44 protein-coding genes are annotated in these 40,553 nt (G+C 70.2%); 20 read left to right on the top strand and 24 right to left on the bottom strand.

Annotation, left to right across the window (positions count from 1 at the left end; all coding sequences use genetic code 11):
• Positions 1-43: 43 nt before the first annotated feature.
• From ABTZ94_RS15090 to ABTZ94_RS15075, 4 genes are all read right to left on the bottom strand, one after another.
• Entirely contained in the window at positions 44-1,168 is a 1,125-nt protein-coding gene (locus ABTZ94_RS15090; protein WP_326767276.1) for a GuaB3 family IMP dehydrogenase-related protein, read from the bottom strand.
• 306 nt (positions 1,169-1,474) lie between these two features.
• Positions 1,475-2,977 carry an IMP dehydrogenase gene (gene guaB / locus ABTZ94_RS15085; RefSeq protein ID WP_351201154.1) on the bottom strand — a complete coding sequence of 501 codons (1,503 nt, stop codon included), beginning with the start codon at positions 2,975-2,977 and terminating at the stop codon, positions 1,475-1,477.
• Between the two features lie 128 nt (positions 2,978-3,105).
• Positions 3,106-3,681: a sigma-70 family RNA polymerase sigma factor gene (locus tag ABTZ94_RS15080; protein ID WP_093893485.1), complete on the bottom strand. Its 576-nt coding sequence runs from the start codon at positions 3,679-3,681 to the stop codon at positions 3,106-3,108.
• Between the two features lie 297 nt (positions 3,682-3,978).
• Positions 3,979-4,590, bottom strand: coding sequence for a response regulator transcription factor (locus ABTZ94_RS15075; RefSeq protein ID WP_003948568.1), 612 nt, complete (start codon positions 4,588-4,590; stop codon positions 3,979-3,981).
• Positions 4,591-5,013: 423 nt separating this feature from the next.
• On the opposite strand from ABTZ94_RS15075, the gene ABTZ94_RS15070 reads away from it, so the two are divergent.
• Positions 5,014-5,349 carry a WhiB family transcriptional regulator gene (locus ABTZ94_RS15070; RefSeq protein WP_093893461.1) on the top strand — a complete coding sequence of 112 codons (336 nt, stop codon included), beginning with the start codon at positions 5,014-5,016 and terminating at the stop codon, positions 5,347-5,349.
• Positions 5,350-5,437: 88 nt separating this feature from the next.
• Here the strand turns inward: ABTZ94_RS15070 and ABTZ94_RS15065 are convergent, their stop codons facing one another.
• Positions 5,438-6,328 carry a LysR family transcriptional regulator gene (locus ABTZ94_RS15065; RefSeq protein WP_351201151.1) on the bottom strand — a complete coding sequence of 297 codons (891 nt, stop codon included), beginning with the start codon at positions 6,326-6,328 and terminating at the stop codon, positions 5,438-5,440.
• Positions 6,329-6,445: 117 nt separating this feature from the next.
• Between ABTZ94_RS15065 and ABTZ94_RS15060 the strand changes: the two genes are divergently transcribed.
• From ABTZ94_RS15060 to ABTZ94_RS15030, 7 genes are all read left to right on the top strand, one after another.
• Entirely contained in the window at positions 6,446-7,120 is a 675-nt protein-coding gene (locus ABTZ94_RS15060; protein WP_351201158.1) for an MOSC domain-containing protein, read from the top strand.
• A gap of 35 nt (positions 7,121-7,155) precedes the next feature.
• On the top strand, positions 7,156-7,929 hold the full coding sequence (locus ABTZ94_RS15055; protein ID WP_351201149.1) for an SDR family NAD(P)-dependent oxidoreductase: 774 nt from the start codon (positions 7,156-7,158) through the stop codon (positions 7,927-7,929).
• A 631-nt stretch (positions 7,930-8,560) separates the two neighbouring features.
• Positions 8,561-9,646 (top strand): LacI family DNA-binding transcriptional regulator, encoded by a 1,086-nt coding sequence (locus ABTZ94_RS15050; protein WP_351201147.1) that lies wholly within the window; start codon positions 8,561-8,563, stop codon positions 9,644-9,646.
• A 191-nt stretch (positions 9,647-9,837) separates the two neighbouring features.
• Entirely contained in the window at positions 9,838-11,163 is a 1,326-nt protein-coding gene (locus ABTZ94_RS15045; RefSeq protein ID WP_351201145.1) for an ABC transporter substrate-binding protein, read from the top strand.
• On the top strand, positions 11,163-12,056 hold the full coding sequence (locus tag ABTZ94_RS15040) for a carbohydrate ABC transporter permease (protein WP_351201143.1): 894 nt from the start codon (positions 11,163-11,165) through the stop codon (positions 12,054-12,056). The genes ABTZ94_RS15045 and ABTZ94_RS15040 overlap by 1 nt, the downstream gene beginning before the upstream one ends.
• Positions 12,053-12,907, top strand: a complete 855-nt coding sequence (locus ABTZ94_RS15035) for a carbohydrate ABC transporter permease (RefSeq protein WP_351201141.1) — start codon at positions 12,053-12,055, stop codon at positions 12,905-12,907. The genes ABTZ94_RS15040 and ABTZ94_RS15035 overlap by 4 nt, the downstream gene beginning before the upstream one ends.
• 35 nt (positions 12,908-12,942) lie before the next feature.
• Positions 12,943-13,971, top strand: coding sequence for a hydroxyacid dehydrogenase (locus tag ABTZ94_RS15030; protein ID WP_351201139.1), 1,029 nt, complete (start codon positions 12,943-12,945; stop codon positions 13,969-13,971).
• Positions 13,972-14,163: 192 nt separating this feature from the next.
• Here the strand turns inward: ABTZ94_RS15030 and groL are convergent, their stop codons facing one another.
• The gene (gene groL, locus ABTZ94_RS15025) at positions 14,164-15,789 is read right to left on the bottom strand and encodes a chaperonin GroEL (protein ID WP_351201137.1); all 1,626 of its coding nucleotides are present in this window, start codon (positions 15,787-15,789) and stop codon (positions 14,164-14,166) included.
• A gap of 99 nt (positions 15,790-15,888) precedes the next feature.
• Positions 15,889-16,197, bottom strand: coding sequence for a co-chaperone GroES (gene groES / locus ABTZ94_RS15020; RefSeq protein WP_093540722.1), 309 nt, complete (start codon positions 16,195-16,197; stop codon positions 15,889-15,891).
• 328 nt (positions 16,198-16,525) lie between these two features.
• On the opposite strand from groES, the gene ABTZ94_RS37850 reads away from it, so the two are divergent.
• Positions 16,526-17,227, top strand: a complete 702-nt coding sequence (locus ABTZ94_RS37850; RefSeq protein WP_502967246.1) for a DUF6234 family protein — start codon at positions 16,526-16,528, stop codon at positions 17,225-17,227.
• Positions 17,228-17,238: 11 nt separating this feature from the next.
• Here ABTZ94_RS37850 and ABTZ94_RS15005 read toward each other — a convergent pair whose 3' ends face one another.
• Entirely contained in the window at positions 17,239-18,204 is a 966-nt protein-coding gene (locus ABTZ94_RS15005) for a polysaccharide deacetylase family protein (RefSeq protein ID WP_351201133.1), read from the bottom strand.
• A 115-nt stretch (positions 18,205-18,319) separates the two neighbouring features.
• Here ABTZ94_RS15005 and ABTZ94_RS15000 point away from each other — a divergent pair, with 115 nt between their 5' ends.
• Positions 18,320-19,558 (top strand): THUMP-like domain-containing protein, encoded by a 1,239-nt coding sequence (locus ABTZ94_RS15000; RefSeq protein ID WP_351201131.1) that lies wholly within the window; start codon positions 18,320-18,322, stop codon positions 19,556-19,558.
• Between the two features lie 15 nt (positions 19,559-19,573).
• Here ABTZ94_RS15000 and ABTZ94_RS14995 read toward each other — a convergent pair whose 3' ends face one another.
• Both ABTZ94_RS14995 and ABTZ94_RS14990 read right to left on the bottom strand, forming a co-directional pair.
• Complete coding sequence (locus ABTZ94_RS14995) at positions 19,574-19,939, bottom strand: hypothetical protein (protein WP_351201129.1); 366 nt, start codon at positions 19,937-19,939, stop codon at positions 19,574-19,576.
• Positions 19,940-19,992: 53 nt separating this feature from the next.
• Positions 19,993-20,658, bottom strand: a complete 666-nt coding sequence (locus tag ABTZ94_RS14990; protein ID WP_351201127.1) for a hypothetical protein — start codon at positions 20,656-20,658, stop codon at positions 19,993-19,995.
• Positions 20,659-20,758: 100 nt separating this feature from the next.
• Between ABTZ94_RS14990 and ABTZ94_RS14985 the strand changes: the two genes are divergently transcribed.
• On the top strand, positions 20,759-21,379 hold the full coding sequence (locus tag ABTZ94_RS14985; protein ID WP_351201125.1) for a class I SAM-dependent methyltransferase: 621 nt from the start codon (positions 20,759-20,761) through the stop codon (positions 21,377-21,379).
• Positions 21,380-21,414: 35 nt separating this feature from the next.
• On the opposite strand, the gene ABTZ94_RS14980 is transcribed toward ABTZ94_RS14985, so the two are convergent.
• Positions 21,415-22,827, bottom strand: coding sequence for an MFS transporter (locus tag ABTZ94_RS14980; RefSeq protein WP_502967247.1), 1,413 nt, complete (start codon positions 22,825-22,827; stop codon positions 21,415-21,417).
• Between the two features lie 151 nt (positions 22,828-22,978).
• On the opposite strand from ABTZ94_RS14980, the gene ABTZ94_RS14975 reads away from it, so the two are divergent.
• The gene (locus ABTZ94_RS14975) at positions 22,979-23,758 is read left to right on the top strand and encodes a TetR/AcrR family transcriptional regulator (protein ID WP_351201121.1); all 780 of its coding nucleotides are present in this window, start codon (positions 22,979-22,981) and stop codon (positions 23,756-23,758) included.
• Here ABTZ94_RS14975 and ABTZ94_RS14970 read toward each other — a convergent pair.
• The 4 genes from ABTZ94_RS14970 to tsaB are packed head-to-tail and all read right to left on the bottom strand — an operon-like array spanning position 23,697 to position 26,252.
• Positions 23,697-23,981 carry a hypothetical protein gene (locus tag ABTZ94_RS14970; protein WP_351201119.1) on the bottom strand — a complete coding sequence of 95 codons (285 nt, stop codon included), beginning with the start codon at positions 23,979-23,981 and terminating at the stop codon, positions 23,697-23,699. The genes ABTZ94_RS14975 and ABTZ94_RS14970 overlap by 62 nt on opposite strands.
• Positions 23,978-25,072 (bottom strand): tRNA (adenosine(37)-N6)-threonylcarbamoyltransferase complex transferase subunit TsaD, encoded by a 1,095-nt coding sequence (tsaD, locus tag ABTZ94_RS14965; protein ID WP_351201117.1) that lies wholly within the window; start codon positions 25,070-25,072, stop codon positions 23,978-23,980. Before tsaD ends, ABTZ94_RS14970 begins: the two co-directional genes overlap by 4 nt.
• The gene (gene rimI / locus ABTZ94_RS14960) at positions 25,072-25,593 is read right to left on the bottom strand and encodes a ribosomal protein S18-alanine N-acetyltransferase (RefSeq protein WP_351201115.1); all 522 of its coding nucleotides are present in this window, start codon (positions 25,591-25,593) and stop codon (positions 25,072-25,074) included. Before rimI ends, tsaD begins: the two co-directional genes overlap by 1 nt.
• Entirely contained in the window at positions 25,590-26,252 is a 663-nt protein-coding gene (gene tsaB, locus ABTZ94_RS14955) for a tRNA (adenosine(37)-N6)-threonylcarbamoyltransferase complex dimerization subunit type 1 TsaB (RefSeq protein ID WP_351201113.1), read from the bottom strand. The genes rimI and tsaB overlap by 4 nt, the downstream gene beginning before the upstream one ends.
• A 145-nt stretch (positions 26,253-26,397) precedes the next feature.
• On the opposite strand from tsaB, the gene ABTZ94_RS14950 reads away from it, so the two are divergent.
• Entirely contained in the window at positions 26,398-26,964 is a 567-nt protein-coding gene (locus tag ABTZ94_RS14950) for a hypothetical protein (protein WP_502967245.1), read from the top strand.
• 18 nt (positions 26,965-26,982) lie between these two features.
• Here the strand turns inward: ABTZ94_RS14950 and ABTZ94_RS14945 are convergent, their stop codons facing one another.
• The 8 genes from ABTZ94_RS14945 to glmS all read right to left on the bottom strand — a co-directional run bounded on the left by ABTZ94_RS14945 (position 26,983) and on the right by glmS (position 34,982).
• On the bottom strand, positions 26,983-27,159 hold the full coding sequence (locus tag ABTZ94_RS14945; protein WP_351201111.1) for a hypothetical protein: 177 nt from the start codon (positions 27,157-27,159) through the stop codon (positions 26,983-26,985).
• 164 nt (positions 27,160-27,323) lie between these two features.
• Positions 27,324-27,887 carry a tRNA (adenosine(37)-N6)-threonylcarbamoyltransferase complex ATPase subunit type 1 TsaE gene (tsaE, locus tag ABTZ94_RS14940; protein WP_351201109.1) on the bottom strand — a complete coding sequence of 188 codons (564 nt, stop codon included), beginning with the start codon at positions 27,885-27,887 and terminating at the stop codon, positions 27,324-27,326.
• Entirely contained in the window at positions 27,856-29,130 is a 1,275-nt protein-coding gene (locus tag ABTZ94_RS14935; RefSeq protein ID WP_351201107.1) for an alpha/beta fold hydrolase, read from the bottom strand. Before ABTZ94_RS14935 ends, tsaE begins: the two co-directional genes overlap by 32 nt.
• Positions 29,131-29,223: 93 nt before the next feature.
• Positions 29,224-30,378, bottom strand: a complete 1,155-nt coding sequence (gene alr / locus ABTZ94_RS14930; RefSeq protein WP_351201105.1) for an alanine racemase — start codon at positions 30,376-30,378, stop codon at positions 29,224-29,226.
• 97 nt (positions 30,379-30,475) lie between these two features.
• Complete coding sequence (locus tag ABTZ94_RS14925) at positions 30,476-30,862, bottom strand: DUF488 domain-containing protein (protein ID WP_351201103.1); 387 nt, start codon at positions 30,860-30,862, stop codon at positions 30,476-30,478.
• Positions 30,863-30,923: 61 nt separating this feature from the next.
• Positions 30,924-32,384, bottom strand: coding sequence for an NAD(P)H-hydrate dehydratase (locus ABTZ94_RS14920; RefSeq protein ID WP_351201101.1), 1,461 nt, complete (start codon positions 32,382-32,384; stop codon positions 30,924-30,926).
• A gap of 334 nt (positions 32,385-32,718) precedes the next feature.
• The gene (locus tag ABTZ94_RS14915; RefSeq protein ID WP_351201099.1) at positions 32,719-33,114 is read right to left on the bottom strand and encodes a holo-ACP synthase; all 396 of its coding nucleotides are present in this window, start codon (positions 33,112-33,114) and stop codon (positions 32,719-32,721) included.
• Positions 33,115-33,134: 20 nt separating this feature from the next.
• Positions 33,135-34,982 (bottom strand): glutamine--fructose-6-phosphate transaminase (isomerizing), encoded by a 1,848-nt coding sequence (gene glmS, locus ABTZ94_RS14910; RefSeq protein ID WP_351201097.1) that lies wholly within the window; start codon positions 34,980-34,982, stop codon positions 33,135-33,137.
• Between the two features lie 336 nt (positions 34,983-35,318).
• Here glmS and ABTZ94_RS14905 point away from each other — a divergent pair, with 336 nt between their 5' ends.
• A complete protein-coding gene (locus ABTZ94_RS14905; RefSeq protein WP_351201095.1) occupies positions 35,319-35,573 on the top strand; it encodes a hypothetical protein in 255 nt (84 codons plus the stop codon).
• 78 nt (positions 35,574-35,651) lie between these two features.
• Here ABTZ94_RS14905 and ABTZ94_RS14900 read toward each other — a convergent pair whose 3' ends face one another.
• Positions 35,652-35,828, bottom strand: coding sequence for a hypothetical protein (locus ABTZ94_RS14900; RefSeq protein WP_351201093.1), 177 nt, complete (start codon positions 35,826-35,828; stop codon positions 35,652-35,654).
• Between ABTZ94_RS14900 and ABTZ94_RS14895 the strand changes: the two genes are divergently transcribed.
• The 6 genes from ABTZ94_RS14895 (at position 35,829) to ABTZ94_RS14870 (ending at position 40,397) form a co-directional block, all read left to right on the top strand.
• Complete coding sequence (locus ABTZ94_RS14895; RefSeq protein ID WP_351201091.1) at positions 35,829-36,113, top strand: hypothetical protein; 285 nt, start codon at positions 35,829-35,831, stop codon at positions 36,111-36,113.
• A gap of 116 nt (positions 36,114-36,229) precedes the next feature.
• Positions 36,230-36,829 (top strand): RNA polymerase sigma factor, encoded by a 600-nt coding sequence (locus ABTZ94_RS14890; RefSeq protein WP_351201089.1) that lies wholly within the window; start codon positions 36,230-36,232, stop codon positions 36,827-36,829.
• Positions 36,817-37,791 carry a CU044_5270 family protein gene (locus ABTZ94_RS14885; protein WP_351201087.1) on the top strand — a complete coding sequence of 325 codons (975 nt, stop codon included), beginning with the start codon at positions 36,817-36,819 and terminating at the stop codon, positions 37,789-37,791. Before ABTZ94_RS14890 ends, ABTZ94_RS14885 begins: the two co-directional genes overlap by 13 nt.
• A 144-nt stretch (positions 37,792-37,935) precedes the next feature.
• Positions 37,936-38,934, top strand: a complete 999-nt coding sequence (gene coaA, locus ABTZ94_RS14880; protein ID WP_351201085.1) for a type I pantothenate kinase — start codon at positions 37,936-37,938, stop codon at positions 38,932-38,934.
• Positions 38,935-38,961: 27 nt separating this feature from the next.
• Positions 38,962-39,918, top strand: coding sequence for a DUF389 domain-containing protein (locus ABTZ94_RS14875; protein ID WP_351201083.1), 957 nt, complete (start codon positions 38,962-38,964; stop codon positions 39,916-39,918).
• A gap of 221 nt (positions 39,919-40,139) precedes the next feature.
• Entirely contained in the window at positions 40,140-40,397 is a 258-nt protein-coding gene (locus tag ABTZ94_RS14870) for a hypothetical protein (protein WP_351201081.1), read from the top strand.
• Positions 40,398-40,553: the final 156 nt, after the last annotated feature.

Genomic DNA, 40,553 nt, shown 5'->3' with positions numbered 1-40,553 from the left:
ACCGCATGGGCGGTCCGGGCCTCGCCCGTGCTGTTGAGAGCGGTCAGCGGCGGTGCTGCGAGTCAGCCACCGTCACCTCGACGCGCTGGAACTCCTTGAGGTCGCTGTACCCCGTCGTCGCCATCGCCCGGCGCAGCGCACCGAAGATGTTCATCGAGCCGTCGGGGGTGTGCGAAGGACCGGTGAGGACCTCCTCGGTCGTGCCGACGGAGCCCAGGTCCACCAGCTTGCCGCGCGGCACGTCCTCGTGGACGGCCTCCATGCCCCAGTGGCGGCCGCGGCCCGGCGCGTCCGTCGCACGGGCCAGCGGGGAGCCCATCATCACGGCGTCCGCACCACAGGCGATGGCCTTCGGCAGGTCGCCGGACCAGCCGACGCCGCCGTCCGCGATCACGTGCACGTACCGGCCGCCGGACTCGTCCATGTAGTCGCGGCGGGCCCCGGCCACATCGGCGACCGCGGTCGCCATCGGGACCTGGATGCCGAAGACGTTGCGCGTGGTGTGCGCGGCGCCGCCGCCGAAGCCGACGAGGACACCGGCCGCGCCGGTCCGCATCAGGTGCAGGGCCGCGGTGTACGTGGCGCAGCCGCCGACGATCACCGGGACGTCCAGCTCGTAGATGAACTGCTTGAGGTTGAGCGGCTCGGCCGCACCCGAGACGTGCTCGGCGGAGACCGTCGTACCGCGGATGACGAAGATGTCCACACCCGCGTCGACGACGGCCTTGGAGAACTGCGCGGTGCGCTGCGGGGAGAGCGCGGCGGCGGTGACGACACCGGAGTCGCGCACCTCCTTGATGCGCTGCCCGATCAGCTCCTCCTGGATCGGAGCGGAGTAGATCTCCTGGAGGCGGCGGGTCGCCGACTCCACGGGCATCTCGGCGATCTCGTCGAGCAGCGGCTGCGGGTCGGCGTGCCGGGTCCACAGGCCCTCGAGGTTGAGGACACCGAGGCCGCCCAGCTCACCGATATGGATCGCGGTCTGCGGGGAGACCACGGAGTCCATGGGAGCCGCCAGGAACGGCAGCTCGAAACGGTAGGCGTCGATCTGCCAGGCGATCGAGACCTCCTTCGGGTCGCGGGTACGACGGCTCGGAACGACGGCGATGTCGTCGAATGCGTACGCCCGGCGGCCGCGCTTGCCGCGCCCGATCTCGATCTCAGTCACGATGGTGTGGCCTTTCCCTCTACGTCTGCGTTGTCCAGTATCCCCGATACACGGCTGACGACCTCCCCCACGACAGGGAGCGGATCAGCGAGCGGCGTCATGCGGCTTCGATTGCAAGGCGGAGGAAGGAAGCGGATGGGTCTCCCCTGGTCGAGCGAAGCCGAGAGCTCGGGGAAGGAGCGTCGCTGACTGACGACAACGCCGCAAGCGGAGTCGCAGGGCGTCGGGAGCCCGCTCCCTGTCGTGGGGGAGGTCGTGAGGGGCGGTCCCGGGAACCCCGGGCCGCCCCTCAGCTGCGCTGTTGCGTTACTTCCTGCTGTAGTTCGGCGCCTCGACCGTCATCTGGATGTCGTGCGGGTGGCTCTCCTTGAGACCCGCCGAGGTGATCCGGACGAACCGGCCGTTGGCCTGGAGCTCCGGGACGGTGCGGCCGCCGACGTAGAACATCGACTGGCGCAGACCGCCGGTGAGCTGGTGGACGACCGCGGAGAGCGGGCCGCGGTAGGGGACCTGGCCCTCGATGCCCTCGGGGACCAGCTTCTCGTCGGAGGCGACGCCCTCCTGGAAGTAGCGGTCCTTGGAGAACGACTTGCGGTCGCCACGGGTCTGCATCGCGGCGAGCGAACCCATGCCGCGGTACGACTTGAACTGCTTGCCGTTGATGAAGAGCAGCTCGCCCGGGGACTCCTCGCAGCCCGCAAGCAGCGAGCCGAGCATCACGGTGTCCGCACCGGCCACCAGGGCCTTGGCTATGTCGCCGGAGTACTGCAGGCCGCCGTCGCCGATGACCGGGACACCGGCCGCCTTGGCGGCGAGCGAGGCCTCGTAGATCGCGGTGACCTGCGGGACACCGATGCCGGCGACGACGCGGGTGGTGCAGATGGAGCCGGGGCCGACGCCGACCTTGATGCCGTCGACGCCCGCGTCGATCAGCGCCTGGGCGCCGTCACGGGTGGCGATGTTGCCGCCGATGACGTCGACCGAGGAGTTCGACTTGATCTTGGCGACCATGTCGCCGACCAGCCGGGAGTGACCGTGGGCGGTGTCGACGACGATGAAGTCGACGCCCGCCTCGATGAGCGCCTGGGCCCGCTCGTACGCGTCGCCCGCGACACCGACGGCGGCGCCGACCAGCAGCCGGCCTTCCTTGTCCTTGGCGGCGTTCGGGTACTGCTCGGCCTTGACGAAGTCCTTGACGGTGATGAGGCCCTTGAGGACCCCCGCGTCGTCGACCAGCGGAAGCTTCTCGATCTTGTGGCGGCGCAGCAGCTCCATGGCGTCCATGCCGGAGATGCCGACCTTGCCGGTGACCAGCGGCATCGGCGTCATGACCTCGCGCACCTGGCGCGTACGGTCCGACTCGAATGCCATGTCACGGTTGGTGACGATGCCGAGCAGCTTGCCCGCGGCGTCGGTGACCGGGACACCGCTGATGCGGAATTTGGCACACAGCTCGTCGGCGTCGCGCAGTGTCGCGTCCGGGTGCACCGTGATCGGGTCGGTGACCATGCCGGACTCGGAGCGCTTCACCAGGTCGACCTGGTTGGCCTGGTCGGCGATGGAGAGGTTGCGGTGCAGCACACCGGCGCCGCCCTGCCGGGCCATGGCGATCGCCATGCGGGCCTCGGTGACCTTGTCCATCGCGGCGGAGAGCAGCGGGATGTTCACCCGCACGTTCTTGGAGATGTACGAAGAGGTATCGATCTGATCGGGCGCCATGTCGGACGCGCCGGGCAGCAGCAGCACGTCGTCGTATGTCAGCCCGAGTGTCGCGAATTTCTCGGGCACTCCGTCGACGTTTGCAGTCATGACACCTTCCCCAAATGGCCTTGATCGGTGCGGATGTCCATGCTAACGGCCTCCGGGGGTGTCTCATTCCACGAGCAAGATCACCTAGAGGTTCTGTAGCTTCGTACGGAACCTGGACAGGGCCCGGCTCACTGCTCCGCGAGGGCCCGCAGCCTGCTCAGCGCCCGGTGCTGGGCAACCCGGACGGCACCCGGCGACATGCCCAGCATCTGTCCGGTCTCCTCGGCGGTCAGACCGACCGCCACCCGCAGAACGAGCAGCTCACGCTGGTTGTCCGGGAGGTTGGCAAGAAGCTTCTTGGCCCAGGCCGCATCGCTGCTGAGCAGCGCGCGCTCCTCGGGCCCGAGCGAATCGTCCGGCCGCTCGGGCATCTCGTCGGAGGGGACGGCCGTCGATCCCGGGTGCCGCATGGCGGCCCGTTGGAGATCGGCGACCTTGTGGCCCGCGATGGCGAAGACAAAGGCTTCGAAGGGTCTGCCGGTGTCCTTGTAGCGCGGCAGCGCCATCAGCACCGCGACACAGACCTCCTGCGCCAGATCCTCCACGAAGTGGCGGGCATCACCGGGCAGCCGGTTCAGCCGGGACCTGCAGTAGCGCAGCGCGAGAGGGTGGACATGGGCCAGCAGATCATGGGTGGCCTGCGCGTCCCCCTCGACGGCGCGGTGCACCAGTGCACCGATCACCGTCGTCTCGTCGTCGCGCATCGGACCATGGTGCCCCGGAGCCGCGTCTTTCGCTCCGCCGCGTCCGTAGTTGTGCACCGAAGCGTTATGAGCGGGTGCGCCGGAAGTCATGCCCTGCGCCCTCCCCTTCCGCTCGACCGAATCGTTCCCGAGGAACTCCACATGTCAAGGATGCGGCATCGGCCGGGAAGCTTCACAAACCGTCGGTGCGGAGGGCACCACCGGCGGGGCGGAGCCCGCCCCGCGCGCGTCGGCCACATCACCCCGTCCGCCGGTGTGCGGACGGGGAATCGATCGGCTGCCGGCCATGGCCGGTCCTCAGCGGACCAGGCCCCAGCGGAAGCCGAGCGCCACGGCGTGCGCCCGGTCCGAGGCGCCGAGCTTCTTGAACAGACGCCTGGCGTGCGTCTTCACGGTGTCCTCGGAGAGGAACAGCTCACGGCCGATCTCGGCGTTCGAGCGGCCGTGACTCATTCCTTCGAGCACCTGGATCTCACGTGCGGTGAGCGTCGGCGCCGCTCCCATCTCGGCCGACCGCAGCCGGCGCGGGGCGAGCCGCCACGTCGGATCGGCCAGCGCCTGGGTGACGGTGGCCCGCAGCTCCGCGCGTGAGGCGTCCTTGTGCAGATAACCGCGGGCACCGGCGGCGACCGCGAGCGCGACACCGTCCAGGTCCTCGGCGACGGTCAGCATGATGATCCTGGCGCCGGGGTCGGCGGAGAGCAGCCGCCGGACCGTCTCCACACCCCCCAGACCGGGCATGCGTACGTCCATCAGAATCAGATCCGAACGGTCGGCGCCCCAGCGGCGGAGGACTTCCTCGCCGTTGGCCGCCGTCGTCACACGCTCGACGCCGGGCACGGTCGCGACCGCGCGACGGAGCGCTTCTCGGGCAAGCGGGGAGTCGTCGCAGACGAGGACGGATGTCATGACCGTCCTCCGCAGCTGATGCGCGTCACCTTGAGCCTCCAGGCTGTTACAAGTCGTCACCTGAGCGGTTGACGCTCTCGGACATCTGCCCGATCGCTTTTTCTGTCAACCGCCTACGCCCTCTCAACGACGGTCACTCGAAAGAGTTACGGGTCGGGCGGCCGGGTTCGGCACTCTACGTGAGGACCCGCACACGGAGGAGAGCGGCACGAGTCATCCAACCGTCAACCGAAACTTCACGTGAAGATATGCCTCATTTGGCGGGTTTTCTTCCCTTTTGCTGGTGTCTATGGCTAGATTCGCAATCAGTCATATTTACATCTACTTACACCGTAGATGTAAGTAGATGTAAATGTCATGAACACGGTCAGCAATGGACGACACCGACGATTCCGACTCAGCATGGTTTCGAGGAGACAAGCAATGGCAGATTTCTCCCGGCTTCCCGGACCCAACGCCGATCTGTGGGACTGGCAGCTGTTGGCGGCCTGCCGCGGGGTCGACAGCTCGCTGTTCTTCCACCCGGAGGGTGAACGCGGGGCGGCACGGAGCGCCCGCGAGAACTCGGCGAAAGAGGTCTGTATGCGATGCCCGGTACGTGCCGAGTGCGCAGCACACGCACTGGCGGTACGAGAGCCCTACGGAGTGTGGGGCGGACTGACCGAGGACGAACGCGAGGAGCTCATGGGGCGGGCCCGCAACCGGCTGATCGCGGCAGCGGCGCCGTCGGGCCTTCCGTCCCCGTCGGGGCACGGCTGATCACGCCGTCCCCCGCGCAACAAATACAAAAACGTTTCTGTACCTCACCCGGCCACCGAGGGGGCCGGGCCACAGGCAGGCCCCGCACTCAGCGGGAGGCCGCCAGGGACAGCCGGTCCAGGGTGGCCGCCACCGCCGGCACTTGGGCCAGGTCGGGCAGGGTCAGGGCGACGATCTCGCGCTCGATGGCCGGCTCGACCGTCACGGTGCGGGCCCCCTTGGGGCGTACCGACTCGATCGCCAGCTCCGGCAGTACGGCCACCCCGAGTCCGGCGCCGACCAGGCCGATCACTGCCGGGTAGTCGTCGGTGGCGAAGTCGATCCGGGGCGTGAAGCCGGACTTCTCACAGACCTCCACCAGCTGGCGGCGGCAGCGCGGACAGCCCGCGATCCACGACTCGTCGGCCAGCTCGGCGATACCGACCGCGGCCGAACCGGCAAGCCGGTGCCCCTCGGGGACCAGGCCGATCAGCCGGTCGGTGAGCAGCGGGCGTACGACCAGGTCCTCCCACTCCGCGCCGGAGGCGCCGTAACGGAACGCCAGCGCGATGTCGCAGTCGCCCTCGCGCAGCATCTCGACCGAACGCGGCGGCTCGGCCTCCACCAGGGAGACACGGGTGCCGGGGTGGGCCGCGCGCAGCGCCGCGAGGGCGCCGGGGACCAGCGTGGAGCTGCCACTGGGGAACGAGACGAGCCGGACCCGGCCGGCCCGCAGTCCGGCGATGGCGGCGACCTCCTCCTCGGCGGCGGTGAGCCCGGCCAGGATTCCGGAGGCGTGCCGGACGAGGGCCTCCCCCGCCTGGGTGAGCCTCATCTCGCGTCCCGTACGGATCAGCAGGGTGGTCCCCGCAGAGACTTCCAGGGCCTTCATCTGCTGGCTGACCGCCGGCTGGGTGCAGCCCAGTTCGCGGGCGGCGGCGGAGAACGAGCCAGTGGCGGCCACGGCGCGCAGGACACGGAGATGACGAGCTTCGATCACCCTTCAACCATAAGCGGCTCTTGGGACGGGTGCGAATTATTGATGCGCATCTTTGAGGGTGAAGTGGCTAGCGTCCTCCGCATGAAGCCGATGAAGCCGATGAAGCCGATGAAGCCGATGAAGCTGCTGACCGTGAATGTGGGACGGCCCGAGGCCGTCGACTACACCGATGCCCCCGGCGGCGCGACCGGGATCGACAAGCAGCCTGCCGACGGTCCCATACGCGTTACCGACCCCGGCCCCAAGGGCACTGGCGGCAGTGGCCTGGCCGGGGACGCGGTGTGCGATCTGCGCCATCACGGCGGCTCCGACCAGGCGGTGTACGCATTCGCCCGCGAGGAACTCGACGTCTGGGAGCGGGAGCTGGGCCGCCCGCTGGCCAATGGCGCGTTCGGCGAGAACCTGACGACCAGCGGTCTGGACGTGAGCGGCGCGAAGATCGGCGAGCGCTGGCGGATCGGCCCCGATCTGGTGCTGGAGGTCACGTCGAGCCGGATTCCCTGCCGTACGTTCGCCGGTCATGTCGACGAGAAGCGCTGGGTCAAGCGGTTCACGCAGGCGGCTGCCCCGGGTGCCTATCTGCGGGTGATCGAGCCGGGCGAGATCCGCGCCGGGGACCCGGTCGAGATAGCGCACCGGCCCGACCACGACGTCACCGTGCAGCTGGACTTCCTGGCCTCGACGACGCGACGGGAGCTGCTCCCGAAGCTGCTCGCGGCCGGGGAAGCGCTGCATCCCGAGACGCTGCGTGCCGCTCTGAAGTACGTGGAGACGGAGGCGGCGGACGACTGATCGCGGCGTGCCGGACAGGCACTAACGTGCCGCATATGACAACTGCACTGATTACGGGCGCGACCGCAGGGATCGGAGCCGCCTTCGCGCGGCGGCTCGCGGCCGATGGGCACAACCTGGTGCTGGTGGCGCGCAGCACCGAGCGGCTGCGCGAGCAGGCGACCGAGCTGCACGACCGGCACGGTATCGAGGCCGAGGTGCTGACGGCCGACCTGTCCGAGGACAAGGGGATCGCCGCGGTCGAGGCCCGGTTGACGGACCGTCACCAGCCGGTCGATCTACTGGTCAACAACGCCGGGTTCGGCAACAAGGGCCGCTATCTGGATGTGCCCATGACCGATGAGCTGAACATGCTGAAGGTGCACTGCGAGGCGGTGCTGCGGCTGACTTCGGCGGCGGCGGCCGGGATGCGGGAGCGCGGGCGGGGCGGGGTCGTCAATGTGGCCTCGGTGGCGGCGTTCGTGCCGCGCGGGACGTACGGCGCGTCCAAGGCATGGATCGTGCAGTTCACCCAGGGCGCGGCGAAGGACCTGGCCGGTTCGGGGGTGCGGCTGATGGCTCTGTGCCCCGGCTTCGTACGGACCGAGTTCCACGAGCGGGCCGGGATGGGGACCGGCAACATCCCGGGCTGGATGTGGCTCGACGCGGACAAGCTGGTGGCGGCGGCCCTGGCGGACCTGGCGCGCGGTAGGTCGGTCTCGGTCCCGGACCCGCGGTACAAGGCGTTGATGGGGCTTGTGAAGGTGACGCCGCGCGGCCTGCTCGGAGGGGTCGCCGCCAAGACAGGCCGCAAGTACGGACCTCAGTGAGAGTGGGCGGCGGTACGTGATGCTTGAGCGCCGCGGCCCGCGCAGGAACCGGTGTGGGCCTCCACGCCGCCGCCCCAGCAGTTCTTCCACGCCTGCACGTACGTTTTTGAGCACTGCCTGCGCGGCCCGGGCGGGGAGAACGGCGAGGAAGTCGATGTCCTTGCGGGCCTGGCGCATCGCGGCATCCGCGTTCGCCAGGGCCCGCTGGCCCCTTGGCATCATCTGCCGGCAGCGTGCGCCTGCTCGTCGAGTTTGCTTGAGGGCAGGAGCCGGGGCGAGCCCGGGCACGATGCCCGATGTGCCGCTTCGCTACTGTCTGCTCGCTCATGAACGTCCCGACACCAGCCAGTCCTTGCGCTCACACAGACTCTTTACCGCCGAAGGCGATCACCGGCCCCACTCCAACCGGATTGGCGGTGACGCGATGTCTCACAATTCCTCCGTACGAACAGTCAGGGACGGGACGAGTCGGCATCGCCGGAATCCTGGGCTCGGATTGATCGAACGTCAATGGATTGCGTTTGAATGATCGAAACTCCCATCGTTCGATCACGTTGGTCTAGGGTCGGACGAAGGCCCCGGCGCCGGCCGGACCGGAGGCCGGGCCACACACTGCGAGGGGACTGCTGCCGTGCGCGAAAGTGCTGTTGAACGTCATGACCGCCTGCTGGGGCTGGTACGGGAACGGGGCTCGGCCCGGGTCTCGGATCTGGCCTCGCAGCTGGGGGTCTCTCCCGTCACAGTGCGCCGGGACGTGGAGGAGCTGGCCGGCCGGGGCCTGCTCGACCGGGTCCACGGTTCGGTGTCCTGGCCGCAGGACGCCGCCCCCTCCGCCACAGCGGGGCCCGGTGGCACCGGCCTGGTCCTCGGCATGCTCGCACCCTCGTCGACCTACTACTTCGCCGAGGTCATCCGTGGAGCGCACGAGGCCGCAGCCAGGGCGGGCGCCCGGCTGATCCTGCGGATCTCCGACTACCGGCCGCAGGAGGACCACGCCCGCACCGAGGGCCTGCTCTCCGCGGGCGCCGAGGGGCTCCTGGTCGCGCCGGGCTGGCAGCACCCCGGCGACCCCGCCACGTTCGGCGACTGGATCGCCTCGCTGCCCGTGCCGACCGTCCTGCTGGAGCGCAGGCCCACCGCGGGCTCCCCGCTGGACGGCCTGGACCGGGTCTGCTCGGACCACGCGCACGGGGTGCTGCTCGCCGTACGCCACCTGGTGGATCTCGGGCACGGGGCGCCGCTGCTGATGGCCCGTGCAGACTCCCCGACCGCCGTCGCAGTGCGGTCCGGGTACGAGGAGGCCCTGGCCGTGCTCGGGCTGCGCGCACCGCAGGACGTGATCGATTCCGTACCGGCCGAACTCGCTCCGCACGCGTTCGAACAGGCCGTGCAGGCGCTGCGCGAGGCGGTCCACTCGGGGGTGGCGACGGCAGCGCTGATCCACAACGACGTGGACGCGATCCAGGTGGTGCAGCGCCTGGCCGAGCTGAGCGTACGGGTGCCGGACGATCTGGCGCTGATCGCGTACGACGACGAGGTGGCGGCCCTCGCCGACACCCCGCTCACGGCGGTAGCACCGCCCAAGCGCGAAGTGGGCCGCCATGCGACGGAACTGCTGGTGGAGCGGCTCGGCCAGGGCGCGGACATGCCCCGGCGGCATCTGACGCTGCTCCCGCAGCTGCGGGTCAGGGACTCGTGCGGAGCGCCGCTCTCGTAGGCGGTGAAGCAGGCGTTGAAGCAGGCGTTCCCGCAGACCTCGCGCCCCCTCCCGCAGGCATTCCACCCACTTCCGTACGTAACTTATCTGATCTTTTTTCGATCAATCGCTCTTTCGCTCTTGACTTCGGTCACGGCTGGTCCAAGGATCACGGCCAACGCCAATGTCGTCGCCTGTTCAGGAGCCTCGCTGTGAGCCGCAGTTCGAGCAGAACGTCCCTCGCCGTAGTCGGCGCCGCCACCGCCCTCGCCGTTCTCACGGCTTGTGGCGGCAGCGGCGACAGTGCCGCCGCCGGAAGCGGCGGCAAGCCCGTCAGCATCACCTTCTGGGGCTGGACCAAGGGGTCCAAGGAGGTCGTTGACGCGTTCAACGCCTCGCACAAGAACATCAAGGTGGTGTACGAGGAGATCCCGTCCGGCAACGCGGGCGGCTACGCCAAGATCTCCAACGCGGTGAAGGCGGGCAACGCCCCCGACCTGGTCTCCATCGAGTACCCGCAGCTTCCGGAGTACGTCAGTCAGGGCGCGCTCCAGGACATCGGCCAGTACTTCACCGACGACATCAAGAAGAAGCTGCTGCCGCAGGCGGTCGAGCTGACGACGCTCGGCGGCAAGAACTGGGCCGTTCCGTTCGACGCCTCGCCGCAGTCCTTCTACTACCGCAAGGACCTGTTCGAGAAGTACGGCGTCGAGGTCCCCAAGACCTGGGACGAGTTCCGCAAGGCCGCCGAGAAGATCAAGAAGGCCGACAAGAAGGCCCGTATCGGCACCTTCTTCCCCGACGACCCGACCACGTTCCAGGCGATGGCCTGGCAGGCCGGCGCCCAGTGGTTCAAGCCCGAGGGCGACACCTGGAAGCTCAGCACGGCCGACGCTGCCACCAACAAGGTCGCCGACTACTGGCAGGGCCTGCTCGACGACGACCTGATCCGCGCGAACGCCTCGTTCAGCCCCGAGTGGACCAACTCCCTGAAGAGCGGCGGCACCGTCGGCTACCTCGGCGCCGCCTGGGGCGCGGGCGTCCTCAAGGGCACGCTGCCCGAGCAGAGCGGCAAGTGGGCCGTCGCCCCGATGCCCAGCTGGGACGGCAAGCCGGCCAGCGGCATGCTCGGCGGCTCCACCTTCGCGGTGACGAAGACCAGCAAGAAGGCCGAGGCCGCGGTCGAGTTCGCCACCTGGATGTCGACCACCGAGGAAGGCATCAAGGCCCGCATCGAGTCCGGCACTTCGAGCGCCTTCCCGGCCGCGGCGGCGCTGCGCCCGGTGGCGAAGAAGGCCTTCGACGCGGACTTCTACGGCGGCGAGGACATCTACCAGGTGTTCGAGGACGCCGCGACGTCCATCGGCCCCGACTGGAACTGGGGCCCGACGACCGGCACGACGAACACCACCATCAAGGACCAGTTCGGCAAGGTCGCCAGCAGCGGCACCACCATCAAGGACGCGGTGAAGGCCGGACACGACGCCACGGTCGCCGAGCTGAAGAAGCGCGGTCTGAAGGTCGAGGACGCAGGCTGATGAAGCGCGCCCGGACGACCAGAGCCGCCGCCATCCTGCTGGGGCCCTTCTTCGTACTGTTCACCGTGGCCATGGTGCTGCCGATCGGATACGCGGTCTGGCTCAGCCTGTTCACCGAGAAACAGTCCGGCCTGGGCTTCGGCGGCACCGAGACCGTCTTCAGCGGACTCGACAACTACACGGCGGCCCTGGGCGACCGGGCGTTCCGCGAGGGCTTCGGCGTACTCCTCGGATACTGCCTGTTCTACATTCCGCTGCTGCTCATCGGGGCCCTCGCCCTCGCCCTGCTGCTGGACTCCGCACTGGCCCGCGCCCGCCGGTTCTTCCAGCTCGCGCTCTTCCTGCCGCACGCCGTGCCCGGCATCATCGCCGCGCTGATCTGGGTCTACCTCTACACACCCCAGCTCAGCCCGGTGGTCAGCGCCATGGAGTCCGGCGGAATCGGCTTCGACTTCTTCTCACCCGAGGGCGCCCTCCCCTCCATCGTCAACATCGCCCTGTGGGAGTGGCTCGGCTACAACATGGTGATCTTCTACGCCGCGTTGCAGGCCATCGACCGCTCCGTACTCGAAGCGGCCACGGTCGACGGGGCCGGTGCCTGGCGCGTCGCACTCAGCATCAAGGTTCCGCTGATCCGCGCCTCGGTCGTGATGGTCGCGCTGTTCACGGTCATCGGCTCGCTCCAGCTGTTCACCGAGCCACTGATCCTCAACAAGGGGACCGGGTCCGCCGTCACGTCCACCTGGACGCCGAACATGTACGCGTACACCGCGGCCTTCGAACGCAACGACTACGGTCTCGCCGCGGCCTCCTCCATCCTGCTGGCGCTCACGGCCGCGCTGCTGTCCTTCGTCGTCACCCGCTTCACCGGCCGGAAGGGCAAGAAAGCATGAACTCCCCCGCCTCACGCGGCCGCTGGATGTCGAAGACCGCGGTCAACGGCTTCCTTCTGCTCGCCGTCGTCTACATGCTCTTCCCGCTCGTCTGGTTGGTCACCGCCGCCACGAAGGACACCGGCGATCTGCTCGCGGGCAACGCCTTCTCCTTCGAGGGCTTCAACCTCGGCGAGAATCTGTCGGACCTGGCCTCCTACGGCGACGGCATCTACTTCCGCTGGTACCTCAACAGCCTCTTCTACGCGGGCGGCGGGGCGATCGTCTGCTCGCTGATCTGTGTCGCCGCGGGGTACGCCTTCGACAAGTACGAATTCCGGGGCAAGGAGAAGCTGTTCGGCCTCGTGCTGATGGGCGTGCTCGTCCCCACCACGGCGCTCGCCCTGCCGATGTATCTCCTGGCCTCCAAGACCGGCCTGGTCAACACCTACTGGTCCGTACTGATCCCGGTGCTCGTCAACCCGTTCGGCGTGTATCTCGCCCGGGTGTTCAGCACCGGCTACATACCGAACGAGGCCCTGGAGGCCGCCCGTATCGACGGGGCCGGCGAGCTGCGCGTCTTCTGGTCCATCGGGCTGCGCATGGTCATGCCGGGCTTCGTGACCGTCTTCCTCTTTCAGTTCACCGCGATCTGGAACAACTTCTTCCTCCCCCTCGTGATGCTCTCGGACCGTAAGCTCTTCCCGCTGAGTCTCGGTCTGTACTCCTGGAACACCAACACCCACGGCGAGCCGAGCTTCTATCCGCTCGTCGTCACCGGCTCTCTCCTCGCCGTCATCCCCCTGATCGTCGCCTTCGTCTCGCTGCAGCGGCACTGGAAGGCCGGTCTGACCGCCGGCAGCGTCAAGTGACTCTCGCGCGAGACCTGAGGAGTACGAATTCCACCATGCCCCACGCCACTGACAACCGGCCGACGGCCCTGCTCGCGATGGGCCCCGGCATCGCCGGACGCCTCCTCGCCGACCGCCACCGCACCCGGCTGGCGGCCCTCACCCGTACCGATCCACACCTCGTCGCCCACGACTTGGCCGACCCGACGCCCGAAGTGGCCGCCGCGCTCGCCGATGCCGAGGTGCTGTTCACCTGCTGGGGTGCGACGCCGCTCACCGCCGAGGTGCTGGCGGCCGCGCCCCGGCTGCGGGCCGTGGTGCACGCTGCCGGTTCCGTGAAGCATCACATCACGGACGCCTGCTGGGGGCGCGGGATCGCCGTCACCTCGGCGGCCGGGGCCAACGCGCTGCCGGTCGCCGAATTCACGCTCGCCGCGATCCTCTTCGCGGGCAAGCGCATCCTGCACTCCGCGGACCGCTATCGCGCCCTGCGCACCGACCACGACTGGCTCGCGGAGCTCGATGGCTCCGGCAACTACCGCCGCACGGTCGGCATCGTCGGTGCCTCCCGCATCGGCCGGCGCGTGATCGAGCTGCTGCGCCCCTTCGACCTGGACGTCCTGCTGTACGACCCGTACGTGGACGGTCCGGAGGCGGCGCGGCTCGGTGTACGGCTCACCTCGCTCGACGAGCTGTGTGCGAGCAGCTCGGTCGTATCGGTGCACGCGCCGCAGCTGCCACAGACGCACCACATGATCGGCGCGGCACAGCTGTCGGCCATGGCCACCGGGGCGACCCTGATCAACACGGCGCGGGGATCGCTGATCGACGAGGAGGCGCTGCTGCCCGAGCTGACGACCGGTCGGCTGCACGCGGTGCTGGATGTGACGGAGCCCGAACTTCCGCCTGCGCACTCACCGTTGTACGACCTGCCGAATGTGCTGCTCACTCCGCATGTCGCGGGTTCGCTGGGCGGCGAGCTGCACCGGATGGCCGACCAGGCGCTGGATGAGTTGGAGCGGTTCGCGGCCGGCCTGCCCTTCGCGGATGCGGTCCGAGCGGGAGCGCTGCCGCACTCGGCGTGACGGGGGGCTTTGTCCCCTGCCCGCCTCTTCCCGGCAGTGTCGTCGGCAGTGTCGATGGGCGGCTTTGCCGCATGGGGGATCGCCCCGGCCCCGGCCCCGGCCCTCGAACGCCGGACGGGCTTGATCTGACAGCCCGAGGCCCGGTACCCCACGACGGGGTACCGGGCCTCAGTGGCTGAGCAGAGCTACACGCTAGTGCGAGTGGCCGTGGCCGCCGTGGCCGGCCTCGGCCTCTTCCTCGGCCGGCTTCTCGACGACCAGCGTCTCGGTCGTGAGCAGCAGCGACGCGATGGACGCGGCGTTCTCCAGCGCGGAGCGGGTGACCTTGACCGGGTCGATGACGCCGGCCTTCACCAGGTCGCCGTACTCGCCGGTCGCGGCGTTGAAGCCCTGGCCCTTGTCGAGATCGGCGACCTTCGAGGTGATGACGTAACCCTCGAGGCCCGCGTTCTCGGCGATCCAGCGCAGCGGCTCGACGGCGGCGCGGCGCACGACCGCGACACCGGTGGCCTCGTCGCCGGTCTTGTCGAGGTTGCCCTCGAGAACCTTGACGGCGTGGACCAGAGCGGAGCCACCACCGGAGACGATGCCCTCCTCGACCGCGGCGCGGGTCGCGGAGATGGCGTCCTCCAGACGGTGCTTCTTCTCCTTGAGCTCCACCTCGGTGGCGGCACCGACACGGATCACGCACACGCCGCCGGCCAGCTTCGCGAGGCGCTCCTGGAGCTTCTCGCGGTCCCAGTCGGAGTCCGTGGCCTCGATCTCGGCCTTGATCTGGTTGACCCGGCCCTTGACGTCGCCGGGCTCGCCGCCGCCGTCCACGATCGTCGTGTCGTCCTTGGAGACGGTGACGCGGCGGGCGGTGCCCAGCACGTCCAGACCGGCCTGGTCGAGCTTGAGGCCGACCTCCTCGGCGATGACGGTCGCACCGGTGAGGGTGGCGATGTCGCCGAGCATGGCCTTGCGGCGGTCACCGAAGCCCGGGGCCTTCACCGCGACGGCGTTGAAGGTGCCACGGATCTTGTTGACGACGAGGGTCGACAGCGCCTCGCCCTCGACGTCCTCGGCGATGATCAGCAGCGGCTTGGAGCCACCGGCCTGGATGACCTTCTCCAGCAGCGGGAGCAGCTCCTGGATCGAGCCGATCTTGCCCTGGTGGATCAGGATGTACGGGTCGTCGAGGACGGCCTCCATACGCTCCTGGTCGGTCACCATGTACGGGGACAGGTAGCCCTTGTCGAAGGCCATGCCCTCGGTGAAGTCGAGGTCCAGACCGAAGGTGTTGGACTCCTCGACGGTGATGACACCGTCCTTGCCGACCTTGTCCATCGCGTCCGCGATGAGCTCGCCGACCTGCGGGTCCTGCGCGGAGAGCGCGGCCACGGCGGCGATGTCGGTCTTGTCGTCGATCGGGCGGGCGGTCGCGAGGAGCTCCTCGGACACGGCCTTGACCGCGGCGTCGATGCCCTTCTTCAGGGCGGCCGGGGAAGCACCCGCGGCGACGTTGCGCAGACCCTCGCGGACGAGCGCCTGGGCCAGCACGGTGGCGGTGGTCGTACCGTCACCCGCCACGTCGTTGGTCTTGGTCGCCACCTCCTTCACCAGCTGGGCACCGAGGTTCTCGTACGGGTCGTCGAGCTCGACCTCGCGCGCGATGGTGACACCGTCGTTGGTGATGGTGGGAGCGCCGAACTTCTTGTCGATGACGACGTTGCGGCCCTTGGGGCCGATCGTCACCTTGACCGTGTCGGCAAGCTTGTTGACGCCGCGCTCAAGGGCGCGACGGGCGTCCTCGTCGAACTTCAGGATCTTCGCCATGGCAGCTGAGCTTTCCTCTCAAACGAACTGCGCCCCCGACCACCCGGCTGGTTATTCGCAGGGGGCCAGGGGCGCAGAACAGAAGCAAACGTGGGTGAATTACTTCTCGATGATCGCGAGCACGTCGCGAGCCGAGAGGACGAGGTACTCCTCGCCGTTGTACTTCACCTCGGTGCCGCCGTACTTGCTGTAGAGCACGACGTCGCCGGTCTTGACGTCGAGCGGAAGGCGCTCGCCGTTCTCGAAGCGGCCCGGGCCCACGGCCAGGACGACGCCCTCCTGGGGCTTCTCCTTGGCAGTGTCCGGAATGACCAGGCCGGAGGCCGTGGTCTGCTCGGCGTCGAGCGGCTGGACCACAATGCGGTCCTCGAGCGGCTTGATCGCAACCTTGGTGCTGGCGGTCGACACGATCCGGTCTCCCCCTTCGGAGATCTCACGGGGTTAAGAGTCTTTGGGTGGCGACCAGGTGGATCCGTCGTCGCGGGTGCCGGACCTGCCAGTCGCACAGTACTGCTGGCACTCTCCAGTGGTGAGTGCCAGCACCGAGACTATGACCGGGATTAGCACTCGGTCAAGCGGAGTGCCAATTCAGCCAGTCGTGGCGTCATGTCGGCCCCCGCTCGCGCGCGGCGCGACGGGGCGCCGAGGGCATGCAACGGCCCGGACGACGCAACGGTCCGGACAACATAAGGACAACGCAGGGGCGGACCGCACCGTTCCGTACGACGGTGGGTTGATGCTCGAACCTCCGTACCAGCCGTCGAACCCGCTCCCGCATCGCCCCTCGGTGACGCAGGATTCCCCGCGCCCCGTGAACGGCTGCCTCGATGTGCTGCTGGGTCTGCTGCTGGTGGTCCTGGAGGGGCTGATCTGTGCGGGCGCCGCCTATTACCTGGCGTTCTCGCGGTGGGACCCCGGTGGCCAGGAGCTGACGGACCCGCCGCCCATGGACTGGACGCCGGTCCTCGTCCTCGGCGGGATCGCCGCGGTGGTCTCCCTGTTCGCCGTGGTCCTGATCCGCTCGAACTGGCCCTGGGCGGGCGCGAATCCTGGCCGCGCTCCTGCTGTGCGTGGCGACAGTGCTGACCGGGCACGAGGACTACCGCCGCTCGCACCCGGCGCCGGCCTCCACTCCTTCGTACGATCCCGGCCGGTCCGGCCACCAGTGCCTCAGCGGTGGCGACAGCCGCGAGTGCCGGGACTCCGGCGGCTGACGGCAGGCGATGACGACCCGCGACCCCGACGCCCCGTGATCGCCGTGCGGATGCGCCTGCGGGCCGGCCGCGGGTGTCGGGTGCGTGTGGGTCACCCTCTGCGCGGCCTTGCGGCCCAGCCGTTCGATCGGATCGACCGACTGTGCGCACCCGGTGGTGGCGGTCAGCAGCGCACCGGCTGTCAGCAGTCCGGCGAGCAGCCGGTACGCGCTTCTCATACGTAGTCCTCCGGCTCTCATACGTAGTCCTCCAGCCGGGCCACGGCGTACCCCTTGTCCGTGATGGTCTTCATGACCGCCCGGACCAGGCCGGACATGCTGGTACCCCATTCCTTCCGGCCCCGGAAGTGCGTGAGGATGATGTCGCCGGGGTGCAGGTCCTGATCCTCCTCGCGCCACTCCATGTGGTCCGGGAACGCCTCCGCGTTCCAGAGCGGCACGGCCTTGATGCCGCAGGACTTCGCGATGCGGAGCGTGTCCCCGTTGTAGTTGCCGTACGGCGGGCGGAAGAGGGTGGGCCGCTGCCCGTACTGCTTCTCGATGACGGCCTGCTGGTCGCAGATCTCGCTCCTCTGCTCGCTGTACGAGAGCCCGGGCAGGTAGGGGTGGTTGAGCGTGTGGTTGTTGAGGCCGACGCCCAGCCGCTGCATCTCCAGGAAGTACCCGTAGCTGTCGCGCACCAGGTAGTCGCTGAGGAACGCGCTGTACGGGATGTCCAGCTCGTCCATCATCTGCAGCAGTTCGGGGTCCTTCTCGGCACCGTCGTCCATCGTCAGGAAGACGACCCGGTCCTTGGTCGGGACGGTGGTGAAGACCGGCGGCAGCGAGTCGTCACCGCCGTTGACCTCGAACCCCTCGCGGGTGGTGATGTGCGGCTTCACGGCAGGCGGCAGGGGCGCGATCAGGGGTGGCCTGGCCAGCCCCCACTTCTTGGCGAGGGCCGCCCGTACAGCCGGGCTGAACCTCGCGTTCTCACGGAGCCCGGCGGGTGCGCCGCCCTGGCCGGCCCGCTGTCCGGGACCGCCCGGGGGTCCGGCGGCGGGTCGGGCCCGGTGCTCGTCGCCGAACCGGCCGCCGGCCCCGGAGGCGCAGCCGGAGCAGACCGCGGCGACCAGGAGTGCGGCCAGGACCGCGCAGGCCGGCCGATGCCTGCCGGGCCCCCGCGCGCCCCGCCCCAGCACAACCGATCTACTCCTTTTCATGGTTAATTTTTCCTTTTGTCGTACTAGCTGCATGGCGTCGCATCCTGCCAGCACGTGTTGGGCGCCCCGGCCCGACACCGCCACCGGGCCCGCCGGTCAACCCGGTTGGCTCACAATGGGACGGGTGAACGCTCTCCCCCCGAACGACCCGTCCGGCGCCGGCGACCCGCTCGCCGCTTTCATGGCCCTGCGCACCCCCGAGGGTGCGGCGCTCCTGGACGGGCTGCGGTCGTACGACCCCGCCCAGGAACTCGCCACCGCCACCCGGCTGCGCCGCACCCACCCGGCCTCGCTGGTATCGGCGGCACTGGGGCAGGCGCGGCTGCGGCAGCGGGCGGTGGCGAAATTCGGTGCCGAGGACGCGTACCGGATGTTCTTCACGCCGAACGGCGTCGAGCAGGCGACCCGTACGTCGGTGGCCACCCATCGCGCTCGGCGATTCGTGGAGGCGGGCGGGGTGCGCAGCGTCGCCGACCTCTGCTGCGGGATCGGCGGCGACGCGATCGCGCTCGCACGGGCGGGCATCTTTGTCCTCGCGGTGGACCGCGACCCGCTGACCGCCGAGGTGGCCCGCGCCAACGCCGCCGCGCTCGGCCTGGACGGTCTGATCGAGGTGCGGTGCGCCGATGTCACCGAGATCGACACCTCGCCGTACGACGCGGTCTTCGTCGACCCGGCCCGGCGCGGCGGCAGGGGCAGGATCTTCGACCCCGAGGCGTACTCACCGCCGCTCTCCTGGGCGACCGGCGCCGCGCTCAAGGCCCCCCGTGCCGCGCTGAAGATCGCTCCCGGCATCCCGCACGAGGCGATCCCGGCGCAGGCGGAGGCCGAGTGGATCTCGGACGGCGGCGATGTGAAGGAGGCGGTGCTCTGGTTCGGTGAGGGCTTCGCGGCCGGTTCCCACCGCGCCACCGTGCTTCCGGCCCGCGCCACCCTGTGGTCCGGCGCCCCGCTGCCCGCCCCGCCCGTCGGCCCGGTCGGCCGCTATCTGTACGAGCCGGACGGCGCCGTCATCCGCGCCCATCTGGTCGCCGACATCGTGGCGCGGTGCGACGGCCGGCTGGTCGACGAGACCATCGCGTATGTCACGAGCGACCAGCCGTACGACTCCCCGTACACAGCCGGGTACGAGATCACCGACCGGCTGCCGTTCAACATGAAGAAGCTCAAGGCGCTGCTGCGGGAGCGGAAGGTCGGCGTCCTGACGGTGAAGAAGCGCGGATCGGCCGTCGAACCGGAGGAGCTGCGCCGCCGGATGAAGCTCCAGGGGCCGAACTCCGCGACGGTCTTCCTGACCCGGGTGGCCGGAGCCCCGACGATGCTGATCGGCCACCCGGTGACCGGCCCCGCCTGACCGGTGGGGCGGCCGTCAGACCAGGTCGGTCAGGTCCTCGGCGTACACCTGCGAGAGCGGCTGAGGACCCACGTACTGCTGGCAGTTGCACTGTCCCGACTCGAAGCGGACCGGCTTCTTGGACTCGTCCCAGGCCGTCGGCACCTCGACCCGCTCATGGCACTTGCCCTGCTTGTCGTGCTTGGCGAGATGGTGCGTGCAGCCGCAGACCGGCTCCGGCGGCTTGTGGGCCGCTTCGACGGCCAGCCGCTCCTGCCTGGACGCCTCCAGCAGCTCCAGCTTGCGGGTGTGCCGGTTGCGCAGTGCGGTACGGACATTGTCGACGGCCCATCCGAAGCCGCCTGTCCAGAAGATGATGAGTACCCACCAGTACCACTGCATGTGACACTCCTCCCCCTGCGTGACTCATGTATCCGGCCAGGATAGGTCCGGGGTCAGCGGTGCGCGCCGCCCCCGACGGAGAACAGCGGCCCGGGAGCTGGCGCCCCGATCAGGGTCCGCAGCACCCAACGGCGGTGGGCGAACGCCTTGGTGATGCCGATCAGTCCGACGAGCCACCCGGTCATCCCGAGTCCCATGACCAGGGCGACCAGCCCGAAACTGTCCCGGGCCGCCTCGGAGGTTGCCGGGAAGGCGATGCACGCGTACAGCCCGAGTGCGCACAGAGCGAAGGACATCAGCAGCCAGACGAGACTGACGCCCGGCATCCGCAACCGCGCGTCGCGCACCGGATCGCGGTCCAACTCACCCCAGGCGGCGAGCAGTCGGCGGATGTCGCGGTCGCGGATCAGACCGATGATCACGAGGATGATCGCGGGCACCGTGCAGCAGGCGCCCATGCCGCCGAGGATCACACCGAGCAAGGCGCTGAAGACGTCGTACGTCTCCTCCAGCGTGATGAGCGCCGCGCCGACCAGCGACCAGCCCACCGCGCAGAGCGCTCCCCACAGCCACAGCATCGCCAGCCGGCCCGGTGAAATATGCATCTTCACCAACTCCCCGAGCACCTCGGCCCGGTCGGTGAGCAGCGCCTCACGGTCGGGCCAGGAACGTATCTCCACGGGTGGCGGGGGCGGCGGCAGTTGTGCGCGGCGAGACATGGGCCCGACCCTACCGACCGCGCGCCCGCCCTCCGCGGGCGGCACGGTGCGCCGGGGCCGCCGCGGTGCCATGCTGGAGAGGGACACACGGAGGTTCGCGATGGGGTTCTATGTCGAACGGATCGTGCCCCGGATCGCCGATGCCGTCGGCGGAATGAAGTCGACCGAACCGCTGCGGCGCCGGGTCTGCGAAGGCTTGTACGGGGAGATCATCGAGATCGGGTTCGGTTCCGGGCACAACGTTCCGTTCTACCCGGATGCCGTCACCGACGTGGCCGCGGTCGAGCCGTCCGATCTCGGCTGGAAGCTGGCCCGCGACCGCATCGACGCGGGGCACACGCCGGTGCGGCGCGCCTGCCTGGACAGTCAGTACCTGCCGTTCGAGGACGACACCTTCGACGGCGCCCTGTCCACATGGACGCTGTGCACCATCCCCGACGCCGATGCGGCGCTGCGCGAGGTGCGGCGGGTCCTCAAGCCCGGTGCGACCCTGCACTTCCTGGAGCACGGGCTGGCGCCGGAGGAGGACGAGAACGTGCGCCGCTGGCAGCGCCGCCTCGATCCGGTGGAGCGGCGGCTCTTCGCCGGGTGCCGTCTGACCCGGCCGATCGCCGAGGTACTGACGGCCGCGGGGTTCACGATCGTCGACCTCGACGTGTTCTACGAGAAGGGCGCACCGAGGCCGCTGGCCGCCGAGTCGATGGGCGTCGCCGCGCCCTGACAGGGCTGGGGCCGGGGCGGGCCCCTCCCCGCCTCTCACCCTTGCGTCGAAGGGGAGGCGGCCGGATCGACAGCTCCACCGGAATTCTTCTGAGAATCTTCCGGAGCGGCCACCGGAGCAGTCCGTTCCACTGCTGGGAGCAGCACCAGGGCCACCAGCGCCGCCGCCGCGAGCAGCCCCGCGCAGACCCAGAACGCCGTCGCGTACCCCGCCGCCAGATCGGCCGGACGGCCCCCGTCGCCGGTGGCCTGGGCGGCGACCGTTACCAGGACCGCGAGTCCCAGCGAGCCGCCGACCTGGCGGGCGCTGTTCAGCAGCCCGGAGGCCATCCCCGTCTCATCGGATGCGACATCGGTCGTGGCCGCGGTGCCGAGCGGTACGAAGCACATCCCTATGCCGGCGCTGCAGACCAGGGACGGGCCGAGGATCGAGTACAGGAAGCTGCCGTCCGCCCGCACCGTCGCCGCGAACCCGGCGAGGCCGAGCGCGGCAAGACCACCGCCCACCGCCAGCAGCCGACGGGTGCCGAGCGCCGCGACCGTACGGGTGGCGACGACCGAGCCCGCGACGACGCCCACCGAGAACGGCAGGAAAGCGGCACCGGCGGCGGTCGGCCCGTAACCGAGCACCTGCTGCATGTAGAGCGAGACGAAGTAGAACGCGGCGAACTGCCCCGAGCTCAGCAGCAGGCAGAAGAGATTCGCGGTCAGGACCGGCCTCCCCTTCAGCAGACCGAGACGCAGCAGCGGAGTCCCGGCCCGCAGCTCGACGCCTGCGAAGGCGATCAGCAGGAGCACGGCCGCGCCGAGTGTGCTCAGCGTCTGGGCCGAACCCCACGGATGGGTCGATGTGCGTACGAGCCCGAGGACCAGCAGCGTCGTACCGACGGTGGCCAGCAGCGCTCCTGCCACATCGAGCCGGGCGCCGGTCCGGGCGGGGTGGCCCTCCAGCCCGGAGCGTACGGCCCCCACCAGCGCGAACACCACGATCGGCAGATTCACCAGCATCACCGCACGCCAGCTCGCCACATCGGTGAGCACCCCGCCGGCGAGCACGCCGACCGCGCCGCCCGCCGCACCCGCCATGCCCCACAGCCCCAGGGCGCGGGAGCGAGCGGGCCCGGCCGGGAAGGCGATGGCGATCAGGGCGAAGGCGACCGGGGCGAGCGCGGCCGCGCCGATCCCCTGCACCGCCCGTGCGGCGATCAGCCCGCCGGGCGACCACGCGAGTCCCCCGGCCAGGCTCGCCACGCCGAACAGCACCAGGCCCGCCGTCAGGACCCGGCTGCTGCCGATCAGGTCGGCGAGACGCCCGCCGAGCATCAACAGCCCGCCGAACGCCAGCGCATAGGCGTTCACCACCCAGAGGAGCCCCTCCGGGGTGAAGCCGAGATCGCGGCGCATGTCCGGCAGCGCGACGTTCACCACGGACATGTCCAACGCCACCATGAACTGCACGATGAGCGCCACCAGCAACAGCCAACGCGCCTTCCCTAAACGGTCGTTCACGACTTCCCCTTCTCTCGCGGTCGCTCGGTCGAGCCATTACTATACGCGTATAGAAATTAGTCGTCGCAATGGAACGGGGGACAATGTCCGGGTGTCAGGGACAGAAAAGGCATCAGGAACAACGAAGAAGCAGACGGCGGCGAAACGGTCCGTCGGGCGGCCGCGCAGGCTCGACCCGGACGCGATGGTCGCCACCGCGCGCCGCATCATCGAGGAAGAGGGCCTGGACGCCCTGAGCATGCGGCGGGTGGCGAAGGAGCTCGGCTCCACGCCGATGGCGCTGTACCACTACGTGCAGGACAAGGACGAGCTGCTGATGCTCACCCTGTCGGGCACCGCGGCCGGCTTCCCGCGCCCTGAACTGCCCGAGGACCCGCGCGAGCGACTGCTCGCGGTGGCGGTGCACATGCACGGCATGCTGGCGCGGATCCCCTGGGTTCTGGACATCCTGGCGCTGGGCGAGCTCACCGACAAGAACGCGCTGTGGATGGTCGAGGAGATCATCGACTCCGCGCTCGCCTGCGGCCTCTCCCCCGCCCGGGCAGTACGCGCGTACCGGGCGGTCTGGAGTTACGTCTACGGCGACCTGGTCTTCCGCAGGGCGGCCGAGCGCCGCGCGGAGAACCCGCCGAGCAGGCGGTACTTCCCCGAGATGATCACCGAGGAGGACGCGGCCGCGCTGCCTCGGCTGACGGAGGTCGCCGAACGGTGGCGCGAGTACGCCGCCGACTACGAGGTGGCCGACGAACTCGACGCGATCATCGAGGGACTGATCAGCCGAGGGACTTCCCGGGGCTCGACGGCTCGCGTCAGCCGAGGGATTCGACGGCCCCCAGGGACTCGAAGCGCCAGCGGTGCACCGGACGCGTGATCAACTCGGCGTCCGGTTCGGGGAGTTCGGGCAGCTCGTCGCCGTACGCCGCCTCCCACCAGGTGATGACCAGGACCCGGTCCTGCGGGGCACGCAGCAGCTCGCGGCGCAGCGGCTCGCGGGCCAGCTCGGCCGACCGGGCGCGCGCCCACTCCAGGAGTTCGGGGCCTCTGCCGTCGGCGGCGCGGGCCTCCCACATCAGCGCAACGGTCGTGCCGCTCATGAGTACAGGTTGTCCTTGCTGATCTCGTGCACATGGTCGTGCGCGTGGGCACCGGGAACGTGGGTGTCGGTCACCGGCAGCGACGAGTCCGCGGACAGTTCCAGGTCCGAGGCCGGCCTGCCCCGGGCCACCATCTCCGCGCCCAGCGCCGCGACCATCGCCCCGTTGTCCGTGCACAGCCCGGGCCGCGGCACCCGCAGCCGGATACCGGCCCGCTCGCACCGCTCCTCGGCCAGCGCCCGCAGCCGCGAGTTGGCCGCGACACCGCCGCCGATCATCAGGTGGTCGACGCCCTCGTCCTTGCAGGCCCGGACGGCCTTTCGGGTGAGCACATCCACCACGGCCTCCTGGAAGGACGCGGCCACATCCCGTACCGGCACCTCCTCGCCCGCGGCCCGCTTCGCCTCGATCCAGCGGGCGACGGACGTCTTCAGACCGGAGAAGGAGAAGTCGTACGCGGGATCGCGCGAGCCGCTCAGACCGCGCGGGAACGCGATCGCCTTCGGGTCGCCCTCCTTCGCCAGCCGGTCGATGACCGGGCCGCCGGGGAAGCCGAGGTTCAGCACCCGGGCGATCTTGTCGAAGGCCTCGCCCGCCGCGTCGTCGATGGTCGCACCCAGCGGCCGTACGTCATTGGTGATGTCCGGCGCGAGCAGCAGCGAGGAGTGGCCGCCGCTGACCAGCAGCGCCATCGTCGGCTCGGGCAGCGGGCCGTGCTCCAGCTGGTCCACGCAGATGTGCGAGGCGAGGTGGTTCACCCCGTAGAGCGGCTTGTTCAGCGCGTACGCGTACGCCTTCGCCGCCGAGACGCCGACGAGCAGCGCGCCCGCCAGCCCGGGGCCTGCGGTGACGGAGATGCCGTCGAGGTCGCGGGCGCTGATCCCGGCCTCCTTCAGAGCGCGCTCGATGGTGGGGACCATCGCCTCCAGGTGCGCGCGGGAGGCGATCTCCGGGACGACGCCGCCGAAGCGGGCGTGCGTGTCGACGCTGGAGGCGACAGCGTCGGCGAGCAGCGTCGTACCGCGGACGATGCCGACGCCGGTCTCGTCGCAGGAGGTCTCGATGCCGAGTACGAGCGGTTCGTCAGCCATCAGTCAGTCTCTGTTCCCTGTACGAGCTCTTGTACGTGATCGTGTTCGTGGACGTGGAGGCGCATGACGAGTGCGTCGATGTTGCCCGGCTGGTAGTAGCCGCGGCGGAAGCCGATCGGTTCGAAGCCGAAGCGTTCGTACAGCTTCTGCGCCCGGGTGTTGTCGACGCGGACTTCGAGCAGCACCTCGGCGCACTCGAAGGCCGTGGCGTGCTTCAGCAGATCGGTGAGGAGTTCGGAGCCGAGGCCGCCGCCCCAGTTGCCTCGGGTGACACCGATCGTCTGCACGTCGGCGAGATCACCGGCCGCGGCGAGCCCGGCATAGCCCACGATCCGGCCGGTGGTGGGGTCCTCGGCGACGACATAGCGGCGGGTGGCCTGCGGGCCGCGGGAGTGCGCCAGCTCGGACCAGAACATACCGGCCGACCAGGCGTCCTCCGGGAACAGCTCGTGTTCGAGCTCCAGCACCGGATCGATGTCCCACCAGCGCATCTCGCGCAGCACGGCAGTCGTGGTCCTCACTTCGGGGTGACCACCTTGTAGTTCTTCGGAACCTGGGCGTCGGGCCTGCGGAGGTAGAGCGGCTGCGGCGGCAGCAGTTCCGCGCCCGCGGCAAGACGCTCGGCGGCGAGGGCTGCCAGCGCACCTGCGCAGACGTGCTCGGGGCCCCGGGCGTCCGGGAACGCCTCGGGGTAGAGCACCGCACCCGCCCCGACGACGGGGAGTCCGGCGAGCCGCTCGGCGATGTCGGCGGGCCGGTCGACGGCGGGCTCCGTGGCACGCGTACGGGAGTCCTCGTACCTCGCCCAGTAGACCTCCTTGCGGCGGGCGTCCGTCGCGACGGCGAACGGCCCTTCCAGGCCGTCCTGCCCGGCGGCGTACGCGAGACCGTCCAGGGTGCACAGCCCGTGCACGGGTACGGAGAGCGCGGAGCCGAAGGTCGCGGCCGTGACCAGGCCGACCCGCAGCCCGGTGTACGGTCCGGGGCCGACACCCACGACCACGTCCGTCACGGCGTCGAGTCTCACTCCGGCCTCGGCGAGGACCCGGTCGACGGCGGGCAGCAGCAGCTCCCCGTGCCTTCGGGCGTCGACCTGACCGGACTCGGCGACGACGGAAGTCCCGTCGTGAAGGGCGACGGTGACGGCGGGGGTGGCGGTATCCACGGCGAGCAAGAGCACGCAAACAGCCTACGGCTCCTCCGACCGGGCACGGTGTCCTGTACGGCGTCCCGGTGCGACCGCCCCCGGCTGCTAACGTCACCGTGTACACGCGGGTACGACGTAAATGCTTGTACTACAAACGGAAGCGAAAGGGGCGCGCACGGTGGCTAGGGGCAGCTCGGGAATCGTGGCCGGGCTCACTGCGGCGGCTCTCGCCGCGGTCGGTTTCCTGGCCTACCAGGCATCGGCGAACGCCCCCGACTCCGTCGCCGCCCCCAAGCCGAAGACTTCCAGCAGCGCCCCCGCCACCGGCCACGACAAGCCGAAGGACAAGAAGCCGCCGGCCGCGCTCCCGGCCGACTCCGGCACCGGTAAGCGTGTGGTGTACGCCCTGGTGGACCGTCAGGTGTGGCTCGTCGACTCGGCCGGGCATGTGACCAGGACCTTCGGGGTCATGCCGAGCGCGCTGAGTCCGCGACCTGGGACGTATCAGGTGGGCACGCCGCGCCAGGGGCCACCCACCAAGGGCTCGGACGGCACGATGATCGAGCACGTGGTGCGCTTCGCGATGGTGGAGGGCGTGTCCGTCGGATTCAGTGCGGCGGTGGACGGCTCGATGGAGAGCCCAGATCCGTCACTGAAGACGGGGGGCGTGCGGATGTCCCGGGCCGACGGGAACGCGGTGTGGGACTTCGCGACGGTACGCACGAAGGTCGTCGTCGTCCCGTAACGGGACACCACGCACGGGCTATGCCGCGTCACGCCGGGACGGCAGCCCGTCCGTCTCTTCCTCGGCCGGCTCGCGCGGCTCGACCGGTGGCGTGGACACCGCCGTGGCGGCGGCGCACGAGGCCAGCAGATCCTTCATCGACAGGGCGGACGGCGGCTGCGGCTGCGGCTGCGGGTCACGCTCGGGCGTCGGCATGGATGCCTCCTGGAGCTCCGGTGGAGGTCGTGGTTAGGTAGGCCTAACCAGGTCTCCCGTCCATGTGACCACGACCGTCGCTCCCCGCGCAACAATTTACCGACGGCTTGTCGGAAAGAGTGCCGGACGGCCGAATCCGCACTCGAACGACAGCAGCGCAGCCCCTACCGGGCCGTCTGTCCCGGCAGTCCGGTGGCCATGTCCTCACGCAGTCCCGCCCAGCGCGCCCCGATCCCCACCAGCGTCACCGAGCGCCGTTCGTCGTCGGTGTCGCCGACCGCGCGGTGGATCAGCACCTGCAGCCGGTCCTCCGCCAGCTCCTCGACCTTGCCAACGCCCCACTCCACGACCACCACCGACTCCGGCAGCGAGACATCGAGGTCCAGGTCCTCCATCTCGTCCAGCCCGCCGCCGAGGCGGTACGCGTCGACGTGGACCAGCGCGGGACCGCCGGTCAGCGACGGGTGGACGCGGGCGATCACGAAGGTGGGAGAGGTGACGGCGCCGCGCACCCCGAGGCCCTCGCCGAGCCCCCGGGTCAGCGTCGTCTTTCCGGCGCCGAGCTCACCGGTGAGCATCACGAGGTCGCCGGGGCGCAGTACACCGGCGAGCCGGCGGCCGAGGGCCTGCATTTGTTCGGGGGACTCGACGGCGAGGCTCACGGTGACGGTGCCCGGTGCGGCGCCCTCGTTCACCTCAGCCGCCAGGCTGTTGTGCGGTGCTTCCATGCTCGCCAACGTTAGCCGCTGCCGGCACCGCCCCGACGCGTACCAGCAGGTCCGCCAGCCGGTCCGTCACCGTTTCCGGGTGTTCCAGCATCACCAGATGACCGCCGTCCGGGACGATGACCAACTCCGCGTCCGGGAGCTGGTCCGCGATGGCCTCGCTGTGCGAGCTGGGCGTCACCAGGTCCTTGTCGCCCGCCAGGATCAGCACCGGGACGTCACGGAACGCGGGCAGGACGTGGCTCTTGTCGTGTTCGGTGAAGGCCGGGTAGAACTCGGCGACCACATCGATCGGGGTGGATTCGATGAGCCTCTCGGCGAACCGCTCGACCGCCGGGTCGACATCCCGCGAACCGAACGAGTACCGCTTGATCAGCCCGGCGAAGAGGTCCGCGGTCGCCCGCCTGCCCCGTTCCACCAGCTCGGCCTGGGAGCCGAGCGCCTTGAGCACCCCGGGCAGCACCCGCCGCACGGCGTTCACGCCCGCGATCGGCAGCCCGAAATTGACCTCGCCGAGCCTTCCGCTCGATGTGCCGACGAAGGCGACGGCGGCGACCCGGTCCCGGATGAGCTGGGGGTACTGCTCAGCGAGCGCCATCATCGTCATGCCGCCCATCGAGTGCCCGACCAGCACCAGCCGGCCCTCCGGGGCCGCCGCGTCGATGACCGCCTTCAGATCACGGCCGAGCTGATCGATGCCGACCGTCACCCCGTCCGCCTGGGCCCGGCCCCGCTCGGAGCGGCCGTGGCTGCGCTGATCCCAGTGGACGGTGCGGACCAGACCGCGCAGCGCGGCCCGCTGGAAGTGCCAGGAGTCCTGGCTGAGGCAGTAGCCGTGGCTGAAGACGACGGTGACGGGCGCGGGCGCCTTGCGGCCGAAGAGCCGGCGGCGGCGCGTACCGGCCCCTGTCGCGGTACCGGAGGCGCTGGTACCGCTCTCGCCGCCCCCGGCGGCCTCCGTACCGCCGTCCGGTTCGACCTCGTCGACCTCGTAGTACAGCTCGGTGCCGTCGTCGGCCGCGGCCCGGCCGGGCAGTCCGCGCAGCGAGCCGTACGGTCCCGAGGCGTCCAGCGCCAGCCTGGCTTTCCTGCGCATGCCCCGGCCCACGGTCAGCCGCTCGACGGCGACACCGGCGGCGGCTCCGGCCGCGATCACGCCTATGGCGGCTCCGGCGATCCCCGCCCGGCGCCAGCCGACCGCCGTAGCGGCGTCCGTCACCGCGTCCCCCGCGCTGATCTCGCTCACCGTGCCGCGCTCCTCGTCGGTCGTATCCGTCAGGTCAGGGCTGGTCTGTTCCGGCCGTGCTCAGATCGTGCCTGGACAGGGGCGCTTGATCGGTCAGGACTCGGCCGGGGTTCCATTCAGATGGACGCGCGGTACACGGGTGCTGATCCGGGTGACGATCTCGTACGCGATCGTGTCGCAGGCCTGCGCCCAGTCCTCGGCGCTCGGCTCGCCCCGGTCCCCCGGGCCGAAGAGCACCGCCTCGCTGCCCACTTCGACCTCGTCCCCGTGAAGGTCGACGACGAACTGGTCCATGGCCACCCGGCCCGCGATCCGCCGCCGCACACCGCCGACCAGGACGGGTGCACGGCCCGAGGCATGGCGCGGGATGCCGTCCGCGTAGCCGACCGGCACCAAGCCCAGAGTGGTCTCGCCGGAGGTCGTGTAGTGGTGTCCGTAACTGACCCCGTGACCGGCCGGCACCCGCTTGACCAGGGCGACCGACGCCACGAGCGTCATGACGGGGCGCAGCCCGAAGTCGGCGGGGGTGCCCAGCTCGGGGCTGGGCGAGATGCCGTACATCGCGATCCCGGTCCGTACGAGATCGAAGTGCGCCTCGGGGATCGTCAGCGTCGCCGGGGAGTTGGCCGTATGGCGCACCTCGGGGTCGACGCCCTCCTTCTCCGCGTGCGCGACCATGTCCCGGAACACGTTGAGCTGGGCGGCGATGGAGGGGTGGCCGGGCTCGTCGGCGCAGGCGAAGTGGGACCAGAGGCCGGTGATCCTGACGGTGCCCGCGTCCTCGGCGGTGCGGGCGGCGGCGACCAGCTCCGGCCAGTCGGCGGGCTGACAGCCGTTGCGCCCGAGGCCGGTGTCGGCCTTGAGTTGGATACGCGCCGGAATACCGGCCTCCGTGGCCGCGGCGAGGACCTCGCGCAGGGCCCACATCCCGCTCACCGACACATCGATGTCGGCCTCGATGGCCTCGCGCCAGGGGCCGCCCGGCGTCCACAGCCAGCACATCACCCGGCCGCCGAGCCCGGCAGCCCGCAGGGCGAGCGCCTCCTGCGGCGTCGCGGTGCCCAGCCAGGTCGCCCCGGCCTCCAGCGCGGCCCGGGCGCAGGGCACCGCCCCGTGTCCGTACGCATCGGATTTGACGACGGCCATGAGTTGCGCGCCGGCCACCCGCGTGCGCAATGCACGCACATTGGCGCGCAGTGCTGCGAGGTCGATCTCGGCACGGGCTCTCAAGGACGCTGTCTCATTCATCGCGCCCAGTCTCTCAGAGACGTATGACAAGGCCCTCGGGCGGCGGGTCCAGAAAGGCCCGCAGCCGGGGTCGTCCGCTGTGCTGGGTGTGTACACCTCAGTGATGGCGCAGCTCGTGTTCCAGATGGTCGACGAGGACCGGGACGTGGCTGTGCGGTACGTCCTTGACCGCTGTGACCAGCGTGACCGGGCCGCCCTCGCGGACCAGTTCCACCAGTTCGTCGACGGCCGCGGCGTGGGCGGGGTCGGCCAGCTCGGCGCGGTAGCGGTCGACGAAGTCGTCGTAGCGGGTGCCCGTGCGGTCGTCGTGGTACCAGGCGCGCAGCTCGTTCGACGGAGTGATGTCCTTGAGCCACTTGTCGATGCGGGCCCGGTCCTTGGCCACGCCGCGCGGCCAGAGCCGGTCGACGAGGACGCGGGTGCCGTCGTCGTCCTCCTGTGGGTCGTACACCCGGCGTACGCGTACATCGCTGCTGCTGCCCACGGTCGGCCCTCCTGTCGACGTCCTTCGGACCCGGTCGGCGTCCGTCTGCGCCCAGAATCGCTCAGGCCCGTACGTCCCGCCACGCCGCCGGGATCGCCTCGGCGACGTCCTGCGCGGCGACGGGAGCGCTGTTCGAAGCGTGGCGGGCGGCCAGGCCGTGCAGATACGCACCGACGGACGCGGCGTCGCGCGGGGCGAGGCCCGCGGCCAGCAGGGAGCCGGTCAGACCGGACAGGACATCGCCGCTGCCGGCCGTGGCCAGCCAGGAGGTGCCGGTCGGGTTGACCCGTACGGGAGTGTGCCCGGTCTCGGTGGCGACCAGGGTCGTCGACCCCTTGAGCAGGACCGTGGCGCGGTAGCGGGCAGCCAGTTCCCGCACGGCGGCCAGCCGCCCCGCCTCGACCTCCTCGCGCGGGACGCCGAGCAGGGCCGCGGCCTCACCGGCGTGCGGGGTGAGGACGGTCGGTGCGGTGCGCGAGCGCACGGCGGTGGCGTCGAGCAGCCGCAGTCCGTCCGCGTCGACGAGGACCGGAACGTCCGCGGCCAGCACGCCACGGACCGCTTCGACGGCCTCCGTGCCGTCACCGAGCCCGGGCCCGACGACCCATGCCTGCACCCGCCCCGCCTTCGACGGCGGCCCCGCGTGGACCAGCGTCTCCGGATGGCGGGCGATCACCGCGTGGGCGCCGGGACCGACGTACCGCACGGCTCCTGCACCGCCCCGCAGCGCCCCGGAGACGGCCAGCACCGCCGCCCCCGGGTACCGCGCCGACCCGGCAACGATGCCGACGACACCACGCCGGTACTTGTCGCTCTCACTGCCGGGAACCGGCAGGAGTGCGGCGACGTCCGCGTACTGCAAAGCCTCCAGGTCGGGTACGTCGGGCAGCTCGGGCCCGAGCCCGATGTCGACGAGACGCAGGGCGCCCGCCAGGTCGGCGGCCGGGTCGATGAGCAGCCCGGGCTTGTACGTACCGAAGGTGACGGTCGCGTCGGCGCGCACGGCGTCGCCGAGCACCTCGCCGGTGTCGGCCTCGACCCCGCTGGGCAGATCGACGGCGACGAAGGCCGCACCACTCGCCTCCAAGGCCCGCACCAGCTGGGCGGCCTCCGCGCGCAGCCCGCCGTGCCCGCCGATGCCGGTGATCCCGTCGACCACGAGATCGATGTGCCCGCCCTGGGCGCTCGTCGAAGCGTCCCCCTCCTCCACGCGCCCGCCCGCCGCGAGCAGCGCCGCGAGCCCGCCCTCATGGGCGCGCCCCGGCGAGGTGAGCACGGCGCGCACACCCGCGCCGCGGCGGGCCAGCCGGGCGCCCGCATACAGCGCGTCGCCCCCGTTGTCGCCGCTGCCGACGAGCAGGACGACCCGGGCCCCGTACACCCGACCGCGTCGCCGCAGCACATCGGCGCAGGCCGCCGCGAGTCCCGCCGCGGCACGCTGCATCAGGGCGCCCTCGGGCAGCTTGGCCATCAGGGCCCGTTCCGCGGACCGTACGGTCTGAACGCTGTACGCAGTACGCATGTGTGCTCAACCGTTCCTTTGGACTGAGCGGGAGTGAGTCCGCTGAGCCGCACGCCCCGAACGGTCTTGGGCGCACTGGTCCCCGGCATACTCACCCCCGGGGCGGCGACACGCATCCTGTGCGTGGTCCGATCCCGGGAGGCCAGTTCCCTGCGCGATCTGGCCATGTGGCCAGAGGCGACGGGGAGGCCCTGAACCATCTCTCCGGTGGAGCAGGGGCCCCGCACGCTGGCACCACACCCAGCGTCCCAGATCGCACGATGACGATACTCCCGCCCAGCCAGGTCGCCGCAAGCCTGTGGGCCGACCATCACACGATCGAGCTAAACCGACTTCATACATGCTCCCCAGCGTGCAGTTGCCGACCCTCCGCGATCACCACGGCCGACGCCACCCCCGCGTCATGGCTCAGCGAGACGTGCCAGTGCGCCACACCCAGCTCCGCCGCGCGCGCGGCGACGGTCCCGCGGACGCGCAGCCGGGGCTGCCCGCTGTCCTCGACGTACACCTCGGCATCCGTCCACAGCAGGCCGCTCGGCGCGCCGAGCGCCTTCGCGAGAGCCTCCTTCGCAGCGAACCGCGCGGCGAGCGAGGCGATGCCGCGCCGCTCGCCGCTGGGCAACAGCAACTCGCTCTTCAGGAAGAGCCGGTCGGCCATCTGCGGCGTACGCTCCAGCGCCGCGTCGAACCGTTCGATCTCGGCCACATCGATCCCGACCCCGATGATCACGCTTGTTCCTTCACTGTTCGCTACTCCACGGTCACGGACTTCGCCAGATTGCGCGGCTGGTCCACATCGTTGCCGCGGGCCGTCGCCAGTTCGCAGGCGAATACCTGCAGCGGCACGGTCGACACCAGCGGCTGAAGCAGCGTAGGCGTAACGGGAATCCGGATCAGATGGTCGGCGTACGGGACGACCGCCTCGTCGCCCTCCTCGGCGATGACGATGGTGCGGGCGCCGCGGGCCCGGATCTCCTGGATGTTCGACACGATCTTGTCGTGCAGCACCGACCGGCCGCGCGGCGAGGGCACGACCACGACGACCGGCAGATCGTCCTCGATGAGCGCGATCGGCCCGTGCTTGAGCTCACCGGCGGCGAAGCCCTCGGCGTGCATGTACGCGAGTTCCTTGAGCTTCAACGCGCCTTCCAGCGCTACGGGGTAGCCGACATGGCGGCCCAGGAAGAGCACGGTGTCGTGGTCGGCGAGGGAGCGGGCAAGTGCGCGTACGGGTTCCATGGTCGTCAGGACCCGTTCGACTGCCCCGGAGATCTCGGAGAGCTGGCGGATGACGGTCCGGATCTCGTCGCCCCACTTCGTACCGCAGAGTTGTCCGAGATACAGGGCGACGAGGTAGCAGGCGACGAGCTGGGTGAGGAACGCCTTGGTGGAGGCCACGGCGACTTCGGGCCCTGCGTGCGTGTAGAGCACGGCGTCGGACTCCCGCGGGATGGTGGAGCCGTTCGTGTTGCAGATGGCGAGGACCTTCGCGCCCTGTTCACGGGCGTGCCGCAGGGCCATCAGAGTGTCCATCGTCTCGCCGGACTGGGAGATCGCGACGACGAGGGTGCGGTGGTCGAGGATCGGATCGCGGTAGCGGAACTCGCTGGCCAGCTCGGTCTCGCAGGGAATCCTGGTCCAGTGCTCGATGGCGTACTTGGCGATCATCCCGGCGTGGAACGCGGTACCGCAGGCGACGATGACGACCTTGTCGACCTCCCGGAGCTCGCGGGGCGTGATCCGTACCTCGTCGAGGTGGAGCGTGCCCGCGCCGTCGATCCGCCCGAGGAGCGTGTCGGCGACGGCCTTGGGCTGGTCCTCGATCTCCTTGAGCATGAACGAGGCGTGGCCGCCCTTCTCGGCGGCGGAGACGTCCCAGTCCACGTGGTACTTACGGACCTCGGCGGGCCGCCCGTCGAAGTCGGTGACGGTGACACCTTCCCGGCGCAGCTCCACCACCTGGTCCTGCCCCAGCTCGATCGCGACGCGGGTGTGCGCGATGAACGCGGCCACATCGGAGGCCAGGAACGACTCGTCCTCCCCCACCCCCACCACAAGGGGCGAGTTGCGCCGGGCCCCGACCACCGCGTCGGGCGCGTCCGCGTGCACGGCGACGAGGGTGAAGGCGCCCTCCAGCTGCCGGCAGACCTGCCGCATCGCCTCCGCCAGGTCCGCACAGGACGAGAAGGCCTCGGCGAGGAGATGGGCGACGACCTCGGTGTCGGTCTCGGAGGCCAGATCGTGGCCGCGCTCGGCGAGTTCGGCGCGCAGGACGGCGAAGTTCTCGATGATCCCGTTGTGCACGACGGCGACGCGGCCCGCGTTGTCGAGGTGCGGGTGGGCATTGGCGTCGGTGGGGGCGCCGTGGGTGGCCCAGCGGGTGTGCCCGATCCCGGTGGTCCCGGCCGGGAGCGGCACCTCGGCCAGCGTCTTCTCCAGATTGACGAGCTTCCCGGCCTTCTTCACGGCGGCCAGCCCGCCGTCCGCGAGGACGGCGATGCCCGCCGAGTCGTAGCCCCGGTATTCGAGGCGCTTGAGACCCGCGACGACGACGTCCTGCGCCGACTGTCCACCGACGTATCCGACGATTCCGCACATACCGTTCCCTTCCTGGTCGCCCGCCCCCTCTCCTTCGCATCGTCGCAGAAGGTGAACGGGGCGGCAGAAATCAAGCCCGTCCGATGATTGAGGACAAGGCGCGACCGAACCACTCCAGGCCGGGAAACTCCTCGCGCAGGAGCCTGGTCGAAGCTGTCGGAGCGATGAATCCCTCCGCGAGGATTCCGACATCGCCGCACAGGCGGGTGGGCCAGGTGCAGCCCCGCGACATCCAGCCCCGGCAGCAGGGCGGCTGGGCGGCAGGGCAGCAGCGAACTCCGGGACGCGGCACGGAATCTCGCACCTCAGCAGCCAGCCAAGGGCAGGACACTCACCGTGACCGGCAGGCTCACGCGCGCGGACTGGGTGAAGCACACGTACACCGGTTACAGCGGCAAGTCGGCAAAGCTGCAGTTCCGCAAGGCGGGCACCAGCACCTACTCCACGGTCGAGATCGTCAAGGCGAACTCCTCGGGTGACCTGAAGACCACCGTCACGGCGTCCACGGACGGCTACTGGCGCTGGACCTTCGGCGAGACGGCCACGACGGGCGGCGCGACGGCCTCCGGCGACTACGTCGACGTCAGGTGACAGCGCGCATTCCGCGGCGGCGCGAGCCCGCCCGGTAGCGGCCCCGCGTCACACTCACCGGCTTCCCGAAGTACCGGGTCAAAGGGCCTGGTACTCCGGGAGTGCGCGGCGCTGGTCGTCCACCCGGACGGTGGCCGCTACCTCACGGGTCTCGACGGCTTCCAGATCCGCGTCGAGCCCACGCTCTACAAGGACCTGGCGCCGAGCCGCCTGGCCGTGATCGACGCGGGCGTACCGTCCTCGGTGGTGGTCCACATGCCGCCCCGCGACCCGGACCGCATCCCCCGCCCCCGAAGCCGGGGCGGCCGTCCGGGCAGCACCCCGCAGACCAAGGGCGCACGGCTGGCCCGGACCGTCCTCATGTGGCTGTCCGGCATCGCGACGGTGATCTGGGGCCTGATCGCGACCGTGGCCATGCTCATGGAGCTGGACGAACCGAACCCGGACCCCGGCACGATCATCATCATCTGGCTGCTGATCATTCCGCCGCTGGCCCTGCTCATCGCCCTGCGCAGAGGCCGCGGCAAGCGGGGAGCCTGACGGCGCCGCGCCGGAGCCCTCGTGCCACGGCGCGGCGTGTCCCGGTCCGTGAACCTTTTCGGGACCTGTGGGGAACAAGGGGTGACACGCTCACCCGCCGAGCCCAGGGAGCCCACGTGACCGGACCGCCAGCCGGACCCGACGACGACGCCGAGGTCGTCGCGCAGTCGCTGGAGCATCCCGAGATCTTCGCCGGGCTCTACGACCGGCACGCGCCGGACATCCACCGCTATACCACCCGCCGCCTCGGGGAGGGCGCGGCGGACGACATCACGGCGGAGACCTTTCTCATCGCGTTCCGCTCCCGGCGCCGCTACGACAGCGCGCACCGCAGCGCCCGGCCCTGGCTGTACGGCATCGCCGCGAACCTCATCGGCAAGCACCGGCGCAGCGAGGAGAGGGGGCTGCGGGCCTTGGCCCGGACCGGTCAGGACCCGGTGGCCGCGTCCTGGAGCGACCGCTGCGACGACCGGATCGCCGTCCAGGCGCCGCTGGCCGGGGCGCTCGCCTCGCTCTCGCCCGGTGACCGGCACGTGCTGCTGCTCGTCGCCTGGGCCGACCTCGGGTACCAGGAGGTCGCCGAGGCGATGGGCATCCCGCTCGGCACCGTACGGTCCCGGCTCAATCGCGCCCGCCGCAAGGTCAGGGAAGCGCTCCGCATGGATCCCTTGTTCCCGCCCGACGTCATGGAGCTGACTCCGTCATGGACGAAATGACCCGGCTGCGCGAACTGCGCGCGGACGCGCCCGTATCCGACCATTCCTCGCTCGCCGCGGGCCGGCAGCGGCTCACCGAGGCCGCCGCCTCGGGCCGCCGGGTCCGTCGGCTGCGGGCCGACTGGCGGATCGCCGCACTCGGTGCGGCCGCGGCGATCACCGTGGCGGCCGTGCTCGGCACCCAGCTCGTCGACGCCGCCGCCCCCGACCGCTCCGGACCCGCCTCGACCGCCGGAACCCTGCGGCTGGACAGTCCGGCCGCGGTGCTGAACCGGGCCGCCGACGCGCTGGAGAAGCGGCCCGCCCCGACCGAGCCGCGCGACGACCAGTGGATCTACACGAAGACAGTGATGGCCCAGCCGGGAGGCTCGGCCGGGGGCCACATCTCGTACAACCCCGACAACTGGGTCCCGTACGACAACTCCGCCGCGGCCAAGAACGGCAAGGACGACGACTACCGCACCTCCCGACAGGTCTTCCGGGCCGCCAATGAACTGCCCGACGATCCGGTGCTGCTGCTGGCGAAGGTCCGCTCGTTCTACCCGACCGGCCACACCGCCGAGAGCCCGCCCGAGGGAAAGGCTCAGCACAGCTTCCGCGCGATGGGGCTGATGGTCGAGGCGTACCCGATCGCGCCGGCCGCCCTCGCCCGGATCTACCGGGCCCTGGCCACCGTCCCCGGTGTCCACGTCACCGATCACCTGGTGAAGGACGCCGCCGGACGCGAGGTCATCGCCATCACCCGGAGGGAGGACGGCCGCCACGAACAGCGGGAGATCCTCATCGACCCGCACGACTTCCGCTACGCCGGGACGCGCTTCGTGGTCACCGAGGACTACGAGAACCGGCTCCCCGCGGGCAGGACGCAAGTGCGGCCGGAGAAGTTCAAGGCCGGGCAGATCCTGTTGAGCGAGGCCCGGGTCGAGGCCGCGGTCGTCGACGCCAAGGGCGAGAAGCCCTGACACCGCCCGGGGCCCGGGAACACCGCCCGGGCCCGCGAACCGGGGCCGGTGTCCGCTACAGGGGTGCGGACACCGGCCCCCGCCGTCCTTCCACGTGACCGAGCCCACCCCCCGCTCCGTCAAAACTCCCGCAACAATGAACACGTGATCACTTCGCCGCCACGAAGCAGCACCCCTCGACGCGCCGAGCACGCGGCGACGCCGTACGTCGATCTGTCGCGCGCCGAGTGGAGCGCTCTGCGCGACAAGACGCCGCTGCCGCTGACCGCCGACGAGGTGGAGCAGCTGCGCGGGCTCGGGGACGTCATCGACCTCGACGAGGTTCGGGACGTCTACCTGCCGCTCTCCCGGCTCCTCAACCTGTATGTCCAGGCCACCTCGGGCCTGCGCGGCGCCCTGAACACCTTCCTCGGGGACGCGGGCAACGGGCACGGCGCGCAGCGCGGCACCCCCTTCGTCATAGGGGTCGCGGGCAGTGTCGCGGTCGGCAAGTCCACCAGCGCCCGTATCCTCCAGGCGCTGCTGGCCCGCTGGCCCGAGCACCCCCGCGTCGAACTCGTCACCACGGACGGGTTCCTGCTGCCGATGAAGGAGCTCCAGGCGCGCGGGCTGATGTCGCGCAAGGGGTTCCCGGAGTCGTACGACCGGCGTGCCCTGACCCGTTTCGTCGCCGACATCAAGGCCGGCAAGGACGAGGTGACGGCGCCCGTCTACTCGCATCTGATCTACGACATCGTGCCGGGCGAGCGGCTCACCGTGCGCCGTCCCGACATCCTGATCGTCGAGGGGCTCAATGTGCTTCAGCCCGCGATGCCTGGCAAGGACGGGCGGACCAGGGTCGGGCTCGCCGACTACTTCGACTTCAGTGTGTACGTGGACGCGCGGACCGAGGACATCGAGACCTGGTATCTCAACCGGTTCCGGAAGCTGCGCGAGACGGCGTTCCAGAACCCGTTCTCGTACTTCCGCAAGTACACCCAGGTCTCCGAGGCGGAGGCGATGGAGTACGCGGCGACGATGTGGCGGACCATCAACAAGCCCAACCTGGTGGAGAACGTCGCGCCCACCCGGGGCCGTGCCACTCTGGTGCTGCGCAAGGGGCCGGATCACAAGGTCCAGCGGCTGTCCCTGCGCAAACTCTGATTCTCCGAGCCTCCTGGGAGTGGCCGCGTGCTGCATCTGCGCCTGATCGTCCCTGCCGACCGTACGGACGAGGTGGTGCACCTGATGGAGAGCACCATCGGTACGACGCATCTCGTGGTGATGTCCGGGGTCGCCCGTAACCCGGCGGGCGACGTGGTGCTGTGCGATGTGGCCCGCGAGGCGGGCGACGAACTGATCAGCGCGCTGCGCAGGCTCGGTATCGACGAGTCCGGTTCGATCACCGTCGAGAACATGGACCTGACGCTCTCCGCGCACGCCGACAAGGCGGAGGAGGAGGCGCCGGGCGAGGGTGCGGACGCGGTGCTGTGGGAGGAGTTGACGGAGGCGACCCACGAGGAGTCGACGTTCAGCGTCACCTATGTGGCGTTCCTCGCGGTCGCGACGATGCTCGCCGCCTGCGGTGTGATGCTCGACAACGCGATCCTGATCGTGGGCGCGATGGCCGTCGGCCCGGAGTTCGGGCCGCTGGCCGGGATCTCCACGGCCCTGGTGCAGCGCGCTCCGCGGCTGGTGTGGCGGTCGCTGGTGGCGCTGATCGGCGGCTTCGCCGTCGCGATGATACTGACCGCCGGGTTCGCCTGGCTGATGGACGCCTTCGGGCTGTTCACCCGTTCGATGATCGAGGCCGGCCGGCCCAACACGGCGTTCATCTGGAAGCCGGACGCGATGTCGTTCGTGGTGGCGTTCCTGGCCGGGGTCGCCGGAACACTCTCGCTCACTTCGGCGAAGTCGGGGGCGCTGATCGGCGTCGCCATCTCGGTGACCACCGTGCCGGCCGCCGCCAATGCGGCGGTGGCGTTCAGCTACAGCGACTACGGCCAGATGTGGGGCTCGGTGGCCCAGCTGCTGGCGAACCTCGGCGGGATCGTGGTCGCCGGGACGCTGACGCTGCTGGTCCAGAGGGCCCTGTGGGCGGCGCACCGCCGCCGGACGGGCCACGTCACGAGCCCGTCCGGCGAATAGCGCGAACAGGCCCTCGGTACCGGTGACCAACCTGTCCGTCAAGACTGCACGGGCGTCCATGAAGTGACGGGGCTCAGCGGTGAACGGCAAGGAAGACCCTGGTGCGAAGCTGTGCCGCCTCATTGTCAGTGGCCTGTCCCAGTGTTCGTGCGGCTGACGGGAACTCCCTGTTCAGCGTGTCCACTTGGAAGGCGAGAGACATCCGTTTCAGAAGTTCTGCCATGCTCACCGCACTGGCTGTAGTCGCGGGTTCTGTCTCCTTGTTCGGCGTCGCGGCAGCGCCCGCGGTAGCGGACAGCAGTACGCAGCTGCCCGTAAGCTCGTTCGGGGACATCGTTGTCGACGGTGTCCATGACCGGGTGTTCATCAGTGACCCGGGGGGCGGCAGCATTGTCGTCACGGATTACGACGGAACGGTCGTCAAACACATCACGGCCGAGGACGGAGCCACGGGGGCCACGGTCACCGTCGTCAAGTAGCGGCATCGTCGGATCGGGCGGGCGGTTCGTGGCGCTTCCCCTCACCTCTCAAGGGGTTCGCCCGGGCGCGCGAGCACGACCGCTCGCGGCAAGCGGGGCGCCGGCCGTCGAAGCCGAGCACGTACCCGAGACAGCCGGATCACGGCAACGTGATCC

It is taken from the genome of Streptomyces sp. NPDC002785, from assembly GCF_040295565.1.
GTDB lineage: Bacteria > Actinomycetota > Actinomycetes > Streptomycetales > Streptomycetaceae > Streptomyces.
This window is presented reverse-complemented; position numbering and strand designations above follow the sequence as displayed.

Coding starts and splice junctions, on each gene's coding strand:
- ABTZ94_RS14995 (WP_351201129.1), bottom strand. CDS start 19,939: ATGCAGTGGTACTGGTGGGTACTCATCATCTTCTGGACAGGCGGCTTC.
- ABTZ94_RS15005 (WP_351201133.1), bottom strand. CDS start 18,204: ATGAAAAGGAGTAGATCGGTTGTGCTGGGGCGGGGCGCGCGGGGGCCC.
- ABTZ94_RS14870 (WP_351201081.1), top strand. CDS start 40,140: ATGCTCACCGCACTGGCTGTAGTCGCGGGTTCTGTCTCCTTGTTCGGC.
- ABTZ94_RS15075 (WP_003948568.1), bottom strand. CDS start 4,590: ATGACATCCGTCCTCGTCTGCGACGACTCCCCGCTTGCCCGAGAAGCG.
- ABTZ94_RS14895 (WP_351201091.1), top strand. CDS start 35,829: ATGCCGCCCCGCGACCCGGACCGCATCCCCCGCCCCCGAAGCCGGGGC.
- ABTZ94_RS15000 (WP_351201131.1), top strand. CDS start 18,320: ATGGGACGGGTGAACGCTCTCCCCCCGAACGACCCGTCCGGCGCCGGC.
- ABTZ94_RS15070 (WP_093893461.1), top strand. CDS start 5,014: ATGGCAGATTTCTCCCGGCTTCCCGGACCCAACGCCGATCTGTGGGAC.
- ABTZ94_RS14885 (WP_351201087.1), top strand. CDS start 36,817: ATGGACGAAATGACCCGGCTGCGCGAACTGCGCGCGGACGCGCCCGTA.
- ABTZ94_RS15035 (WP_351201141.1), top strand. CDS start 12,053: ATGAACTCCCCCGCCTCACGCGGCCGCTGGATGTCGAAGACCGCGGTC.
- ABTZ94_RS14920 (WP_351201101.1), bottom strand. CDS start 32,384: ATGCGTACTGCGTACAGCGTTCAGACCGTACGGTCCGCGGAACGGGCC.
- glmS (WP_351201097.1), bottom strand. CDS start 34,982: ATGTGCGGAATCGTCGGATACGTCGGTGGACAGTCGGCGCAGGACGTC.
- ABTZ94_RS14980 (WP_502967247.1), bottom strand. CDS start 22,827: ATGGTGGCGTTGGACATGTCCGTGGTGAACGTCGCGCTGCCGGACATG.
- ABTZ94_RS15055 (WP_351201149.1), top strand. CDS start 7,156: ATGACAACTGCACTGATTACGGGCGCGACCGCAGGGATCGGAGCCGCC.
- tsaD (WP_351201117.1), bottom strand. CDS start 25,072: ATGGCTGACGAACCGCTCGTACTCGGCATCGAGACCTCCTGCGACGAG.
- alr (WP_351201105.1), bottom strand. CDS start 30,378: ATGAATGAGACAGCGTCCTTGAGAGCCCGTGCCGAGATCGACCTCGCA.
- ABTZ94_RS15080 (WP_093893485.1), bottom strand. CDS start 3,681: ATGCGCGACGACGAGACGACGGTGATCGGTGCACTGGTGCACCGCGCC.
- ABTZ94_RS15040 (WP_351201143.1), top strand. CDS start 11,163: ATGAAGCGCGCCCGGACGACCAGAGCCGCCGCCATCCTGCTGGGGCCC.
- ABTZ94_RS15060 (WP_351201158.1), top strand. CDS start 6,446: ATGAAGCTGCTGACCGTGAATGTGGGACGGCCCGAGGCCGTCGACTAC.
- groL (WP_351201137.1), bottom strand. CDS start 15,789: ATGGCGAAGATCCTGAAGTTCGACGAGGACGCCCGTCGCGCCCTTGAG.
- ABTZ94_RS15030 (WP_351201139.1), top strand. CDS start 12,943: ATGCCCCACGCCACTGACAACCGGCCGACGGCCCTGCTCGCGATGGGC.
- ABTZ94_RS14985 (WP_351201125.1), top strand. CDS start 20,759: ATGGGGTTCTATGTCGAACGGATCGTGCCCCGGATCGCCGATGCCGTC.
- tsaE (WP_351201109.1), bottom strand. CDS start 27,887: ATGGAAGCACCGCACAACAGCCTGGCGGCTGAGGTGAACGAGGGCGCC.
- ABTZ94_RS14945 (WP_351201111.1), bottom strand. CDS start 27,159: ATGCCGACGCCCGAGCGTGACCCGCAGCCGCAGCCGCAGCCGCCGTCC.
- guaB (WP_351201154.1), bottom strand. CDS start 2,977: ATGACTGCAAACGTCGACGGAGTGCCCGAGAAATTCGCGACACTCGGG.
- ABTZ94_RS14970 (WP_351201119.1), bottom strand. CDS start 23,981: ATGAGCGGCACGACCGTTGCGCTGATGTGGGAGGCCCGCGCCGCCGAC.
- ABTZ94_RS14990 (WP_351201127.1), bottom strand. CDS start 20,658: ATGTCTCGCCGCGCACAACTGCCGCCGCCCCCGCCACCCGTGGAGATA.
- ABTZ94_RS37850 (WP_502967246.1), top strand. CDS start 16,526: ATGCTCGAACCTCCGTACCAGCCGTCGAACCCGCTCCCGCATCGCCCC.